48 protein-coding genes, 4 pseudogenes and 2 riboswitches are annotated in these 57,671 nt (G+C 42.9%); of the genes and pseudogenes, 12 read left to right on the top strand and 40 right to left on the bottom strand.

Annotation, left to right across the window (positions count from 1 at the left end; genetic code table 11):
* Positions 1-13 precede the first annotated feature (13 nt).
* The 17 genes and pseudogenes from BLS16_RS14140 to BLS16_RS14075 all read right to left on the bottom strand — a co-directional run bounded on the left by BLS16_RS14140 (position 14) and on the right by BLS16_RS14075 (position 17,887).
* Positions 14-919, bottom strand: coding sequence for an NUDIX hydrolase (locus BLS16_RS14140; RefSeq protein WP_092334223.1), 906 nt, complete (start codon positions 917-919; stop codon positions 14-16).
* Between the two features lie 255 nt (positions 920-1,174).
* Positions 1,175-2,617: a sigma-54-dependent transcriptional regulator gene (locus BLS16_RS14135; protein WP_092334221.1), complete on the bottom strand. Its 1,443-nt coding sequence runs from the start codon at positions 2,615-2,617 to the stop codon at positions 1,175-1,177.
* 21 nt (positions 2,618-2,638) lie between these two features.
* Positions 2,639-4,552, bottom strand: a complete 1,914-nt coding sequence (locus BLS16_RS14130; RefSeq protein ID WP_092334219.1) for a PAS domain-containing sensor histidine kinase — start codon at positions 4,550-4,552, stop codon at positions 2,639-2,641.
* Positions 4,553-4,883: 331 nt separating this feature from the next.
* A complete protein-coding gene (locus BLS16_RS23200; RefSeq protein WP_143015536.1) occupies positions 4,884-5,156 on the bottom strand; it encodes a GNAT family N-acetyltransferase in 273 nt (90 codons plus the stop codon).
* A gap of 3 nt (positions 5,157-5,159) precedes the next feature.
* Entirely contained in the window at positions 5,160-6,062 is a 903-nt protein-coding gene (locus tag BLS16_RS14125) for a radical SAM protein (protein ID WP_143015535.1), read from the bottom strand.
* 44 nt (positions 6,063-6,106) lie between these two features.
* Positions 6,107-6,592: pseudogene (locus BLS16_RS24895) on the bottom strand (peptidylprolyl isomerase); the annotation flags it as partial.
* Between the two features lie 60 nt (positions 6,593-6,652).
* Positions 6,653-7,960: pseudogene (locus tag BLS16_RS24320) on the bottom strand (cell wall-binding repeat-containing protein); the annotation flags it as partial.
* 224 nt (positions 7,961-8,184) lie between these two features.
* Positions 8,185-8,469: a DUF362 domain-containing protein gene (locus tag BLS16_RS14115; RefSeq protein WP_092334215.1), complete on the bottom strand. Its 285-nt coding sequence runs from the start codon at positions 8,467-8,469 to the stop codon at positions 8,185-8,187.
* A gap of 47 nt (positions 8,470-8,516) precedes the next feature.
* Entirely contained in the window at positions 8,517-8,828 is a 312-nt protein-coding gene (locus tag BLS16_RS24890; protein ID WP_176786176.1) for a 4Fe-4S binding protein, read from the bottom strand.
* Positions 8,764-9,132 (bottom strand): 4Fe-4S binding protein, encoded by a 369-nt coding sequence (locus BLS16_RS14110; protein ID WP_092334213.1) that lies wholly within the window; start codon positions 9,130-9,132, stop codon positions 8,764-8,766. Before BLS16_RS14110 ends, BLS16_RS24890 begins: the two co-directional genes overlap by 65 nt.
* A gap of 58 nt (positions 9,133-9,190) precedes the next feature.
* Entirely contained in the window at positions 9,191-9,652 is a 462-nt protein-coding gene (locus BLS16_RS14105) for a MarR family transcriptional regulator (RefSeq protein ID WP_092334211.1), read from the bottom strand.
* A gap of 697 nt (positions 9,653-10,349) precedes the next feature.
* Positions 10,350-11,558: an RtcB family protein gene (locus BLS16_RS14100; protein WP_092334209.1), complete on the bottom strand. Its 1,209-nt coding sequence runs from the start codon at positions 11,556-11,558 to the stop codon at positions 10,350-10,352.
* 51 nt (positions 11,559-11,609) lie between these two features.
* A complete protein-coding gene (prfH, locus tag BLS16_RS14095) occupies positions 11,610-12,230 on the bottom strand; it encodes a peptide chain release factor H (protein ID WP_092334207.1) in 621 nt (206 codons plus the stop codon).
* A gap of 49 nt (positions 12,231-12,279) precedes the next feature.
* The gene (locus tag BLS16_RS14090) at positions 12,280-13,860 is read right to left on the bottom strand and encodes a HEAT repeat domain-containing protein (protein ID WP_092334308.1); all 1,581 of its coding nucleotides are present in this window, start codon (positions 13,858-13,860) and stop codon (positions 12,280-12,282) included.
* Between the two features lie 98 nt (positions 13,861-13,958).
* A complete protein-coding gene (locus tag BLS16_RS14085) occupies positions 13,959-15,068 on the bottom strand; it encodes a slipin family protein (RefSeq protein WP_092334205.1) in 1,110 nt (369 codons plus the stop codon).
* A gap of 541 nt (positions 15,069-15,609) precedes the next feature.
* Positions 15,610-16,617 carry a WYL domain-containing protein gene (locus BLS16_RS14080; RefSeq protein ID WP_092334203.1) on the bottom strand — a complete coding sequence of 336 codons (1,008 nt, stop codon included), beginning with the start codon at positions 16,615-16,617 and terminating at the stop codon, positions 15,610-15,612.
* Positions 16,604-17,887 carry a WYL domain-containing protein gene (locus BLS16_RS14075; protein WP_092334201.1) on the bottom strand — a complete coding sequence of 428 codons (1,284 nt, stop codon included), beginning with the start codon at positions 17,885-17,887 and terminating at the stop codon, positions 16,604-16,606. Before BLS16_RS14075 ends, BLS16_RS14080 begins: the two co-directional genes overlap by 14 nt.
* A 330-nt stretch (positions 17,888-18,217) precedes the next feature.
* Between BLS16_RS14075 and BLS16_RS14070 the strand changes: the two genes are divergently transcribed.
* Entirely contained in the window at positions 18,218-18,421 is a 204-nt protein-coding gene (locus BLS16_RS14070; protein WP_242876294.1) for a pyridoxamine 5'-phosphate oxidase family protein, read from the top strand.
* Between the two features lie 83 nt (positions 18,422-18,504).
* Here BLS16_RS14070 and BLS16_RS14065 read toward each other — a convergent pair whose 3' ends face one another.
* The 3 genes from BLS16_RS14065 to BLS16_RS14055 form a co-directional block, all read right to left on the bottom strand.
* Complete coding sequence (locus BLS16_RS14065) at positions 18,505-18,993, bottom strand: GNAT family N-acetyltransferase (RefSeq protein WP_092334199.1); 489 nt, start codon at positions 18,991-18,993, stop codon at positions 18,505-18,507.
* A 233-nt stretch (positions 18,994-19,226) separates the two neighbouring features.
* A complete protein-coding gene (locus tag BLS16_RS14060) occupies positions 19,227-19,532 on the bottom strand; it encodes an AzlD domain-containing protein (RefSeq protein ID WP_092334197.1) in 306 nt (101 codons plus the stop codon).
* Positions 19,522-20,262: an AzlC family ABC transporter permease gene (locus BLS16_RS14055; RefSeq protein ID WP_427846377.1), complete on the bottom strand. Its 741-nt coding sequence runs from the start codon at positions 20,260-20,262 to the stop codon at positions 19,522-19,524. The genes BLS16_RS14060 and BLS16_RS14055 overlap by 11 nt, the downstream gene beginning before the upstream one ends.
* Positions 20,263-20,356: 94 nt before the next feature.
* Between BLS16_RS14055 and BLS16_RS14050 the strand changes: the two genes are divergently transcribed.
* Positions 20,357-21,232, top strand: a complete 876-nt coding sequence (locus BLS16_RS14050) for a LysR family transcriptional regulator (RefSeq protein WP_092334193.1) — start codon at positions 20,357-20,359, stop codon at positions 21,230-21,232.
* A gap of 537 nt (positions 21,233-21,769) precedes the next feature.
* Here BLS16_RS14050 and BLS16_RS14045 read toward each other — a convergent pair.
* The 3 genes from BLS16_RS14045 to BLS16_RS23670 form a co-directional block, all read right to left on the bottom strand.
* Positions 21,770-22,312 carry a CAP domain-containing protein gene (locus tag BLS16_RS14045; RefSeq protein WP_092334191.1) on the bottom strand — a complete coding sequence of 181 codons (543 nt, stop codon included), beginning with the start codon at positions 22,310-22,312 and terminating at the stop codon, positions 21,770-21,772.
* Between the two features lie 162 nt (positions 22,313-22,474).
* Positions 22,475-22,559: riboswitch (cyclic di-GMP riboswitch) on the bottom strand.
* Positions 22,560-22,583: 24 nt separating this feature from the next.
* A complete protein-coding gene (locus BLS16_RS14040) occupies positions 22,584-23,276 on the bottom strand; it encodes a class D sortase (RefSeq protein WP_092334189.1) in 693 nt (230 codons plus the stop codon).
* Positions 23,277-24,375: 1,099 nt separating this feature from the next.
* Complete coding sequence (locus BLS16_RS23670) at positions 24,376-24,549, bottom strand: hypothetical protein (protein ID WP_176786175.1); 174 nt, start codon at positions 24,547-24,549, stop codon at positions 24,376-24,378.
* A gap of 112 nt (positions 24,550-24,661) precedes the next feature.
* On the opposite strand from BLS16_RS23670, the gene BLS16_RS14035 reads away from it, so the two are divergent.
* Positions 24,662-28,645 (top strand): SpaA isopeptide-forming pilin-related protein, encoded by a 3,984-nt coding sequence (locus tag BLS16_RS14035; protein WP_176786174.1) that lies wholly within the window; start codon positions 24,662-24,664, stop codon positions 28,643-28,645.
* Between the two features lie 353 nt (positions 28,646-28,998).
* Here the strand turns inward: BLS16_RS14035 and BLS16_RS14030 are convergent, their stop codons facing one another.
* Complete coding sequence (locus BLS16_RS14030; RefSeq protein ID WP_092334185.1) at positions 28,999-29,850, bottom strand: GGDEF domain-containing protein; 852 nt, start codon at positions 29,848-29,850, stop codon at positions 28,999-29,001.
* Between the two features lie 280 nt (positions 29,851-30,130).
* Here BLS16_RS14030 and BLS16_RS14025 point away from each other — a divergent pair, with 280 nt between their 5' ends.
* Complete coding sequence (locus tag BLS16_RS14025; protein ID WP_092334183.1) at positions 30,131-30,496, top strand: helix-turn-helix domain-containing protein; 366 nt, start codon at positions 30,131-30,133, stop codon at positions 30,494-30,496.
* Positions 30,497-30,735: 239 nt separating this feature from the next.
* Here BLS16_RS14025 and trpD read toward each other — a convergent pair whose 3' ends face one another.
* The 10 genes from trpD to BLS16_RS13975 all read right to left on the bottom strand — a co-directional run bounded on the left by trpD (position 30,736) and on the right by BLS16_RS13975 (position 42,715).
* Positions 30,736-31,854 (bottom strand): anthranilate phosphoribosyltransferase, encoded by a 1,119-nt coding sequence (trpD, locus tag BLS16_RS14020; RefSeq protein WP_092334181.1) that lies wholly within the window; start codon positions 31,852-31,854, stop codon positions 30,736-30,738.
* Between the two features lie 13 nt (positions 31,855-31,867).
* Positions 31,868-32,902, bottom strand: coding sequence for a zinc-dependent dehydrogenase (locus tag BLS16_RS14015; protein WP_092334179.1), 1,035 nt, complete (start codon positions 32,900-32,902; stop codon positions 31,868-31,870).
* 86 nt (positions 32,903-32,988) lie between these two features.
* Positions 32,989-33,165: riboswitch (cobalamin riboswitch) on the bottom strand.
* Between the two features lie 170 nt (positions 33,166-33,335).
* Entirely contained in the window at positions 33,336-33,788 is a 453-nt protein-coding gene (locus BLS16_RS14010) for a hypothetical protein (protein ID WP_092334177.1), read from the bottom strand.
* 546 nt (positions 33,789-34,334) lie between these two features.
* Complete coding sequence (locus BLS16_RS14005; protein WP_092334175.1) at positions 34,335-36,353, bottom strand: DUF6449 domain-containing protein; 2,019 nt, start codon at positions 36,351-36,353, stop codon at positions 34,335-34,337.
* Positions 36,328-37,227, bottom strand: a complete 900-nt coding sequence (locus BLS16_RS14000; RefSeq protein WP_092334173.1) for an ABC transporter ATP-binding protein — start codon at positions 37,225-37,227, stop codon at positions 36,328-36,330. Before BLS16_RS14000 ends, BLS16_RS14005 begins: the two co-directional genes overlap by 26 nt.
* A complete protein-coding gene (locus BLS16_RS13995; RefSeq protein ID WP_092334171.1) occupies positions 37,220-37,606 on the bottom strand; it encodes a GntR family transcriptional regulator in 387 nt (128 codons plus the stop codon). The genes BLS16_RS14000 and BLS16_RS13995 overlap by 8 nt, the downstream gene beginning before the upstream one ends.
* Before the next feature lie 294 nt (positions 37,607-37,900).
* Positions 37,901-40,492 carry a heavy metal translocating P-type ATPase gene (locus BLS16_RS13990; RefSeq protein WP_092334169.1) on the bottom strand — a complete coding sequence of 864 codons (2,592 nt, stop codon included), beginning with the start codon at positions 40,490-40,492 and terminating at the stop codon, positions 37,901-37,903.
* On the bottom strand, positions 40,465-40,830 hold the full coding sequence (locus BLS16_RS13985) for an ArsR/SmtB family transcription factor (RefSeq protein WP_092334167.1): 366 nt from the start codon (positions 40,828-40,830) through the stop codon (positions 40,465-40,467). Before BLS16_RS13985 ends, BLS16_RS13990 begins: the two co-directional genes overlap by 28 nt.
* 267 nt (positions 40,831-41,097) lie before the next feature.
* A complete protein-coding gene (locus BLS16_RS13980) occupies positions 41,098-42,066 on the bottom strand; it encodes a hypothetical protein (RefSeq protein ID WP_092334165.1) in 969 nt (322 codons plus the stop codon).
* Between the two features lie 28 nt (positions 42,067-42,094).
* The gene (locus BLS16_RS13975; RefSeq protein WP_092334163.1) at positions 42,095-42,715 is read right to left on the bottom strand and encodes a C39 family peptidase; all 621 of its coding nucleotides are present in this window, start codon (positions 42,713-42,715) and stop codon (positions 42,095-42,097) included.
* Between the two features lie 1,007 nt (positions 42,716-43,722).
* On the opposite strand from BLS16_RS13975, the gene BLS16_RS13970 reads away from it, so the two are divergent.
* Positions 43,723-44,943: a sensor histidine kinase gene (locus BLS16_RS13970; protein ID WP_092334161.1), complete on the top strand. Its 1,221-nt coding sequence runs from the start codon at positions 43,723-43,725 to the stop codon at positions 44,941-44,943.
* A gap of 181 nt (positions 44,944-45,124) precedes the next feature.
* On the opposite strand, the pseudogene BLS16_RS13965 reads toward BLS16_RS13970, so the two are convergent.
* Together BLS16_RS13965 and BLS16_RS13960 are read right to left on the bottom strand one after the other, a co-directional pair.
* Positions 45,125-45,305, bottom strand: a pseudogene (locus BLS16_RS13965) (IS200/IS605 family transposase); the annotation flags it as partial.
* A gap of 33 nt (positions 45,306-45,338) precedes the next feature.
* A complete protein-coding gene (locus BLS16_RS13960; RefSeq protein ID WP_176786173.1) occupies positions 45,339-45,920 on the bottom strand; it encodes a hypothetical protein in 582 nt (193 codons plus the stop codon).
* A gap of 24 nt (positions 45,921-45,944) precedes the next feature.
* On the opposite strand from BLS16_RS13960, the pseudogene BLS16_RS24885 reads away from it, so the two are divergent.
* Positions 45,945-46,189 (top strand): annotated as a pseudogene (locus tag BLS16_RS24885) (IS110 family RNA-guided transposase); the annotation flags it as partial.
* A 469-nt stretch (positions 46,190-46,658) separates the two neighbouring features.
* Here the strand turns inward: BLS16_RS24885 and BLS16_RS13950 are convergent.
* Entirely contained in the window at positions 46,659-46,931 is a 273-nt protein-coding gene (locus BLS16_RS13950; RefSeq protein ID WP_092334157.1) for a hypothetical protein, read from the bottom strand.
* Positions 46,932-47,070: 139 nt separating this feature from the next.
* Complete coding sequence (ald, locus tag BLS16_RS13945) at positions 47,071-48,204, bottom strand: alanine dehydrogenase (RefSeq protein ID WP_092334155.1); 1,134 nt, start codon at positions 48,202-48,204, stop codon at positions 47,071-47,073.
* A gap of 244 nt (positions 48,205-48,448) precedes the next feature.
* Here ald and BLS16_RS13940 point away from each other — a divergent pair, with 244 nt between their 5' ends.
* The 6 genes from BLS16_RS13940 to BLS16_RS13915 all read left to right on the top strand — a co-directional run bounded on the left by BLS16_RS13940 (position 48,449) and on the right by BLS16_RS13915 (position 55,192).
* Positions 48,449-49,510, top strand: coding sequence for a response regulator transcription factor (locus tag BLS16_RS13940; RefSeq protein WP_092334153.1), 1,062 nt, complete (start codon positions 48,449-48,451; stop codon positions 49,508-49,510).
* A gap of 411 nt (positions 49,511-49,921) precedes the next feature.
* Positions 49,922-50,257 (top strand): hypothetical protein, encoded by a 336-nt coding sequence (locus BLS16_RS13935; RefSeq protein WP_092334151.1) that lies wholly within the window; start codon positions 49,922-49,924, stop codon positions 50,255-50,257.
* A gap of 121 nt (positions 50,258-50,378) precedes the next feature.
* Entirely contained in the window at positions 50,379-51,098 is a 720-nt protein-coding gene (locus BLS16_RS13930) for a response regulator transcription factor (protein ID WP_092334149.1), read from the top strand.
* Positions 51,095-52,132 (top strand): sensor histidine kinase, encoded by a 1,038-nt coding sequence (locus BLS16_RS13925; RefSeq protein ID WP_092334147.1) that lies wholly within the window; start codon positions 51,095-51,097, stop codon positions 52,130-52,132. The genes BLS16_RS13930 and BLS16_RS13925 overlap by 4 nt, the downstream gene beginning before the upstream one ends.
* Before the next feature lie 23 nt (positions 52,133-52,155).
* Positions 52,156-53,352, top strand: a complete 1,197-nt coding sequence (locus BLS16_RS13920; RefSeq protein ID WP_092334145.1) for a molybdopterin-dependent oxidoreductase — start codon at positions 52,156-52,158, stop codon at positions 53,350-53,352.
* A 268-nt stretch (positions 53,353-53,620) separates the two neighbouring features.
* Positions 53,621-55,192 carry a hypothetical protein gene (locus BLS16_RS13915; protein WP_092334143.1) on the top strand — a complete coding sequence of 524 codons (1,572 nt, stop codon included), beginning with the start codon at positions 53,621-53,623 and terminating at the stop codon, positions 55,190-55,192.
* Between the two features lie 452 nt (positions 55,193-55,644).
* Here BLS16_RS13915 and BLS16_RS13910 read toward each other — a convergent pair whose 3' ends face one another.
* The gene (locus tag BLS16_RS13910; RefSeq protein WP_092334141.1) at positions 55,645-56,403 is read right to left on the bottom strand and encodes an alpha/beta hydrolase; all 759 of its coding nucleotides are present in this window, start codon (positions 56,401-56,403) and stop codon (positions 55,645-55,647) included.
* A gap of 528 nt (positions 56,404-56,931) precedes the next feature.
* Positions 56,932-57,671, bottom strand: a 740-nt coding sequence (locus tag BLS16_RS13905; protein ID WP_282433748.1) for a hypothetical protein, incomplete at its 5' end; no start/stop codon positions are given.

The following is a 57,671-nucleotide window of genomic DNA, read 5'->3' as shown; positions in this document are numbered from 1 at the left end:
CTCCTTCTTTCCTTCAAAAATTATCATCCTCATCCCAATTGGGGTTAAATCGAAAGAGTTCAGCCGGTTTATGTGCTTTTCCCCTTTGAAACTCTCCGGTCCCGTTTACCATCTTCTCGATCTTTAAACGAAATTGAGCTTTATAAAGTTTTTTACCAAGAATAACTTCATAGACTTTCTGCAATTCGCTTAGCGTGAAGCGATGGGGCATCAACCCAAAAGCAATATCGGTATAATCAACCTTGTTACGTAAGCGCTCGATACTGTACTGAATGATGCGCGCATGGTCAAAGGCAATTCCCGTCTGTTCCACAACTTCTCGCCTGTACTCAATAGTGGTGCCTTTTACAATCTTGATGATCTTAATGATCGCAGATAACGTTACTTCATCACTAATAAGTTCAAGCTGAACCCACTTCTGCTGAATAAAACCATCTTCTGAGAGAGTTTTTTCTTTTTTAAGTACAGTATCTTTAACCGTATACCACTTCGCATCAGACGCATCGTCACCAGCTTGAATATTAAACTTTGTGGAATCCAATAACGCTAAGTAAGAAATGCTGATCACCCGGGTTCTTGGATCACGATTTACTTCACCCCAGGTATATAACTGTTCCATGTAGCTGCAGTCTAGGTTGGTTTCTTCTTTAAGCTCTCTGATTGCTGCATGGTCAACATCTTCTTTAGGATTAACGAATCCCCCTGGCAACGCCCATTGGCCCAAATATGGGTGCCCACCACGCTTTATTAGAAGCACTTGGAGTTCTTGATTCGAAAGGTTTCGTTTGTTGACTTCATCATCACTGGTAATCGTGAAAATCGCAGTATCAACAGTTACAGAAGGTCTTTCAAATTTCCCCGTATCATAGCTCGTTAAAAATTCTTGTTCCGTAAGTCCTTGATGGTCTCTTAATTCCATTTGAAGCACCCCTTACTTAGTATTGAATCATTACCATCTGTTGTTAGTCTTATTTTAATACTATCTTATTCACACGTCAATAGTTAGTAATAAAAAAGTACTAACTATTTTTCGCAAAATATAAGCGCATTATTCCCGATTACTAATAAATAAAGAGGGCAATTTTGAGATGTCTCAAAATTGTCCTCTTTATTTATACCTCTTAAAATATAACTAACCAGCACCTTTCAGTTCCAATCGGAACTGAAAGGTGCTTTACTTCTTACCGGCAGCGTTTTTCTGCATTCTTTCAAGGCGGTAGTAAAGGGCTCGTACTGAAATTCCCAAATGTTGGGCGGCTTTTGTCTTGTTGCCCTTATATAGTCTCAGGGCTTCCTCAATCAGATCATCTATGTGTTCGTCAAGGTTAATCGGGTCAGGCGCTAAAGATCTGGTTTCCTTCTTCTCCTCTGTACCCTTGGGCGTAAGATTACTTAGGTGTTCTAAGGTTAACTCTTCATCATCAAACATAAAGGAAACCCATTCTATGGCGTTGCGAAGTTCCCGCACATTGCCCGGCCATTGATAGGACAAGAGAAACTTGGCAGCCGGTTCGCTGATCCTGCTAAAATGTTTCCCCCTGCGTTTGGAAAAGTCTGTTAAAAACATTAGGGTGAGTGGCAGAATGTCATCTGCTCTTTCACGCAAGGGAGGAATTAAGATCCGCCCTACTTTGAGCCGATAGTATAAATCTTTACGGAACATACCGTCCTCAATTTGCTTTTCAAAGTCCAAGTTTGCGGTACAAATAATCCGCACATCTGTTTTAATCTTCTTCAAGCCACCAACACGATAGAAACTTTTTTCTTCTAATACACGCAGTAGTTTAGCTTGCAGTTCCAAAGGCAATTCGACTATTTCATCCAAAAACAGGGTGCCGCCGGCGGCAATGTCAAATTTACCTTTTTGCCCTTTGTTCACTCCCCCGGTAAAAGAACCGCCTTCATAACCGAATAGCTCACTTTCAAATAAGGTGGGGGAAATAGCAGCACAGTTTATATCTACAAAGGGACCCGGGGTTTCCATATTTCCATAGTGGATGATGCGGGCAATTACCTCTTTCCCCACCCCCGTTTCACCTTGAATAAGTACCGGCACCATTCGATCCGTGTGATATTGCTGGGCATGCTTGACCAGGCTTTGCATTACGTCAGAGAAAACCCCAATATTTTCGATCCCGGCCTGTTTAGCAACCAGCTGCTTAAGGTGGGTTAATTGATGTTCAGCGTCCCTGGTGGCCTCTTTTAACTTCTCATCAAAGTGCTCCGTAAGCACTTTATTTTCATAGAGGAGATTCTGGTGTTCCTCAACACGTTCCAGGATGGACGTTAATTCCTTAAAGTTAATGGGCTTGGTCAAATAATCATAAGCTCCTGCCCTTAAAGCAGAAATGGCCAGAGATACGTCGACAAAACCTGTATAAAGAACCAGGTCTGCTTTGGGTTCCCTGTCTAAGGACTTAATTGCCTCGATCAGTTCTATACCTGACATGCCGGACATTTTTATGTCTGATAAAACCATCTGAAAGCGGTTCTCTTTGTAAACTTCCAAAGCTTCTTCGCCGGAATCACACTCGATGATAGTATGACCATGGAGAGCTAAGTAGTTGGCTAAAAATGACCTGCTCTCCCGTTCATCGTCTACAAGTAAAATCTTCACAGATTATCGCCTCCATGATGCTTAACAACTAGGAAAGGTAATATGAATACACGCTCCGCCACTGGGGTTATTAGCCACTGAAATCGTTCCGTTACTTGACATGACAATCGAATGAACAATCGACATCCCCAGGCCCATTGAGCTGCTGGCATCCTTGGTACTGAAAAATGGTTCAAATATTTTTTGGGCAATCTCCGGGTCAATCCCTGGTCCATTATCGCTAACGGTTAGGTGGATTTTATGGTCTGCTACCCAGGTACTGATCTCGATTTCTTTTTGTTCCTGTTTATAGGGTTCTAAGGCCTGTACAGCATTCATTAGTAAGTTTAACACAACTTCCTCAAAACGAACAAAGCAGCCACAGACTGGTAAAACAGCCTCTAGTTTTTTGGTTACTTTGATGCGCTTTGATAAGATCTGATTATTTACCAGGGACAAGGAATTTTCCACCACTTCGTTGATATCACAGGGTATATACTCAAAACTCTGGCTATATTTAAGGAAGGAACGCAAGTGGTTTACGATGGAATCGATGCGGTCAACCTGCCGGGATATATTCGTGACACTTTTTATGATCTCTTCTGTCGATACCTCTTTCCTGGAGTTATAGAGATAGAGGATTGTTTCTGCCAAAACCTTAATGGCATTTAAAGGTTGGTTAATTTCGTGAGCAATTCCTCCGCCGATAACGGCCAGGGTGGCAACCCTGGAAGCCCTTTCAGTTGCTTCTCTGGCTTCGGCAATTTTTAATTCCGCTTTTTTTTGGGCAGTTATATCTCGTCCCACAGACTGGTATTCCACGATTTCACCATGCTCATTGAGGATAGCCCGGTTCACCCACTGGGTCCAATGTACTTTACCTTGATTGTCAACAAATCTCGGTTCCGTAACCACAACAGGGTTTTCCGGGGTCAAAGCGTAAACTTTTCTCCTGATTTCCTCCCGGTCATCGGCGCGAATAAACGTAGTAAAATTTTGCCCAATAATTTCTTCGACAGGTTGCCCGATAAATTTGGCAAAGGACCCATTGACAAACGTGAGGGTTCCATCAGTGTTAAACCGCCTGATCAGTTCAACCTGATCCTCCACAATTGCCCTGTATCTGGCTTCACTTCTTTTGAGCTGCTGCTCTACTTGTTTTCGGTTTGTGATATCCCTGCCAACGGATTGATACTCAACTATTTGCCCGCTCTCGTTAAAGACAGCCCGATTTGTCCACTGCTGCCAAACAACTTCTCCATTAGGTCTGATAAAGCGGCGCTCAGCGATAGCCACCGGATTATCTTTGTTAAGCGAGGAAATCTGCCTTTGGACAGTTTCCCGATCCTCCGCCGGAAATAATTCCATGAAATTTTGGCCCAGTAATTCATCCATGTCCTTACCATAGTATTTGCAGAAGGCACTATTGAGAAAGGTCAGGGTACCGTCCGGTCGAAAACGCCTGATCAGTTCTATCTGATCTTCTACCACTGCCTGGTAGCGGGCCATACTTTCCTTTAAAGCCTGTTCAGTCTGCCTGTACTTGGTAATATCCCGGGCAATCCCTTGCAGTCTGCCGTCGGAAAGTATATTAATTGTTAATTCACACAAGAAAACAGAGTTATCTTTTCGCTGGCACCATAATTCTTCAACAATTTTCTTACCTTCTTTAATATTAGCAACAAGTTCATACCCGTTATTCAGGCTATCCGTAACAATTAACTCAACGAGATTTTTCTCTCTAAGTTCCTCCTTAGCATAGCCAAACATTGAGCAGAGGCAGGAATTTATGTTTATCAGGCGGTATTCGCAATCAGTTACAAAGATGCCCACACCGGCTTGATCGACTAATACCCGGTATAATTCATTGCTTTGATGATAGGGTTCCATTTTTGGGGATATATCTATAGATTGATTAGCAGCGCGTTTGATTTTTCGTCTGTATTGTCTTGACATTTACATAAACTCCTTTGACATGACTGTGAGAATGCTTTATACGAAGACACTGTCTTCGCACGGTTTAAACCTTCTTGCAGACTAAATAGAAATTCGCTATTTATGCCATCAAACCCTTTAACATAACCGATTCCAATGAAAAGACCATTGAGATTAATTATTTTAATTCCATGTATTTACGGAAACTATAAGTCCTGAAATTATCTAAAGAGTAAAAGCACCTGCTTAATTTTACAGGTGCCCCTAATACTCAAAACTACTATATAAAATAAATGCTACCAAGCAATTTGTTCAGGGGACTCCCATTTAAGACTGCTATCTCACCCCTCCATCATCGTTTCCCTATACAATAGCCGACATGAACCATTGCAATGCGTTCATCCATTCTAACAATGCTAATGCTTCCTATAGGCTCTTGTCCATTTTCCTTGAGCACAATCGCCCATTGATAGAATGAATCGTTTTCATATTTACCAATCCAGTCTTCCAGTACATCGGCTGAAACATTGACATTACTATGCGGAGGCCAGGTTAGATATTGGGTTTGTCCTGGCAAGTCATAAACCGTATCCAGTTTGACAGCAGCGTTTACGAGGAAAACCATCAGTTATAATCTAAGGCTTAAGTTACCTTCCGGCCCCTTTTTTAGGTGCGCCGAATCCAAGTAGTCCTTGCTTATGGAGTTTAAGCCATCCTGCAACGCTGCAAGCAGGTCCTGCTTGTCTTCCGGAAGATGGCCATAAACCGGTACGGCGTTGGAGGGATGCAAGCCGTAGAAAATCGTGTTCTCCAGGTTGAGCATGCCTAACATGGCTGCTTCTTCATCAATGGTTTCACGAAGGGTGCTTTCGGTAAATGCTCCGCTCTGGATGAGTTCCTCCATTCTGGTTCCGGGTTCCAGGTGTAAACCCCCGACGAAGATGAGTCGGGGTTTAATTTCGTTAAGCAGTTGACTGCTGGCCTGTGCATGCTGTAAACCCTTACCCCCACCGGCTCCCCCCAGGATGATATTTACGCTATAGTCGATGCCGGCAACTTGCAGACGCCTTAATTGTCTTTTGGCTTCCTCTAGGGTGAATCCCTTATTAAAACATTCGAGAACCTCAGGCAAACCAGATTCTACCCCGATGTTAAGGTCGTTGATTCTTAAGTTCCGCAATTCCTTCAGTTCTTCATCGGTTTTATTGATTATATTATTAATAGAGGCATACATGGCGATGGTTTCGACCTCAGGTAAAATCTCATGGATTTTTTGCCCTATGGCTTTGAGCTTGTCGGCGCTTAAGGCGAAGGGGTCTCCATTGACCAGGAAGATGCGCTGCACATAGGGATAATTGTGGCGTGCTTCCTTCAAGTCTGCTTCAATTTGCTCAAGGGTTTCGATTTGGAAGGGAACATCCTGATACATGCTGCAAAAGCTGCACTGGTTATGGCTGCACCCCGAAGTGACCTGCAGCAGTAAGGATTTTGCCTCAAAGGGCGGGCGATAAATGGTGCCGGTGTATTTCAAATGAATCACTCCTCATGTAGGGTTTCACTTATTTCTATAATGGGTTAGTCATAGTTTGGCGGATTATAACCTGGAGCATATTCTATTTCTGACTGCTTCAGCAGATTATCCCAAAACGTATCATACTTCTCAATTTTCATCTGGTTCGACAAAAGTTCCTCTGCTTTAGTTTTCACTTCATCATAAGCTGGGAGGGTTACCGGCGTATGTGCTTTAACCAGGATTACATGATAACCAAAAGCTGTTTCCACAGGGTTTTCTGAAAATGTACCCACTTTTTGTGCAAACGCAGCTGACTCAAATTCGGGAACCATTTGTCCCCTTGTAAAGGACCCGAGATACCCGCCGGAATCTTTTGCACTAGGATCTATGGACTTTTCTCTGGCGAGAGTGGCGAAATCCGCCCCGGCATTAAGTTGGGCAATAATTTCTTTGGCTTCATCTTCACATTCAAGTAAAATATGGCTGGCTGTTACAGTTTCAGACTGACTAAAATAGGCACTATTTTCCTCATAAAACGACTTTACTTCATTTTCACTGACCTTAACGTCCGCTGTTATTTTCGAGTATAGAGCTATGGAGTTCCTTAAGTCCAGTTCCGTTATACCTCCACTGTCTAGAGCGTCGTAAAATGTAACATCACCCATAAACTTCTTTGTCTCTTCTACCTTGGTTTTCACTAATGGATCATCCGCTGTAAGTTGTTGCTTTGTCATCTCTTGGGAGATGAGCCTGCTTTCGACCATACGATCCAGCAACTGGCTTTTAAGCAGGGGTAAAGCCTTCCGCCCCTGGTCTGAATCAAATCTCATGCCTTGTTTCTCCAAGACATCTTGCGCAACAGCCAGACGAGTCTCAAGATCCTGAATCAAAATTGATTCACCATTGACTTTGACTGCCCAGTCAACCACCGCTGCCTTGGGATCAACACTCCCGACATTAAGCCCAGCCCTCAGGGTTTCAGGGACAACAGCTTCCCCTCCGATAGCTGTAACAAAGCTGCTGTCATCGAGTTTATCTTTTATAAAATTCCCTACTGCTGGAAAGGTTCCGTCTGTAAGTACAATGGCAGAACTGGTTTTAGCTGCCAGAGGAGCCCCGGCAAGGGCGTCAATCCCCGTTTCACCATTAGCTATGTAGATATTACCATAAGTGAGAGAAGCTTCGAAGTCTTGAATGACTTGATAATTAGTATCGTAGGCCGTTTTTCCGGCATGTCTGGTTGCATTGGGAAGGAGTGCTTTGACATTTTCACTAATGACGCCTGTTCCCCCAATAACATCACTTGATGTAATGCTGGGGTTCTCCGCCAAGTACGCTCCTACACAGGCAGGAAGTGCATTTTTGTCAGTTAAGAGAATCGGCTCATTGTCAGCAGCAGCAATTGCAGCGATGGAAATAGCATCCTGCAGGCCGTTAGCAACAGCAACTTTAGTGACTCCAACCATTCTTTTAGCGATATTGACGGATGTTTCGTATTGATCGGCACCACCCAGAGGTACAACAGTAATCCCCATATCTGTCAGCTCATTGAGAACTGTCTGGCTGATTACAGCCGTTCCACTTGTCACATAAACTGTTTTTACGGCGAGTTTATTAAGTTCTGCTTTGGTATCAGAATCCAGGGCACCAGCTCCTGTGAGAAGAATAGGAGCATTTAAGTAGGAAGCGAGGGGTCCGGCAGTCAGAGCGTCAACCATACCATAAGAAGTTGAAGAGGCCAAAATTGCTGTGCCGGTCCAACCGGTTTGCTCAGCAATTGCCACTGCAGTTTTTGCAGCTGTGGTACCTGCTAAGCGGGTTGGTACTGCACTCTCAGCAAAAGCACTTAAAGGAACTATCATAAGTGCTAAACTGGAAATAGTGAATGATGCTAAGGCCTTTTTAGTTAGTTTCATGAATTGATTATCTCCTCTCAATTCTTGTCTCCCAGGAGTACCTTTCTTTACTAACAAATTCTTTATGTTTTTCCATAATCCTCTTTGAGATAATTTTTAGGCCTTATATTTCCAACCTTTATGTAAAGCACATGTTATATTATAAATATTTAATGCCTAGCCCAATTGAACTGCGCTGTCCAATTCGGGCTAGGCACATTTATTGTTTTCATTTTTCGTATTTGTTAATCCGTTAATGGCCTGTCCTTGTTAATATCCAACCTTTGTATTGCCTTATACTTGCACCATTTCACACAGGTTCCGCATTTTATGCACTTTTCTTCATCGATCACATAGGCTGCTTGGCCACGTTCTCCGCTGATCGCCCCGACCTTGCAGACTTTTCTACATCGGTCGCAGCTCCGGCATTCCTCAGCGTTAATCTGATACTGATAGAGAGCTGTGACTGGATTTGTTTTTGGCTTCTCTTCTGCATTCTTGGTGAGACGAGACAGTATATTCTTTAGCATTTTGCCCCTTCTTTCTTTAATCCAGGATCGCTCTCTTTACTAATGGCTTACTTCTCGGATTCAATGACTCTCGCTGTGGTTTTGATCTTAGCGTTCCGGCTATCAGCACTGGGGTTCAAAAATAACGATGTTATGGCTTTGGTCGGGCAATTCTTTTTGCATTTGCCGCAACGGATGCATTCTATGTGGTTCGGTGTTTTATAGGGTTCAATATCCATTTTACAAACATTCAGACATAATCCGCATTGGGTGCAGTGATCCTGATTGACCTTGTATTGGCCGAAAGGCAGCCGATTACACCAACCAAGGATTAGGCCCGCAGGGCAAAGATATTTGCACAGCGGACGGACTAATAACAATACACAACAGGGCAAACCCAGCCCACCCGATTGCTAAGCCCGCATTAAATGGTTGCGTTTCATGAGAAGCGGTAGCGTAACCGAACAGATTGGCGGCTACCATCAAGATTAGTAAGACATATTTCAAATACCTTAAGTACTTATCCCCTTTGAAAGAGAAAATCTTTTTCGGAAATGGTATCTTATTCAGCAAGTCTTGCATAAGTCCGATGGGACATATTCTGCCACAGAAGAATCTGCCGTATAAAACACTCAATAATACAAAAAAGATAGTCAGCAATACGGTTGAAATATTCTCTGCCACTTATCTACCTCCAATATTGGCGCGTTATCATAGCGCCATTTTATCTCATGAAACAGCATTAATTTTCTTCTATCTGATCAGCCAATTCACTGTCAAATAGAGCGCTAATTTCTGTAAAGAACCGTAATAATGTAGCTTGCTCATCGTCGCTGTAGTGTTCTAAAAAGGCCAACCACTCTTGTCTGGCTTTGTTATGAATTTTTTTATGCTGGTCATAGACAGTCTTTCCGCGCTCAGTCAGTTGAAAATAAATTTCTTTGTTATTGTCCGGCTCCTGGTAGCTCTCTATTAAGCCCTTACCTAGTAACCTTTTGCTGATTCTGCTGATGCCTCCCCGCGTCAGGCCCATCTTTTCGGAAATTTTTGTGACATTCGGATGGTCAATCATACCAATCCAGTCAATACAGTGGACTTCCGCAAAGCTGAGTTCAGCCAATAGTCCCTCTTGTTTATGTTGGAGTAAGTCCGAGTTCTCCTGTATTTTCATAAAAATGTCTAAGATTCTCAGCGCTTGATTCATGTGGTCTCTCCTTTTTGTTGACGGTGTAACAATAATGTATCATGATTTTGTTCCATCGTCAACAAAAAGGTTAACAAAAATAGATGGCGCAACGGACTTTCCAGCTGTGCCACTTTCTCGCCGAAGCGTTACTGGTTGATATCGCTCCATCCTTTTCTCGTCTCGGACAGACAGTTCGACAGGGTTCTTCACACAAGTGTGAAACAATCTGAGGAAAGCCTACTGCATCATGGTAGGTTCTGAAGGCACCATTAGTCAAAGATTTTGGGTAGTAACGCGCTATCCCTTGGAACGCACATGAAAATGACCACGTATTGAGACGTAGTCATTTTTTAATGATAAACTGATTTATTAGAGTGGTCGGCGTCAAAAGTGCGGAATAGACCGAACCTTTGTTGTGAGGCGGTTTATTTTCGTTTATGGAATGAAAGTATTAACACTATCAATGTTGCAAATGAAATCAAATCATCAGCATCAAAGTCTGGTATACTTCCATAGCATCACCACCCTTCGGAGGAATGCCGACCGCCCTGCAAGCCTTTTTCTGTTACGAATAAATTATAGTATACAAACACTCAATTTTGGGTGCTTTTTATTCTATCTAAAAGGAGGTTTGTATACCATCTCCACTCCACACAGCTTGACAGCTTGCATATATCTATCACAATACATATAAATGATGGTCTGAATATCTTTCTTAATTCTCTTCTCCAGCCTTAAAGTTATAAATCGGCTGAATAACTTTCACAATATCCGCTGTTGGGCCAATATGCTTTACGATGTCATCCATTGTCTTATAAGCCATGGGACACTCATCCAAGGTTTCTTTACTGACAGAAGTCGTATAGACCTCCTTCATCTGTTTTTTAAAGTCTGAAAGGGTAAAACTTTGTTTGGCAATCGTCCTGCTCATGAGCCTGCCTGCACCATGAGGAGCAGAAAAGTTCCAATCCTCATTGCCTTTGCCAACACAGATGAGGCTGCCATCCCTCATATTGATGGGAATTAATAGTTTTTCTCCTTTCTTTGCGGACACGGCACCTTTTCGTAAGATCATCGTGTCGGTGTCAATGTAATTATGAGTCGTAGTAAACTGCTCCACTACGTCTAATTTCATTCCTTTCACGATCTCCGTAATCATGGCTTTCCGGTTGAGTACTGCAAACTGCTGGACAATTTTCATATCATGAATATAGTCTTCAAACAGGCTCCCAGTCACATAAGCAAGAGGAAAGGGAATTTCGGTCAGCACCTGATTTTTAAATTCCTTTAAGGCCTTCTGGATTTCCTTATCACGGCCTTCAGACTTTAAACGGCCAACGAGTGCTTCCATATCTGATTTATCATTATGGTTCAACTGCTTATACCCAGCATCTTGATAATATTTTGCCACCTCAAGTCCTAAGTGGCGGCTCCCTGAATGAACTACAACATATAAGCTGCCCGTCTCATCCTTATTAACTTCAATAAAATGATTGCCGCCACCTAATGTCCCAATACTTTTTTCTGCTCTGTCCAATTGCACTGCTTTAGGACAACGAAGCCCTGTTAAATCAATTTGTTCGTTATACCGATGGGGTGTCTTCCGCACTTTAAAACCTGAGGGTATGTTCTCATAAATTAACTTATCTAACTTTTGCAGTTCCAATCGTTTGTTGCTGATTGAGATAGTTTCCATACCGCAACCGATATCTACCCCCACTAAGTTAGGAACTACTTTATCCGCAATTGTCATGGTGGTTCCAATTGTGCAACCAGCTCCGGCATGCACATCAGGCATAATCCGGATTTTGCTCGTCTTTACAAACTCCTGATTACAAAGGGTTTCAATCTGTGAAGCAGCCCCTTCTTCCAGAATATCCGTATACACCTTCGCTATATTATATTTCCCTTCTATTTGCATCATTTTTATCCACCGTTCCATTTCTATGTTAAATAACCTGGTCACCTAGCTTCATCAATTATCCAGGATTAGTATTGGCTTAAACTCCTTGCCTTCATAAACTCTCATGGGGTTACCTCTGGTAAGCAGGTTGTGCTGCCTCCACAAAGATTCTTTATGGCTACTGTTATTATCTTCATTTTTCCCCTCGATAAGACTTGCCAACCTGGCAAAAGCCAGTTTTTTATTCATATACTGTGATCGTTCCTCACTGGCTGTAACTGTTAGCCCAGTGGGAATGTGAACCGCCCTGACTGCCGTTTCTACTTTATTTACATTTTGGCCACCCGGCCCGGAACTTCGCATGGCGACAATTTTTACATCATTTTCCTTAAAGTTGAACCTTTCAGCCGATTGATATACTTCAATATTAATATACCAATTCTTTCTTCGATGGTTAGGCCTGTAGGGGCTTTGACAAATCCAGAGGATTGTACCCTTCGTGCTGTCAGTATCACCTTTAAATTCCTGCGGATCGATGGATATAAGAACAGATTTAAAGGTACCGTTGTAATGTCCGGTTACTGAATCAATGACTCTTGTAGTTTTGCTTTCTTTCAGTATTGTTTTCAAGAAAAGACCTACTGCCAGTTCACATTCAACAGGACCTTTCCCTGAGCTAATTTGCATCCACATTTCTGGAACCTCCTCGACTTATGAAAAGAAAATCTCAATTGTAGATTCACTATCTTCTAGTGACAAGAACAAATTGTAATTCTTTTAGGACATTCTCGCTGATTAATCCTTTTAGGCAGATAGTCTCATAAAAATTAATAATCTCTTTCTCTGTAGCTCTGTCTGGCTTAGAGTATAAGCTTGTAGATTTAGGCAACCACTTATTTAATAAATTTCTTGCTTCACTCAGAACCGGCTCTTGCTCTCTGGAGATGGCATAAAGAATAGCTTGAAGAGCCTGCCACCCTCCGTAACCATATATTATTTGAAGTGCAAGTATTCGGGTATTAAGATCTTCGCTCTTCAAGTTCTCTTTCATTGCAGAAAGTATATCTGGCATTCTTGTTCTTTTGCAAAGACGTTTTGCTGTTTTTTTAATCTTGGGCAGATCAGAATTTAAAGCGTCCAGTACAAAACCAACGGTATCCACTTTCGATAGTTGCCACATCGCTATCAGGGAAGCTAGTCGTATTTTAGGCTCTTCATTTGTTTTGAAACCACAAACAATATCAAAGTCTCTTTGTCCGCCTGTTTCCCCTAGCCCTGCGATAGCTCCCGGTAAAGAGTTCTTTAGAATTTGGTGCCGATAGAATTGCGGAATATCTGTGACTATTGAATGCTTTTTCAAGATAAATCTAGCGTCATCTCGCACGGAAGCAGACTCATCTATCAAGAGCATCTCTAAAATTCCTCTGAAATTCTGGCAGACAAAATCTTCGTGTTTCCTTAGTACTGCCGTTTTAACTTTAGCCGATTTGTCCTGAAGCAATTTTTCTATAATCGACTCTTGGGCTTGAGGTTCAAGAGTTTTTATTGCACCGACAAGCCACATCCTAACTTCAAATGATTTATCTTGAAGAGCAGAGATTATGATGGTTTCATCATTGACAATCCTATCCTTCAATAACTGATAGCAAAACAGCCGTGTCTTAACCTGAGGATGTTTAAGCTTCCTCTTAACTATATCTTTAAAGGAATCATCTTTGAGAAAATCTTCAACTAGTGTTTTTATTCGGTTAAGATCCACCCGAACCGAGTCTTGTAATTTATTAATTAATTCAAAGTGATTGATAAAAAGATCTATGTTGTCAGGAATGAATATGTTTTTAAGAATATGCTCCGCCAGATTTCTTACAGATACAACCCAATCATTGAGCCTTAAAAGAGTATATGGCACAGCGCTTGGGCTTTTTACCCCAGATATTAATTTCAAAGCCTTTTCCCGAACATAGCCATTACTGTTAAGTGAGGCAATACCTAACATGTGAATTGAGATATCGGTCTCAAACTCTAAAAGGCTAACCAAGCTTTTCTCGTCTATCCTAGTGTATTTAACCTGATCGTAGATGCGTCTCCAGTCCTTAGCCCCAATTCTACTCATGATTCCTGCAGCTATTTGGGCAGCAGTTAAAGCTAGCGTTGTATTTTTGATGAAAATTAGAGGAAAGACATATTCAATATCCTTTAGATCGATATCTTTGCTTAACCAAAGCAAGGCAGCTAGTTTATCTTTAACCTTCGGAAATCCGAACATTTTTAGGGGCTGGATTAGAGTCTGATGTGCAGAGTATTTATCAAGATATTCCATCATCAAATCACCACCTTCTTTTTCTCGATTCCCCTCCCGAAGGAAGGAAATCTCTCCTCCACCCATTGGTTCTTCCGAGAGATTTCTAACGAGCCCTCATCTTAATTCATTGACTTAGCCGAAAGCAAATTGTTCAGCTGTTCAAGCAAGCTTCCTCCACCTGTAAGGGATATATTTCCGATCTTATCACAGATTTTTTCTAAGAACTCCAGTTCCTTTAACCTATAAAGTGTCTGGTTTTCCTCCATCAGCTTTGCTGTATTTAGGAGGCTTCTGGTGGAAGCAACTTCCTCTCGGCGAGTGATGACGTTGGCTTGAGCCTTCTTTTCCGCAATCAACACGGTGTTGAGGATTTCTTTAATATCCCCAGGCAGAATAATATCTTTCACCCCAACAAAAATAAAGTCCACGCCAAAACCGGAGCTTTGCTCTTGGAATTTTCCAAGGATGTAGTTCCCTACTTCTTTCTTTTTCAAAAGAAGATCGTCTAGCTTTAACGATCCAATATATTCTCTTAAGATGAGCTGTAAAATGATATAAAGCTGTTCCTCAAAGGACTTTACTTCAATAACTTTTAGTGGATCGATAATTTTATACTGACAGACAAAATTCAATCTTAAGGTGATCTTGTCTTCCGTCATAATTTCTTGACCCGTCATATCCATCTGCTGCTGTCTTAGATCAACATTCTTCACGGCAATATGGACCGGACTCTTCCAAAAGTAATATCTGCCGGGTTCCAATATCCTTTGAATCTTATTATCGTAATAGAGGATCCCTTTCTCATAGCTTGCAACTTCGCAATAACTCAAAAAACCGGCTAGCTTCGGGTTACTGTAGACTGAAGGGTCTATATCCCCTTGGACTTCGGGATTGCGAATATCTATCATAGTAAACTCATGCTTTTTCATGACGTTCCAGAATGCATATATTCCTGGCTTAAGCACCTCAGTAAGCTTCTTATCTTCAAAATGGATAGCAATCTCATAATCCTGGATATCCATTACTGTGAGTTCCTGCAAAAGTTCATGATCTCCAAGAAACAGATTGATATTTTTACCGTTGGTCTCGAAGGTTTTATTGACATCTGATGTCACTACCTGATATTTAAGCAATGGATTAAAGTAGTGCTTCCCAGGTTTTAAGCATTTCGTATAGTTACCGTCTTTGAATAATAGACCTCTTTCATCATTCTTAATGCTTACCTTCATTTTAATCCATCCTTTTGTTAACAATTTTGCTGAATCTTTTTCGAGAATCCCTTCGGAACCTTAGCGGAGTACTGCTTAAGGACAGAGTTACCTATCTGGTCATGATGAATTGTTTAGGCCTAAGGCATAGCCTTGGCGTGAACTACTTCAGACAAGTTTAGGTTCGCTTTATCCGGTATCCGCGCACTTCATAGCTTAAGTCCCGCTGTCTCAGCAGATGTACTGCCCAACATGGGATTCTCTCCAAAGATCCAATCTTCAGGTGACCATTGAGCTAACCATAGCTTCAGATCCTTAGATCTGATGGGGATTCGAACCCCTTAATGCCGAAGGCTCTACCACTGAGCTAACTACCTTACGGTAATGGAGGAATCGAACCTCCGTTCTTCGGTTAATGAGCTCCAGATTCCGATACCGGCATACCTAAATCCTAAGAAGATCAGGTACCGCAAGATTATACAGAAATCTATGTATAGGAATTAGGAACATTTTTAGTATAGCGGGATAATTTAACGGTCAAAAGACAAAAAGTTTGCAACATTTATCTTGTTGCAAACTCTAATGATTTTCTTACTCGTCTTATTATTTCATCAGCGAGTCTTTGAGGGGTTATTACCTTGACATAGGGTCCTAAAGAAATAATATTCCGGATTAGATTTTCTTCTTCAAATAGGTAGTAATGCAGTTGTAACTCGTATTTATGATTTCCTAAATGTTTTGCTGACCTCTCCATACCGGAAAAGCACATGAAACTTCTTTCCATCGCTCCCTTTTTGTCCGTAACTTCTAAAACTATGGGCTCTTGGGAGTATTGTTCAAAAAGAAATGCCCTCGCGGCTTCTCGATCTATTGGGACCTTCTCGTTGACGATCCTTAGGTTTGAGAGCGTAAAAAGGTTGGCCATAATCGGCCTGTTATCATCAAGGGAAAACATGGATATGCGAAATCTTCCGTCCCTCATTGAATATTCAAGGCTAACCGGCACGGCCAGTTTATTCTTGTGAAAATTCCCTTTTCTATCTTGGTTATCATAGCGAATAGGCTTTTCTTGAATTAACGCTTCTAAGAGCAAGCGAAAATTAGTTTGGTAAATCTCCGGCTGAGAAATCTCCGGCAGCTGAATGATATTTGTCATTTCCAGATAGTCTTTTTGAACCGGTGTATCAATGTCACGCAGAATAGTTTGAAGCTGGGCCAAAGTCTGGTCGCTTAACATCATTTCTATTCCCGGTTGGCTAAGCAGCGCTTTTAGCCATGCCTTTTCTAGGTTTGAAAAACGAATCGGCAAGGGTTTTTTTTCGGTATCTCTAAGGCACGGAAAAAACAGATCCATCTCTTGTTTTAATAGATTGAAATTATTGTCTTTATCACCGCTATTCAATACGAGATCGGCAAAAGTGTTTTGATTTTTTCCGATAACTTTTTGTTCAAATTCTCCCTCATCAATGATTTTTAAAATCTCATCTTTGGTTTTCCCTGAGACACATTCGTTAATAATTTTAAATAACAGCTGAAAATATCTGTTTTTTACTTCATTAAACAACTCCATAGGACAAAAGAATCTCCTTCCAGTCTGCTGCGAGTTTATCGGCAAGTTCAGTACTTTTTAAGACCCGAATATTTCCTGCATAGCTTCGAAGCCAAGGAATCATCTCACCACTATCACTAACCTTCAGAGAATAGTGATAGCGACCTTCCTCAATTTTCTCCATTTTTCCACCGGGAGCTTCGTTTTTAAGTTTTTCTATCAAATATCTTTCCGAGGATTCATCAATTAATAGTTCCAATTTGATGTTTTCCGGTTCTTTACCATCTGCCAAAGCTACACTGGACCAGGTGTATTTCATACGCTCTTTGTAATTTTTTTTATAATCATCCCTGCTGAAGGATTCTTTTTGTAATTCAATACTCTCGATCCTATCCAGCCTTGAAATAATGCACTTACCATAATTATTGAAGGATATTAGATAAAACCTGCCATGACGCACATCATATCTTATTTTGTAAGGGGTTAGGACTTTATAGGAGTTCTGAGCGGGGCTTTTCGCTGTATGATAGTGAATTTTAATCTTTCTTTCCTGATGAATTGCCTTCAGAATCTCCCAGAGGATCTGTTCCTCAATAACAGGATGAAAGTGAACATACTTGTAATTAAACAAGTTAAAAGTGACGCTACGTTTTCTTTCATAATTCAAATAATCCTGAAGTGTTTGGGCACAGAAATAACCGATAGTTGTAGGAAAAACAATATTTTTATAAAGATCAATGGCCCTGAGCAACTCTAGTAACTGGTCGTAGCTCAGTTGATCTAATATATCCGGTGCTATAAAGTACTGTTTTGTCCTTTTCTCCGTATCACAAGAAAGTATACCGATTCCTTTAGACATTTCATTAAGTTTTCTTTCGATGGTCTTTACGCTGATTTTTTCGAAGTTTAAATGGCCATCATCAATTAGTTCATCAACTATAGCGTTTACTGAACAAGGAATATTTTTGGACTGAAGGTACATCAGAATCAGTAGATACAAATACAAGTCTGTCCTCGTAAAACTTTTGGTCATAAAAGTATGCACCAGGAAGTTGTCTGTATGCCTTAAGAAATCGTAAGTAAGGCTAATAAGCTTATACCGCCCATCCTTATCTACTTTTACATATTTCTTTTCGACATACTGTTGTATACGCCGTATTTCATAACTTACTTTCCGGGGACTGACATTTCTTTTAGTTTCGAGATCGTCAATGGAAAAGCATCCGTACAAAAAACAGTCTCTGAGAATGTTTCTGATGGTACTATAATGTTTTATAAAATCGTCAAACATATTGCTCCTTGTCTCAAACCATAACCCATTTACTTAGAGTATAGCTAATTGTAGATGATCTTTGTGAATATTTCAAATACTTAAACCAGACGTGATTTTTGGCTCTCTTAAGCTTGGTATAGATGGAATTCTTACCTGTGAATCTTTAATTCTATCTTGAATTATTTTTAATGAAAATCGCCTAGATTCCAGCTTTTAAGATATCAATTTTGTCCCGTATTTCCGACAAATATCATACCCACTGCTGCCCGGCTATTAGATCATAGTCTCCTGCCAGTACCGCAAATGAATGCCAATGTAGTGAAACTTCTCAAGGAGCAAATGTGGTTTTTGAGTACATATTCGGATGAGCCGAATGCCGTGCCAGTAGCTTTCAAGGACGTTACCGATGACGGCAAACTAGTGGTAGGTGATGTAGTTTTGGAAACTACAATTTCCAAAATTAAAGAAAACGGTAAAATAGCCATTTCTGCCTGCTATGGAGGGACCATGGAAGGATATCAGGTCAAAGGCGGCAGCGGCGCAATGAATTAAGTAAAGAGATTTCTAATTCTATGCTTAAACCCTCAAATATATAGGAATGAGCAATTTCACGATTTATCATCTGCTCATCAGTATTAAATTTTCAATTCAAATAAGGCAACCGTTCTTCTTTTAATGCTCGATGGCACTTCACCCATATATTTTGCTCCCATTTTTTCATAAAAACCTTTTGCGTAGGGATCGGACAACATGGATAAGCCGTCTATATTCCCTTTAACGCATATGCTTTTTGCTGCACCAATTAACTGTGTCCCAATTCCCAAACCAATAAACTCCGGCAAAATAAAAATATGTTCCAGCCAAAAGCCCTTTCTAAGCAGTACCTTACTAACCATAAAATCCTCTTGAACTTCCAAGACTGAGATATACCCAATTATTTGGCCATTATCCTCAGCCACGTAGACATAATTATCCTTAATATAATCAGCGGTAATGGTCAGCTCTGTTTTCCAGATATCTAAATAGGCTTCAGGATAATTCCAATATCTCTTTGCCGCAAACGAAATCATTGTTAAGACATCGCTTTCACTCTCTTCAGCAGGCCTGATTGCGATTTTTACCATTTTGCCCACTCCTTCCACTAATAACAATAAAAGGCAAACATCCTGTCAGCCCCATGATGCCACATAATTTTAGTTAAGTCAGTCCCTCTCCGGTCAGGTCTGTAAAGTTACTAATTATAGCATATTATCTAAGCAGGAATTAACTCAAGGGAGATTTCCAACGGCTTTTTCGCTGCTCTGTTTATCTATACCGGGGTTACAAGGAGGGATAGTGAGCGAAGCAATAAACAGGTTTATACCATCAACTCAACAATAAAGACCGATAAACAAGCCATGATAGATACCTTGAATAGACTGCCACCGCGATAGGCCAAGATTAAGGCCGTGCCGAATCCTGCCAGGGCGGACCACAGGTTTGCCGTCGCGCTTAAGATCGCGGGAAAGGTCATCACCGCCAGGGTGACATAGGGAACATAATATAGAAAGGATTTGAGATAAACGTTCCTGATTTCCTTACGCATGAAAATCAAGGGAATGAGTCTGATCAAATATGTAACCCCCGCCATGACCAGAATATAGAGATAGATATTACCCCTCATGGGCAGCCTCCTTCACCGGAAACAGGAGAGCAGCAATTCCTGCTATCGCTACCGTTAAGATAATGATTTTAAATCCCTGCGAGATTTGACTAAGGATAGGTAGTTGGGCAAACAGCAAACTCAGCAGCATGGATGAGATAATGATTCCCGTCAATAGTTTGTTTCCTTTTGCCGGCGGGACAATCACAGCGATAAACATCCCATATAGGGCGACACTTAAGGCGCTGATGATCCTTGCGGGCAAAATCTCCCCTGAAACAACACCGCAAAAGGTACCCAGCATCCAGCCCGCTATACTAACGCTCATCAGACCGTAATTGTAGAAAGGGTTCAGTTTACCTTCTTTGCAAACGGATACCCCGAATATTTCATCCGTAACGCCGAAGGCCACCATAAAGCGATGAGGCCAGCCTGCTCCTGCCTCGAATTTTTGCGATAATGAACAGGACATCAGACAATATCTTAAATTAATGATTAGTTGGGTCAGGGCCATTTCCAGATAAGTCGCGGAAGTCCCGATTAAAGCCAAAGCTCCGAATTGTCCTGCTGAGGTTAGGTTGAATGCAGACATGAAGACGGCCTGAAAGGGCGTCAGCCCAGCCTTCTTAGCCACAATGCCAAAGGTAAAAGAAACCGCGAAGTAGCCGAGAGCGATGGGGATACCGTCTTTGATTCCGTTTTTCCAGGGGATAATCTTGTTGCTCATTGAAACGTACCTCTGATCTATCATTATATTTGTTTCATCATACTCTCCCCTCTTGACATAAGTAAAACGAATTTCCATAATGAATATATAAGTTTTTCTAATGTATATGAGGTAAACAATGAACCGCTATCAAGCTTTTATGAAAATCATCGAAACAGGAAGTTTTACCAAAGCTGCTGAGGAACTCGGTTACACCCAATCCGCTATCAGCCAGATGGTCCGCTCCCTAGAGGAGGAACTTTCCACCATACTCTTTTTGCGTTCCCGGAAAGGGATCTCTCTGACGCCTGATGCCGAGGAATTCCTGCCCTACATTAAAGGGGTACATAATTCCCTCCGAGAGCTTGAGGAAAAACACCGGGAAATGCAAGGACTGCAAACAGGGATTATTCGCATCGGCACCTTCTCCAGTATTTCCAGCAATTGGCTTCCTGAATTAATCAGGGATTTTAAAGCCAGGTACCCTTCGGTATGCTTTGAACTTCACCAAGGGGAGTACACCAGCATTGCCCAGTTGATTAAAGAAGGGAGCGTGGATTTCGGCTTTGTCAATCCCGATGCTCAAGCTGTATCCGAACTCAAGACCATCCCCCTTCAACAAGACGAAATGCTGGTGGTGGTGCCCAAAAACCACCCCTTAACGCTCAAAAAGAAAACTTTACTTCATGACCTGGTCAATGAAGCCTTTATCCTCTTGGATGAAGGTCAATTAAGTGTGCCTTTGGAGTTTTTTAAACGGGAAAATCTCCATCCCAACGTCCAATACCGTGTTCATGATGACTATACGATTATGTCCATGATTGAAAGCGGCTTGGGAATATCTATTCTGCCGAAATTAATCATTAGCAGGTCCCCTTATCATATCTCAACCTTGGAGCTGTACCCGCCCATTGTCCGTACCATCTCCCTGGCCTTTAAAAACAAGAAAGTATTGCCCATTGCCAGCCGGTACTTTATGGATTTCATTGTCGAGCAGTATGGAAGGACAACCTAAGTCACCTGCTAAATTTTATGAGCGGACTGTTTAATCGTATACGTTTTACGATTGACAGTCCGCTCATTTCGTGCCAGGAATTAGCCCTGAACTTTTAATAAAATCCGCACCAAATTTGCATTTAGTCAATTTTTAATTACGGTACAAGTCTTAATTCTCGTCTCCCCGCTCAATTTGCCCAAGAAATTGGCTGGAAATATTTATTTATGTCTAAAAGGAGGTTCGATAATGGGTTGAACTAGGATATCCCCCATTAGTAGGTACCTGCTCGGGCCAACGAGAAACGAATACACATTCGTCTCTTGGACAGGCATTGCAATAGCTCAATATCCTGCTTCATCTTTCAATGCCTCGGGAGATTCAAAGGCTCAGAGTGCTTCGAGTTAAGAAAAGTTAAACTTTCCAATTATTAAGTTGAAAACCCTCCTTATAAGAGTTAGAATAAACTAAGAACAAGAATAAGAATAAATATAAAGGAAGGAGTAAATTGAAAACCATTACATTAATAGTGGCAATCCTTGTAAATTAAGATATTCACTAAGGCCTATAAAAAAGCTGGGAGCAATAAATTTTCTTATTCTCGTCAACATAAAAACCAGTGCCAACGCAGACGAATTTATCGCTCAGAATGTTTGCCTGATGCGACTCTGAAGTCATCCAGGCCTCCACCAACTTGGCAGGCGACGAAAAGCCACTGGAGAGGTTTTCGCCGACAGCAGTGTAAGCAAGGTTGTAGTCGGAGAATATTGTGAAAGCATCTGCTCCGTCAGGTCTTGTGTGTGAGAAAAAATTCATAGATTCTTGCGCCCTGATAGTTGCCATATAAGTAAGAGTTTGGCTTTCCTCAAGTGGGTTCAGCCCGTTTTTTGTTCGCTCAAGGTTGATAAGCCGAATAACTTCCGACCTGAACACTTCGGAATCTTCCCATGTTTGATTTGTCTGAGATACTGTGGCGGTATCCGGCAAATTGGCAATCCCAAGCTCCCAGCTTGCGGAGGCTGACCCAGGTAACGCAGTAAGAGCAATTGTTAGAAAAACAACCAGTAAAAAAACGGTGCTAAGAATTCTGCTTTTATTCATGCTTTTCTCCTCCAGTCAACTTGCTTCAGACACTATTAAGGGTGGTTAGTTCCCTCATCCTTTTGTGAGGCTATTTTTATCTTAAGGGAAAGGTGGTCAGAGAACGAAAAAAGTTCTGCTCAGGTTGCCTGAACAGAACTCATCAAAAACAGATGAACTACTTTCGGCAACCCGGCTGTCATAGTCTGAAGACCTTAGACCCGTGGCTTTGCGTCCCTGCTTTTCAACAGGTTTGCTATTATCGTTATAGTGTCCTTATGAAATTATGGATTTAATACCCTTCCGGCTTCATGCCGTTTATATCTATAAGCCGTGCCCGGACAATCAACCGCTGGCTGTTTACCAAATACGGTGTACAAGTAATCAGTGTAAGGGCATATGTTTCGCCTCTCACCTCTCCCAGTACCCAAGTATCTTCGGGCAAAACGGTAAAGCTTTCATATACGGAATAAGTATATACGTTGCCTTCGGCTTTCAGAATGATCCGGTTGCCAGAGACAAGCTTATTGAGATAACGGAAAGTTGTGGCACGATGCCCCGCAATCACGCAGTTTCCCTTTTGCCCTATGCCTTTGCTTCCAACCACCTGGCCGACGCCATAATGCAGCTGTCCCTCTGTCCCCTCCAGCACGTATTCAGAGACATTGAGCACCGGTATTTTTAAGATCCCGAGCTGGACATAAGCGGGCTGAGACGGGGATATAGCTTTTTCATCTCCGGGCAGACTGGCCGGCAAGGATGCTGCAGAGGGTATAGCCGGAAGCCCTTCAGGCTCGGTCTGGGTGAGAACAACGTCTTTCGCAACAATAGAGGCAGGATCCTGTACTGAGAATTCGCTCTGGTCGTAACTGCCGAAAAGTGTTCTCCATGGGTAATGATAGGTTTTAACGACAAAAGCATCCAGAATCAGGCAAAGCCCAAGCACAATGAGCACCCAGGAAAGGATTTTCCTGATAGTCAGCATCCTAACATTCTGCCTCCTTTGGCGCTACCGTACTGCTTCGATAAAATCCTATCACATATTTAGGACAGATGCAATACTTCTGAAGTTGCCGGATTGCCACAGCATATCAAGAGATAGATAGGATTTACGAGATATATTATCTGAAATTTTACAGCGCAATGTGGGAGGTCATAATTATGAAACTAAGTAGAAAAAAGCTTCTAAGTATAGCTATTGCTGTACTTCTTATGCTGCAGATTCTGCCGCTGAATCTGGCAGCTGCCGCCATACCCGCCGACCTGACCGGTACTTCCTTTCTGGTGGTACATGGAACAGACTATCTTCCCGCCCCTCAGGCATCTTCACTGAGCATAACCCAGGCGGACGGTACCACCCCTATTCTTCCCGAGGCGGACGGAAGCTACAACAATGTCCCTGCCGGAGCTAAGATTGTGTTGGACTATGGCTTCCACTTAGAAGACGGCAGCGGCGCAGACATTTACGACTATACTGGCGAAGAATACTTTACCGCCGCCCTTCCCCAAGGGCTCAACTTTGCTCACACCACAGACGATGTGATTGCCAGTGACGCCGGCGGCGACATCTACACTCTCGCCACCTGGAGCATTACCGGCAATACACTCAAGGTGGAACTTACCAAGGAATCCGAGGACCCATCCGGCTACGGCGGAGCGGCTAATGACGCTCATCTGGACAAATGGGGACGGATTCATATAGAGGGTACCTTTAAAACTTTGAATGCTGGCGACGGAACCACCACGGAGATTAAATTCGGCAGCCAGGTCATCATCATCAAACGACAGCCCCTGCCTATGGAAAGCAAACTCGCCAAAAGCGGCAGCTATGATCCCTCCGCCAACGAAATTACCTGGACGGTATCCGTAACCCCTCCGGCAGGTGACCCTAATATGGCTTATGACGGATATTCCCTGATTGATGAATTCGGCTCAAACCAAACCTATGTTGCCGATTCCTTTACCGTGGCCGGCAGTCCTGTCCCTGATTCCGACGGAGCACTGGCCATTGATCCTCCCACTCGGACAATTAATTATACCTTCCCCGATACTGACCCTGATACCAACGGTGCCCAGACTGTGACCTACAAGACTGCTCCTTCAGACTTTTCATCGGAAAACGGTTCTTCAAACAATGCCGAGTATTCTACCTTCAACAATAAAGTAAACTTGAAACGCGGTACAGATGCGGCGGCGACAGAAGCATCGGCTTCTCTAAAGCTGGACTGGATCTCCAAAAGTGGGGTCTCCGTCGCCACGGCAAGCGACCCCACCCTCGCTAAATGGACGGTATCCGTGACTGTGCCGGGCCAGACCGGCAAAGCCATAACTGGTGCGGAGATCACGGACAGCATTCCCGCTGATTTGGAATTGTTTGCCGACTCGAGTTATCCTGTTCAGATCCAGTTCGGTTCGGGTTCCCCCACTGAGGTCAGCAGCGGATCCGGAGACGGCCAATACAATTACGATTCTTCCGGAAACACCCTGACCTATCTCTTTCCTGCGGGCAGTCAGCCCACAGCCGGAACTACTGCTACTCTGAGCTTTTATACCCGTGTGAAAGCTTCGGCTCGAGACAGCTACTTGGATAGCAACGGCAATATTACTTTCACCAATGAGGCAAGCCTGACTTGGAGTGAAACCACTACGATAACCTCCCCTTCAGACACTGCTTCCATTACAAACGGCGTCGGCTCGGGAGGACTTTTATCCAAGTCCTCTGCAGGAGGAACTCCAAACTATGAGTATTCCGCTGGGGATCCCGGCACCATCCACTGGACTACCACTGTCAATCGTAACGGAATCAGCATCGTTGATGCCAAAGTCACTGATAATATTCCCCCCGGACAGGAGCTGCTCCTGGACAGCAGCCATCCCTTCACTGTAACGAAAAAAGGCACGCCGGATTCTGAGGTGGAAAACTTTTCCTCCCCTCCTTCCTCCGGCAATCTCACCTCCGCAGACAGTTTCAAGAATGATTTTTCCTATGAATTCCCCCAGGAATCCTCCGGTACTGACACTATCAGTGGAACCTACACCTTAGATTATTACACCCGGATTCTGGATACGGTTCCGGGAACGGCAGGCGACAATTCGGGGCTTGACACTTTATATTCCAACGGAAATTCCAGTGGAATCGTAACCTTCAAAAACGGCGTGACCTTGACCCGTTCCGGCAGCACCGTGACAGGCGAAGGTAGCAAGGGCTACAAAAGCCAAATCCTCGATAAAACCGTGAAGACGGCTTATAACTACACTGAGCGCACCCTGGAATGGCAGATTGTCGTCAACCGCAATAAATTACCCCTGACCAACGCCAAGGTTACTGACACTCTTCCAACGGGAATGACCCTCCTAATCGACGCCGGGCATCCTTTCACCGTTACAACGGCAGGCGGCGGGGCACCGGGTACCTTAACCACCGGTGCCAACGGGGACACTTCCTTTGTATATGACCTTCCCTCCTTAACCATGGATCAATACACCATCACCTTCTGGACCTTAATGAATGAAGATGCCTTAAAACTCCAATGGAACGGAACCAAAAATTTCACTAATAACGTATCTCTTGAGGCGGCTGAGATCTCATCTCCTATAACAAAATATGCCGTAGCGCAAATCAAAAACCCGGTGATTACGAAAACCTATGCTTACACCCCCGGATCAGATTATATTAGTTGGTCCGCAGTGATCAATCCGGGTCAAATGACCCTGCCAAACGGAGTCATCACAGATGTCCTGAATTCTGGGTTGCAGCTGGATCCAGCTTCCCTGAAACTGTATACTGTTCCCGTGGACCCCATTACCGGCGAGGCAGCTCAGTCTTCTGCAGGTACCCTAGTGACCGGCGGCTATAACGTGACACAGCCTACCACCGGCAATAGCAATACGCTGGCTGTCTCCCTGCCGGCAAACACCAGCTCCGCCTATCGGTTGGAATTCATTACCAACATTCTGGTGGACAACCTGGACATCGCCAACTCCATTACTTTATCGGGAAGTGCGGGAGATACTTCCGGCAGTGCCGACTCCACTCAGATCCACATTGTTAATCTTTTCTCCAGCGGAGGCAGCGGTAGCAACACTCTTAGCGTGCACAAAACGGACACTGACGGCAACCCGCTGGTGAACGCAAAATTCCGGCTGCTCAATGTCAATAAACAACCCGTCACCAGCGGTGGAAATTCCATTATCCGCACAACAGATGCCTCGGGAAATGCAGTGTTCAATAACCTGCCATCCTGGGTATTCTATGTGGAGGAAACCGAGCCCCCTGCAGGCTATTTCTTGCCTTCCAATCCTATCTTTGGGGGAAATCGCTTGAGCGGTAGCGAAACCGTCTCCGTTTCTGACACACTTGCCCTGGCGACGGTAGACTTTGAGAAAAAGGGGGCAGGAGGAGCTCTCCTTTCCGGCGGCGTCTTTACCCTGACAGGTAAGAATTATTTGAATAATGACGTAAGCCTGACAGCCACCGCCGTGAACGGAATCGTATCCTTTACCGGGGTGCCCTTAGGTAAGACGGGAGAACCCTACACGATCACAGAGTCTGTCCCGCCGGAGGGACATAGCCTTAACGCATCGACTCTGTCAGCTACAGTGCTTTATAACGCAGATAAAACCGCTCTGACTGTCACAGTGACACCCAATGAACTGGTGAATACTCCCCTGCCCGGAACCGTTTCCTTCACTAAAACAGGATTGGGCGGAGTTCCTCTTTCCGGAGGTACCTTTACCCTGACGGGCACGGATTACGACGGTGTCCCCGTGAATATGACCACTTCCGCCGTCGGTGGGACTGTGACCTTTCCTCTTGTGCCTATCGGGAATTACACTATTGCCGAAACTGATCCCCCGGCAGGCTATCTGCAGCCCGGCAGCCCTGATATCCTGACAGCCTCTGTCGAGTATAACGCAGCCCAAAATGCTGTCGTTTCCACCCTGCGCCGGACCTCTTCAGGAACACCGGTTGTCAATGAGTTTGCCAACACACCCGCCCTGGGAAGTATTTCCTTCTCTAAAATATCCGTTAGTGGTGCTCCTCTAAGCAACGGTATCTTCATGCTGACGGGGACGGACTATTCGGGAAAACCGGTAGCAATGACAGCCTCAAGTGTAGCCGGCATAGTTACATTCAATGAAGTGCCTCTCGGAAACGACTACAAAATCAGGGAGACAAGTCCACCCGCCGGTTATATTCTATCCAACACGGAGCTTACAGCAAGCGTTGTTTATAACGCCGACAAGACCTCAGTCATAACCAGCGTGACCCCTGATACTTTAACCAATACGCCGTCATCATCTGTAACAGTTTTTGGAAGCATAGAGATTACCAAAACAAACGAGGACGGCAGCAAACTGGCGGGAGCTGTTTTTACCCTATACTCCAAAACAAGCGGCAAGATCATTGCCACAGCCAGCTCCGATGCAAAGGGCAGAGCCTACTTTGATAACGTTCCCACAGGACAATACGTTATAAAGGAAACCAAGCCTCCTGAAGGATATGCTCTCAATACGGAGAGTATTGATGTGAGCATCACCGGTACCACTACCCGTTCCTTCACCGTGATCAATCAAAGGGAGGAAGCTCTCCCGGGCAGCATCGAAATCACTAAAACGGATGATCAGGGAAACCTGCTCAAGGATGCTGAGTTTACTCTTTATGACGCCGGCGGTACAGCGCTCCAAGTTATTGTGACGGACGCTAACGGCCGCGCTTTATTCGAGAAGCTTCCCCCCGGTGTCTATAAGGTTTCCGAAACCCGTGTGCCCCCGGGTTTTAGCGCCGCCACGGGCAGCACAGAGGTTTCCCTAAGTAGCGGGCAGACTTTAAAGCTCACTATTAAGAATCAAAAAATTGATGCTCCAATAGTTCCGGAAGTTCCTACTCTTCCTGAGAACTCTCTTACCGGCAGCATTCGGATTAAAAAAATTACTAAGGATTCCACTCCCCTCTCCGGCGCGGAGTTTACACTCTTCGATACGACGGACACGGTTATCGTCAAGGCTATTTCCGATCAGGACGGTTTAGTTAATTTTGAAAAACTTGCACCGGGCGAGTATACTCTCCGGGAAACTGCCGCTCCGAAAGGTTATGCCCTCTTTTCCGAACCTTTAGCCGTCAGCCTCAAAGAAGAGCAGGTACTCTCCTATACTTTACGAAACAATCTATTGACCGATGAAAATCCTGCCGTTTTGGGCTGGTATGATGACAATACACCGTCACCGGGCGGAATCCTGCCAAAAGCGGGAGGAATATCCCGCACATTCTTGATTGGCATGTTCGGATTTATCCTGCTCTCAGCCGGATTGCTTTTAGCCAAACCCAAAAAATACCGGAGGAAACTCAGCTGATAAGCCAATCAGTTTTATGCCGGTGTGATTACCCTCATAATAAAACGCCATAGCAAACCTTACTTTTCCAGCTAAAAAACAGCAGAGATGCAACAGCCACTTAAAGAGCGGACGGCTTCAAAAATTACCAAATAGACCGCATCTTTGGGAAGAGGCGGTCTATTTCGGTTCAAGCACTGAAAATATTAGCACCAACAATGTTGCAAATGAAATCATCGACACAATAAAAAGCACTTTTTGGGTGCTTTTTATTGTGTCAAAGTGGTTTAAATATCTTACCTCAAAATTTATATAACAGCATTTAAAAAATATTTTAATGTGATAAACTTCACCTTTTCTATGATTGAATGCCTTCAGCACACTCTGTTACGTCCTTTGTTTTTGGCCCGGTATAGATTCTTGTCTACCATGGCCAACAATTCCGATATGCTTGTAACCCCGGAATTTTTAAAGACGGTTTGAATACCTATGCTGCAAGTCACCACTATCTTTTTTCCTTTATAATAAAAATTATAGTTTTCAATGGTTCCTCTGAGCCGGTTAGCAATGCTTTTGGCGGCTTTTTTTCCACTGTCCGGGAGGCAGATGAGGATCTCATCGCCGCCGTAGCGAGCAACCCAACCGCTTCCTCTGCGGAGATGCTTTTGCAGCAGCAGAGCCAGTTTCTGCAGTACTAAGTCACCAGCCGCGTGGCCATTTTGGTCATTAATCTGTTTAAAATAGTCAATATCTATAAAGAGAACGCTTAGCGGTACATCCAATTCGAAGGAACTTTGCATATCGATAGGCAGCCGCTCATCGATATATCTCCGGTTATAAAGCTTCGTGAGGGAGTCTGTGATGGCCATTTCCTTTATTTGATGAATATACAAATCTTCGAAGCCTCGGGTCTCCGGACTTAAATGGATGTTTTGCCGGATAAACTGTTTGAATTCTAGCCAATAGGATTTGTCCCCAATTATGAAAGGTATGGTGGTTATGGCAGTAACCCAGTTATCGACTAAGAGCACTCTGAAAGTCGAGCATAGGGAACGACAGAATATATTTAGCTTTTTAAGATCCTCCGGGTGAACATTCTGCATGCAATTTTTATTTGAGCTCTCATAAACCAGATTATTGTCAGTATCCGTGATGCAAATTAACGTATTGAGTGACTCTAGCGCTCGTAAACTATCTAAGGCATCCCTTAAATTTTCAAAAACCATCTTCATTCACCTTTCTTAAGGAATATAAGGAAATGACGCGCTTTTTGCGCGTCATTTATGAAAGTAGTCTAGATTTTATGTGCAAATCTGTTCTTTTGATTATTACAATGTTATAGATAAGCCTGACTGCCAAAATTCATCATCATGAATGAAAGAACTCTTTTTTACACATTATAAATGTATTATTGAACATATTACATCAATAATAAGTTTAAGTCAATACACCAATAATGTGTGTGATATTATTTTATACACTATTTAAATGTAAAGGAAGCATGCTATGAAGGAGTCATATGAAATAATCCGCGGGCTTCGAGAAGATAAAGATTTGAGACAACGGGATATTGCCAAAATTATCGGAACGACACAACAACACTATTCCAGATGTGAGCAGGGTGAATCTGATCTTCATACCCGGGCGGTTATCACGTTGGCAAATTTTTATAATGTATCAACGGATTATCTTTTAGGCAGAACTGAATGCAAACAGGGCATTGACGTACTGAATCAATTTGTCGCTGAAGATTATACAACCGGGCAGCTTTTAACAGAAGTGCTCTCATTAAATAGTGTTGGACGATGTGCCGTAATTGAGTATATCGAACTTCAGAAACTTAAGGAAAAAGTACATAGAACTGGAGAATAAGGCAGCGGCCTGTTCAATCGTATAGGTGTACGATTGAACAGGCCGCTCTTTTTTGCTCCTTTAAGATATTCCTCAATTAGAGAGAATTTCTCCGGTAGGTAGACCTGGCTTTATCCATTTCAACACATTGATAACTTTCCCTAGATACCCTTACATATTTATCCTTACATTTTAAGGCATACAGTTTTATAGCTGTTCATCCTCTCTGCCATTTATATTAGTAAGCGTTAGTTGAACAATTACATGGCTAAAGTCTTCAGAGTGAGTTTTTCCAATTTGGCTAATCCTTTTTGAGGGCTATGATTCTGTTCCTCTACCCAATCTCTTAATTTACGAATAGCTTTCCCACTGGCAATAGTTTCTTTGGCTTGGTTAAACCCTGCCTTGATTGTGGCACATTGGTTCATGAGATAAAGTATCAAAGCGGCATTTAAACACACAATGTCTGAGAGTGAGCCCAAATCCTTACCCTTTAACAAGGCGATCATGCGAACGGCCTCTTGTTCCAGGTTATTGAGTGAAGCTATCTCAGCTCGATTGCCTCGCCTGATCCCCAGGTCTTCAGGAGTGAAGGAATACTGAACTATTCTACCGTCTTCCTTTAATTCAGCAATAAAGGTCTCTCCCAAGTTGGAAGCCTCATCCATCCCTAAAGTTCCATCTTCAGTCACCCCATGGACAACGATTGCCTTTTGATAACCAACCTCCTTCATTACCTGGGCAACGGGTTCTAACATTTCTTTGGCATATACCCCACGCACCCCGTATTTGGGCAGGGCCGGGTTGGCCAGAGAGGCCGCAATATTGAGAACAGTCCCAAAAGAAATTTGAGAAAGAATTCTTCCTAAGGCTTGAGGATGAACCTTAGGACTCATCCCATTAAATATTCCAATACCTGCTTTTTCAATGCTCTTTTTAACTATCTCTGTATGGCATTCTACATCGACACCCAGTTCTTCCAGAATATCAATGGTGCCGCAATAAGAGGTAATAGCTCTGGATCCATGCTTGGCCATGGTAATTCCATTGGCTGCAGCGATAATCGAAGCAGCCGTACTGATATTAAAGGTTTTAAAGGCATCCATTCCGGTACCTGAATTATCCACTAGAGGAAGCACTGTTTCTGGAATTACTTTGACCGTATCAAGTTCATAAATAGCCTCCCAACTTCCCGCAATCTCCTCAGCTGTTTCACCTTTCGCTGACAGAGCGGCTAAAAAGGCTCCTTGATGCATATCCGATTGCTCATTGAGGAGGATTTGAGAAAATACTGCTTTGGATTCATTCCTGGTGATATTTTGGGCCTTAATTAACCTGGCTATTACTGATCCGAATTCTTTGGCTTTTTCCTTAGACATAATAATACACTCCTTAAAACTCAACGATAATTGATGTTTCAGACATAGTTCCCACCATCTCTAAACCACGTTGTATTTCATCTAATGAAAGTCTTTGAGTGATCATATTTTTCACATTTCCTTTATTTTTAGCTATTAGTCCCAAGGCATTTCTGTTATCTGATAGAGAACATCCATAGGCTCCTGAAACCAATAGCTCTTTATAGTGAATGATATTGAAATCAAAGCCCAGGGCTGTATTCCCTATTATTCCACTGAAAAAGCCCAAACGTCCTCTTTTAGCTAAAGCATTTATTCCTTGGCTAAAGGCTTCTATACCCGGGCAACAGGGAATAGCGACATCCACTCCGGTACCATTTGTAAGCTGAATTATTTCTTTAACTAAATCCTTGTAATCTACGTTGATCAAGTAATCAAAATCAAATTTCTCCCCATTCTTCAGTCTCCTTTCGTTGATCTCAGCGACAATAATTTTCTTTACTCCACGGGCTCTGGCTAATTTGGAATTTAAGATTCCTAAGGGTCCCGCACCAATAATCAGTATAGAGTCCTCAGCCGAGACATTTAAGGAATTTTGTATGTTGACAGAACAAGCCAAAGGCTCAATGAGGGCAGCCTCTGCATAGGAAATATGATCAGAGATAGTCTGGATTATTCCGTTCTTAACCCCTCTGGCCGGGATTAATAAATACTCAGCAAAGCCACCATGCACGTGAAATCCAATTATCTGGACAGAATCACATAAGTTATCTTGACCCTTTAAACAATAGTTACAAATACCACATGGTATGCCGGGGGATACCTGAACCCTGTCCCCAACAGAGACCTGATTAACATTCTGCCCTCTGGCAACCACAGTGCCTGCCACCTCATGTCCTAAAATCCGCGGGGTTTTCAAATCTTTTTGTCCCTGCATTAAGCATTTCATATCCGTACGGCATATTCCGCAGGCTTTAGTTCTAATAAGAACTTCTCCCGGTCCGCAGTGGGGAGTCTCCAGATTAGTCAGGGTCAACTTTTCAATAGCTTCCAGTACAGCAGCTCTCATTTTGATCCTCCTAAAAAAATAAAAAATCCACACTATTCATTAGCGTGGATTTTCCATCATCCTCACGGGACCTTTTCCCTCGGTAAAGGTCACTCTTTCCTTAGGCAGGTCTCCTGACTCAGGATCATCGCCATTATGCCCCTTCCCCCAACTTTGGAGTGGTTGTTGGCATTGGCTTACCTATACAGTGGCGGGCCCGTCCGGGACTAACACCCGGTTCCCTATTCTCCCTTTAACAGGGCACCTAAGAAAAATATTATTATATTAGTTAAATTATATCCAAAAAGTGGATTGTGTCAAGAATAATCTGTTATTTTTGCCGTAATTTGACTCTTGTAGTTTCTCCAGTCTCCGGGTGTTCCTTCAATTCAAATTCCTGCTTTGATGGTCATGCAGATGTTCTCTATCAGACCCCATTATGCCCCTAACCAGATTAAAATTTAGAGTTGTCATAATTGTACGGTATGCTCATTCCAACTACTACGTCTTCAATTTTTTCGATAATCAGCCAATCATCCATATTCCCTTGGTGGTCAAAGGCCAAGGGTACAATTTCTTCTACCTCTGCAAATTCCACTAAGCACAGGCATTTTTTATGCCACCTTGCCTTTTGCTTATCCGTCAAGCTAAGCTTAGCCTGATTTTCTTGAAGTGTTTTTGTGATTTCTTCTTCCGTCAATTTGACATAGTTCTGAATATCGATAACCTTAGCCGCAGCTGAGATTTTAGCTGTTCCTTTTTTCATAAAGTAGAGAGTTTCACCTTTAAAAACTCTGCTGTGAGGAATCTTTCTTCCTGCTGCTCCTCTGACTACCATTGTTTTCTCTCCGGCAAGTATTTTCTCCAGAACCTTTTCCCGGTCATCACAATAAACTAAATGTACCATAATTCTACTTCCTTCATATGAATATTTTGGAAACCACTCTGCTACCAGTTAAACAACACCCCAGAATAACAAAATATAATAGTGCCTCCAATTATGCCAGAAATAGAACTTGCCCTTGAACCGTAGTTGTCCTTATATTTTAGACCAATTACAAATGATGGAATAAAGAATGCCAGCGAGTAGAAAATTGTATAATGGATTCCAGTACCACCATTCGACCATGAACTTAGCCCAACTCCATTTAAGATATAATCACCAATACAAAAACTTCTATGTGAAATGCTAAATAGGATACCAAGTATGCATAATACCAATGATATACTTCCAATTCCTAACTCTTTATTTTTTTTAATGCTAATTCCACTCCTTTTCTACTAATGTCTAGATGTAAGAAGCCTTTATAAAAACTTAGACAACCTTAATCATTTAAGGGGTATCTTGTCAAAATACACAAATTAAATTATAGCGAATATCACATAAAAGAGGCCAGTCCGACTTTCAAACGCGTAATTCAAAGTCTGACTGGCCTGGCAGTGGCAGCTATGATTAATTCTCTTCCTCCAACTCTGCGAAATATCCTTTTAATTTTGCCGAAACCCTGGTATCAAGACTGACCCGTTTTTCCCAGACATTATTCCGAACGTTAAAGCGTGCGATGACATCATTGCTGATGTAGTTTGTACTGGAATCTATATTTAATAATTCCTCAATCACTTCCCGCTCATTGATGGTTACCGGACTGCGAATTGCTGCATTGTCGGAGTATGCTCTGTCCTCAGCTTTTTCCAGTTCAACGGATTCGATATCCTCCAAATGCAGGGCAAATTGATTATAGTAATCCTTATCCTTAAGCCAACTCAGCAGTGAGGAAAAACTGCTTTGAACCAGGATGTTTTGTTCATTACGCTTATTGTTTTCCAATACGGATATCCATATATAAGATTCTCTGCTTGAGGTCATATCCTCATAAGACATCTTAATCGTTTCGTTTTTCAAAAGTTCCGTTAATTCCCTGATTTCCTTAGTTCCTGTGAGATCCACCGGCCGTTTGCCGCTGCGGTGATCACTGGCAGACATCAATTTTATGTCCTCCGGCACTAGACGCATTGCCGGAAATTTTAATTTTTTGTACTCCAAGGATTCATAAATGGGCTTGAGGAAAGCGGCATCACTTTGATCAGCTTCATTAATATTGTATTGGCGAAGGATATAATCTCCATTTTTTAGGGTGTAAATAATATAACGGGATGAACCAGCCTCCCTCCTTCTTTCCTTGATTAGATGCTTCTGAAGCTCAATCACTCCTGCAATATTCTCCTGACTTTCCAGCAGGATAGGCGGGTTATCTTCGAAGTGCCCCCTATCCTGGTATCTGGACTCCAGAAATTCGGGATTCTTTTCTTTTTCAAAATAGAACCAATCATCATAGTTATAGCTAAAATAAACCTTTTCTACTTCCTCGGGGCTGGGCACTCGCTTAACGAAGCCTGAAACATCCAAGGACAGACCTCCCAAGAGCAGCACAATCACAAGGACGTAGTACAGATAACCTTTATAGAAGTGCAAAACCCTGAAGGACTTATGGATGAGAATTTCCGCAACAAAGTAGCCTAGAGCCGAAGCAAGAACATAACCTAGGATCAACATGGGAAGGGATTGTCTGGAAACACCGCAAAAATAGGTTCCACCAATCAGCATTAAACAGAAGGTCATCCCGTATTTAAATACAGGATAGAAGGCCGGAAAGGCAATAATGTCGCCGGCCGTTTCCAGCCTCCTATGTTTATAGACATACTGGCCCAGGACTAAACAGGCGGCAGCTGCCAGGATGTAAGCAGGAAAGTAGCCTACACTATGCGGGGTTCTCGGGAGAGCCCCATTGAGTATAATAAATAAAGGATGATTATTCTCATTAAACAGTGAGTAAGGGACTTCGCCGAAGCCAAACAGCAATTGCTCAAGGCTGAATTTAAGCAAAACATAAATTCCTATGGGCAGTATTTGGATGATATAAGATAATACGATTTGGGCTACGGAAGATCCGGTAAACATCCCAACCAATACGGCGATATTATAAAAGAACAGACAGAAAAAGATATTAAGTCCAAGCCAGGAGAAAATCTTAGGTAACGTATAAAAGCTTCCCAGTACCGTAAGATTTTCTAATAATATCATAATCAGAGAAGTTAAGACGGCTGGGATTATTAAAAGAACAAACCCTGCCAAGCAATGGCTGGCATAATGAGAGCTCCTTTTCAAGGGTAGGCTGTGCATCATAACGGCGGACTTGTCTACTTGTAAGTATCGGAATATCAAGACTGCCATAAGCACCGGTACGGTACAGATTAGAATTGCTTGAACGTCATCCTGTATAAACCTCATTGTTCTGTCGATAGTGTCTTGAATCCAGGTAATGTTTTGGACCTCCATTCCCATGGCTTTCATCAGGTGACTGAAGGGAACAATGGCGATAAGGGCCAGAGTATAGAGAGCGCTTACCCACCAAAAACGTTTCAAATCGCTTAAGATCAAGGCTTTTTTAAATAAGGATATTTTGAATGTCATAACCCATCCCCCCTAATTCATAGATAAATATCTCTTCAAGTGTCAGAGGCAGGACATCCAAAATAACCGGATTGGCTGATTTCATCCTTTGCAGCAATTCATTTTTATCCCCTCTGGCAATCAGCAGGAGTATGCTGCCTGTCTGGGTTCTGTGCAAAACTTCAGAACCTGCCAGGAACCCTGCCGGAATGTCACCGGCAAAGCCCAGCTGAAACTTGTGGACATCGGATTTCATATCGTCCAGTTCCCTTTCCACAACGATTTTCCCATTGTGCAGGATGCCGATATGATCGCAGACATCTTCCAGTTCTCTCAGATTATGAGATGATACCAAGACAGTTACATGCCTTTCCGCTACATCCTGGAGGATGAGGCTCCAGACCTTTTTGCGCATGACAGGGTCCAGGCCATCGACGGGTTCATCCAGGATCATGACCTTAGGCATGGAGGAAATCCCCAACCAGAAGGCTACCTGTTTTTGCATTCCCTTGGACAGTTTGACTACTCTTCTCTTGCTGTCGATGGGAAATACCTGCTTTAATTGCTCATACCGGTTCCAATTCCAGTCAGGATATATTTTGGCATAGAACTTTGCAGTTTCATCAATACTTGCTTGAGAAAAGAAGTACAAATCGTCGGGAATGTAAATCATTTGACCTTTTACCTGAGAATTTTCGTAGACCGGTTGATCATCAATGGTCACTATGCCTTGATCCTGGCGGTATAATCCGGTTAAATGCTTAATCAGAGTGGTCTTTCCGGCCCCATTTGGCCCCAGCAGGCCATAAACGGATGCTTTATTGACCTTTAAATTCAGATCCTCGAGAACTTTATAGCTGCCAAAGGATTTCGTTAGTTTTTGGGCCTCAATCATTGTTCTTCTGCCTCCCTCTTCCATATAGTTCCTCAATTCTGGCAATGAGCTGCTCCTTGGGAACATTCATGTAGGCCAGCTCCGCAACCAGTTTGTCCAGCTCCAGCAGCAAGTTATCCTTTCTTGCCTGATTGATTTTATTGTAGATGGGGGTCACAAAACTTCCTTTGGCTCGGACGGAGTATATGTATCCTTCCAGCTCAAGTTCTTTGTAGGCCTTATGAATGGTATTGGGGTTAATGGTGAGGGACTGAGCCAATTCACGAACAGAGGGAACTTTCTCGTCAGGTTTCATTGCTCCGCTGATGATGAGGGCTTTTATCTTCTCCTTAATCTGTTCGTACAAGGGGCTATGATCCATATAGTCCAATTGAAACATGGTTACCTCCAAACTGTTCTATGTGGCTTAGTACAGTTAATACAGTTTGTATACTAGAAGATATTTCCTTTATTGTCAATAAGAATGCCAGCCCCACTTTGAAAGGCGAGTTTCAAAGTGGGGCTGGCATGGTACAGTGTATTTTAGTTAAACTTTTTTAACGGGTCTGAAGTCTTGACTCAGCGTCACCTCAGTGAAAAGGCCAACTGGGCTGAGGACAACTCAAAGCTCCTATAGCCTGGTTGAGATAACCCGGCAGGTTGCCCGGACCTACGTCTTTATCGTGAGAATGGACTAGCAGTCTTTCATACGCATTAAGCGCATACTGTTGAATATAACAAGCAAAGCTGCTCCTGTATCACTCATTACAGCCATCCATAAGGTAAGCCAACCTGGGAAGATAAGCACCAAGGCGACAAACTTTACAAGGATAGCGAACCAAATATTTTGTTTAATGATTCTTAGAGCTTGTCGACTTAGCTTGATGGTGTGAGGAAGCTTTTCCAAATTATCTGCCATGAGAACAATATCGGCAGTTTCCATGGCTGTATCTGTTCCTGCTCCTCCCATGGCAATTCCTAAATTTGCAGTAGCTAAGGCAGGGGCGTCGTTAATGCCATCACCAACCATTGCTACGACTTTATACTCTTGCTGGAGCATTTTCACTGTGTTCAACTTATCTTCAGGCAGCAACTCGGAGAAATATTGGTCAACCCCTGTTTCTGACGCAACTTTTCGTGCGGTTCCTTCATTATCTCCGGTTAGCATAACAGCCTGTACAATGCCAACCTCTTTGAGTTTTTTCAGGGCTGTAACTGTTACATCACGGACAAAATCAGCTACTAGAATAATCCCTAAAAGTTTCGCTTTAGTTCCCACCATGACGATGCTATTTCCTTCATTTTGGGAAGTCTCAATGCTAATTTGAACTTCGCTGTCAAGGGGCAATCCTAATTCACGAAACAGTTCTGGTTTACCCGCAAAATATTCTGTTCCCTCGATGGATGCCTGTGCGCCTTTACCAACAATCGCCTTGAAGGAGTCCGCATTTTGGCTGGAAATATTGTTAGCTCTGGCGTAGTCTAGAATAGCTAAGGCAATCGGGTGTTGAGAGTGTTCCTCAATGGTTCTGGCAACACTGATAATCTCGGGCTCTGACCCCTTAATTGGTATGATTTTAACGACTTTTGGTTTGCCGGCGGTGAGAGTTCCTGTTTTATCAAAAGCAATGGCCTGGATGGTGCCGGCAACTTCTAAATAAGTTCCTCCTTTAATCAAAACTCCATTTTTGGCGGCATTACCAATAGCAGATACAATCGCCACAGGCGTTGAGATCACTAAGGCACAGGGGCAAGCGATAACCAGTAACTCTAAGCCTTTATAAAACCAAGCACTCCAAGTTCCCAGACCTAACAAAGGTGGAACCAGAATTGTAAGTATTGCTAACAGAAAGACAATGGGCGTGTATATCTTGGCAAAACGGTCAACTATGGCTTGTGTTTCAGCCTTTTTCCCTTGTGCTTCTTCAACTAAATGAATAATTTTGGCAATGGTCGTATCTTCAATTAGCTTAGTAACCTTTACTTCTAGGGAACCGTTCTCGTTGATTGTTCCGGCATACACAGTGTCACCTTCACTTTTATCGCTGGGAACAGACTCGCCCGTAATCGCAGCCTGATTAATGCTTGAGATTCCAGAGACAATTTCTCCATCCAGGGGAATTTTTTCGCCAGGCTTAATTACTATGGTATCGCCGACGGAGATATCGTCTACTGAAGTACGGATTAAATCTTGGCCTATTTTTAACCAAGCTTCAGGCGGCGTCAAGCTCATTAAACTACGAATGGAATTTCTTGTTTTGTCCAGTGTCCTGGTTTGCAGATAGATACCCAAAGAAAAAAGCCAAACCACCGTGGCTGCTTCCAGCCATTGACCGATCATTGCTGCCCCTATAGCCGCAGTCGTCATGAGTACGTTCATGTCTAATGATTTGCTTCTAACAGCGTAATAGGCACTTTTGGCCGGTTTATAGCCACCGATTGCGACTGCCGCTGCATAGAACAGTATGGAAATTAACTCTGGAACATGGGCCAATGTGCCGAAATATCCTAAAGCTAAGAGAATACCAGAGATTGAGTTTGAAGATACATTGAATTTCTTAGCAGCAGTAACAGGAGTATTCGGATTTCTTTCTTTACTACTGGATACCAAATTAGCCTTATAGCCTGATTTAGACACAGCATTCATAACTTCTTCTATGGTCATATCGTGGACAATTTTCAGCTTACCTGTTGAAAAATTTACACTTGCTTCTCTTACCGCCGGTAAAGTTTTCAGATATTTTTCCAGGGTTTCAGCACAGACTCCACAATCCATTCCTGCGATATTGAAAGTTTGACCCTTTTTCTTACTTTGGGTTAAGGGTGTGGCCGTGAATCCGAGTTTTTGGGCGTGTTTTTGAATACTTTCTAGGAGTGACTCATCATCCGCCACAACTTGCATTTTTGAAGTGCTATAGTTGACTTTGGCATCATTTACACCGGGTATCTTAATTAAAATTTTCTCAAGAGTTTGAGCACAAACCGGACAGTCCATACCTTCAACCCGAAACTCAAAGATGTGCCCGGAAATTCCATCTTTAATATCAAGTTCTCTTTCCTCGGCACCGCATGAATTATCATCACAACAAGGACTGCTAGGTGATTTAATCATGATAAACGGAAGGTTATTCTGGTCATCAGATTCTTCAGTTGGTTCACAGCAACTGCAGTTTGAAGTCTTGTGGGTAGCCATTTCTAATAGCATAGGAAAAATGTTATTCTTAGGATCTTGTCCGTAAGAAGATAAAGGATGGGCTTCTAAAGCTTTTTTCGCTTGGTTAGGCATTTTAATTCACTCTTTCCACACAGGCATTTTTCATTTTTATCACAGGTGGCAACACTTTCTTTAACATCACCTAAAACCGCATCAAAAATATTAAGAAGACTTCTAACCTGTTCATCGCGCAAGGAATAATACATGAATTTTCCATCTTGACGGGATGTAACAATTCCACATCCTTTTAAACAGGCCAAGTGTTGGGAAACATTAGATTGGTTCCCCTTGATTTGATCAACGATTTGTTGCACGGTTTTTTCTTGATCTATAATAGCTTCAAGGATTTGTAGACGGGTTCTATCCGCAAATCCTTTTATGAATTTAACTTTGACATCTAGATAATCCATAAGTAATCTCCTTTCAACGTATTAGTCAGCATTAATATGTTATACATATTAGCAGATAGTAATATATTAGTCAATTGATATATTATTATAAATCTTGGCGGGATCCTCATTTAAAAATATGGATTTCATTGACGATCAGTATGGCAGGAATCACCAAGTCACCTGTGAATGGGAAGAGCGGCCTGTCAATCCTATACGTGTTCGATTGACAGGCCGCTCACAATAACATTATTTTGTTTTTTAGCATACCTCTGATTTCAAATTCGGTTACTCACAAGCTTTCAACTCAAAAGTCTCCTGCGTGTTATTCCATTGAACTGTAACCTTATAAACTTCATCTCTGGAAGGCATCGAACTGCTCCCAGTAATGGCTCCAAAACCTAGTATTTCACTGCCATAACTTGAGGCCGTATCCCTTTCGCTAAATCTCCTTGCATCAAACCCATCAGAACCCGTTTCGCTAAAGCTACTGCCCGAACACTCAAATTTATAACCAAAATCACCCTGAATAGTCCCGGTATCCCCTTTAAACTCCAGTACGGGTTTTCGGTGTTTCCAGCCATCATGGTGGATAATTCCTTTAGTATCGGTCCAAAAGTGGTTGTAGTAGTTGATTCTGAGTTTTCCTTTCCAGTTTTCTCCTTCTCCTCGATATACGATTTGTTGACCTCCATTTAAGTTATAAAAAATCCATTTGCCCAAGTTCTTTAGTCTCGGTGAAATCTTCTGCACATACTCTTTACCCAAAATTGGGTTTAAACAAACAACGCTGATGGTGTTTTTTGCGGCATAAGCTAAATTATAGTTCCACTTTGACGAAAACATATTTGAAATTGAATCACTGCTGTTTTTCCTGTTGGCTTCCTGCCACTGATCATAGGTTGTATTCCTGTCTCCGATAGAAGAGAAATTATATATGAATAGCATGCCGTCGAAATTTTTAATTTTATAAACATCAGGCTCAGCCTCACCCATCTTATAGTCGGAGGGGTTAACCGTGGAATTGGAGGTTAAGGTCAAACCCGATCCTTCCGCAGTACGCTTAATATCCTGCGCAGATAAAATATCCTTTTTCACTTCACTTCCTAGTTTATTGCTTACAACAGTAATTCCTAGGCTGGCAAAAATGATTAGAATGAGCCCGATGAGACCTGTTACTTTAAGTCTTCCCGGCCACTTCTTGCCGGTATCAGCCTCAGGTAATTCATGAATCAATTCACATGGGAATTTCTCCATTTTGCAGGCCTCCTTTCTTTTCTAACCTTTACTCCACTGTTATGTAAACATGATTAAAAACCGGTAAACCGTTGCTCCACCATTTCAAGAAGTAATCCTCTGTCATTGTCCTATTCCCTGTAAGGTCAGCATTTTCATCGTTATCCCTGCCGGAATCGAAAAAATACAACTCTTTTTTTTCATCATCATAGCCCATAAAAGTCATGTAATGCTGCCAGAAAAATCCATTACCGACTAGCACAATAATTGGCTTATTCCCTTGCACAAGCCTGGTCTTTAATGAATTAAGATCTCCTCTATAAATAGCTGGTCTAAATCCCTGAGACTGAAAATAACTGACTACTCCCTTGGGTAAGACATATCCTGAAATTGGAATCTTATAGGGGATTTTAGCATAAACCTCTGTACCTTGAAGGTTTTGACCAAAGGTTCTTAGAACGAAAGCAGTCGAAAAGGCCGCACATTGATTTTTACCCTGACGTTCAAATCCAGTATTAATAGATATTTCGTATCGATTGGGGGGTCTCTCGGCTTTAAATTCTCTTATCGGAAAAGGTGATAGAAGGTGAATTAACCCAACAAGAAGTAAAACAAAAATTATACCCATTAACAACCACTGGATTCTTACTTTACCCTTTTTAAATCCCATATCAACCTCCAATATGTTACATCTTTACATCTTTACATCTGATTCTACTTTGTGAACCTCAAACCTCGGTTCCCACGTCCAGGTTTCCGGTCCTTTATAGTACTAATTATCAAATACACAACTAGTGCAAAAAAACCAAGATAGATCACTAAGCCAAAAAAGCTAAATATGCCTAATCCAATGCTGGGTCCCATATAATTCATAATGATTATTCTCCTTCATCACTAATAATTTTATATTAAATAGTTTTCTCCATATAGCTAACTAAATCCTTCTTTTACCAATAGTATTGAACTTCAACTACTATCCCAATAGGAACAATTTAGTTGACCTACCTGAATCTTCGTTAAAATCTTTGGAAAAACCGCTTTCCTCCATTCTTAAGACTTACGCTATCAATGACATCTAAGCTTTACATCATATAGAGGATTTTAAGAGATAAAAGGTTACAAAAATTTGTTTATAATTCTATGTTATTGTTCATACTCTAAAGGTTTTATTTGGGACAATATCTCCTTCAACATGGTGACGAAACATGTACATCTCAGTACTTATGGCATAAGGTAAATATCCTATAAACATGCCTGTCCGAGAAACGAATGCGCATTCGTTTCTCGGACAGGCATGGCCCTGGGGCGATTTTACACCTCCCAGCTTTATATATTCATTTTCAATAAAGGAACTCCAACTAATCCTTCAAAAATACCAGACCTAAATCAATGTCCAAGTCAGCTAATATTCCAACCTTGATTTTATTAGGATATTGATAAAGTCAGGTTCGTTCATATTTGTTATCCTCATTTAGCGTATATGCTAATACAAATACCTGTCGGAATTTGGACAGAGCTTATCCCAAGAAATTATCCTAGCCAAAGATAAGGATTTACGTCTATAATCAGAACAAGATATTCTACCTAGTTTTAGATGGATGACTCCCGCTAAAATCAGGGATATACCAATATTTTGCATAATTTAGGATAAGGATAATGAGAGGATTGTAAGGCTGTATGGATCTTAAACCAAAGAGTCTATTCCATCTAATTGAAGAAGACAAGCTGGTTCGAATCATTGAAACCTTCACTAAGGCTACAGACATCACCATCGATATCAATGATGCCCTGGGGTTTCCCGTGGTTCAGCATGATTATTTCTATGGATTTTGCCGGAGTATACGTTCCCAAGAAGTTGGCCTGAAGCGTTGTATTAATTCCAATGCCGAATTAGGTTTTAATACCCTAAAGCTAGGTAACTCCAGCATAGGCAAATGCCATGCCGGCGTGATCTTAATGGCGGTACCTATCATCGTTGATGGTCAGTTCTACGGTTCCATAACCTGCGGTCAGATGCTCCTGGAAAAGCCCGGAGCAAAAGATATTGAGGATATGCTTGCCGCAACTGCCGACTTAGGACTGGATCCCCAAGATCTCAGTAAAACCTTTCAAGAAATCCAGGTTATCAATATGGAAAAATGCCAGGCAGCCGGCGGCCTGATCCAATTTGTCGTAAGTTATATTGTTGAGCTGATCTATCGCGCCAATCGTCAAGAAGCCTTAAGCAAAGAAAAGCTTAAAGCAGCTGAGGATGCCCGGATTATTGTCGAGTTGGAGCATACTTTACATAGAGCAGAGCTGAAAAACCTCCAAGCTCAAATCAAACCCCACTTCTTATTCAACACCCTTAATACTATCATCAGTTTAGTCACCCTTGGTGATAATACCAAAGGGTTAAATACCCTTTTTGCCCTTTCTAATTTACTGAGGCATAATCTTGATCACCCGGAGGAACTGGTTCCCTTACGGAAGGAACTGCATTATGTAGAGAGTTATCTGTTGATTCAAAAAAATCGCTTTGGAGATCGTTTGGAGGTAACCATTCAAGTACCGGAAGACCTCCTTGATTTACCGATTCCATTCTTAAGCCTGCAGCCTCTGGTTGAAAATGCCTGTATCCATGGCTTAGAACCTAAAGAAGGTCTGGGTCACCTCCGAATTGTGGCTAAAAAGGTGAATAACGATGTAGAGATTTCTGTGATTGACGATGGGGTTGGTATTCCCCAGCACTACTCCACTCTCGATTTAAGTCAGGAACACCCTCTTCAGGCCGGGATAGGCCTGCGCAATGTCCATAAACGCTTGCAGTTGCAATTTGGCCCAGGGTATGGTGTCAGGTTGCTGCCTGAACAAGGGTTAACTACGGTTCGCCTTCGTATTCCCCTGCAGGAAGGGTGAAGATCCACAACCCAAAATCCTGATTAAATTAATCATTTCCACCCGGTCAACGGGTGGTTTGCTCTAGCCCTATAGGGGTTGGGTACAGGCTAGACTAAAGGCTGAAAGTTCCGCCAACCACACTCCGCCCCGAACTAGCTCTAAAGGGGTCTGTGAGACTATTTTTCTTGCTCTTTTCTACTTACTCACCTTTAAATGGGTCAACAAACTCTTTGATGATTAACTGATCTGCCGCGATATCCTGTTGTAATTGTTTGCGGATATGCTGTTCTATCGCCTTTTTGTTCCCTCCTTGTACCCATGTAATATACTCTACACCAAAAGTGCCTATTCCCATACTTGTACTTTAAGTTCGCGTGCCTATGAATGTGGCCTGAGCATGCGTTTGCGCTTAATTAAGGCATTTCATTGGTCAGAATGATGTCCGTCACGGTACCTTCCGAAAAGAAGAAGGCCATAGTGTATTGTTTATCCTCCGATTCAACGAATAGCTGTGTATTGTATTGCACCCTTTTAGCATTGGGATAAGCTTGCTGGACATCTTCCTCGCTGCTCCCAATTTGTATTCCACGCGGAGTAGTGCCTGTGCTTTTATTAGTAACGATAATCAAAAACACAGGGTCACCTCCGACTGTAAGTCCCTGACTGGAATACTCCCATTGAGGTGCACCATTACCATGTAATATACTCATTATTGTCGGTTCTCCAAACTCCTTCCGGACGCTTTCCGAAGTTTGGCCGATGAACAACTTACCAACGCTCAAATCCGTTTTCGTCAATTCCTTAGGCTCGCTTATTTTATTCATTACTGGTGTATCAGAATGACTGGTTTTTGTGTCTTGCCCAAAAGTGAATCCGCAGCCTGACAGCGATATTATGCCAATTATCAGCACAGTGGCCAGAATAGCTCTTTTTTTATTTAAAAAAGTCATGTTAATCTCCATTCCGCCGCAGTCGCAGGCGGCACAAATAGTCATGAAGAATGGTGTTATTATCTCTTGGAGGATTCTAAATGGATTGGTGACCTATTTTGTTATTTCGTCTTGGCTTAGTTCAAGGAAGCTATATTCCTTAAAAACCAATACGGATTCTTCGTGAGTACACCCGATACCGCAACAAACTGGTGTCCTGCAAAAGCAGTGAAAAGAATCGTTTTCAAAATGCTTTCACTGTTTGCAATGTAGCTCTGGATGCTGTCGTCTCTGACATGTTTGGCAAATCAACCTCATCCATCACCGACTACTTGATTTTCCACAGATATCTTTGACCCAGAACACTACCTGAAGAAAAAGCGGATACTGTGGTTGAGTCTATTGAAGGCTATCAGATGCCCAAGGAGCAACAGGATCGTATGATAATGATTCACTCTCATCATCTCGGAACAAATTGGTAACCGTTACACATTAGGTCATTTCTTCATTTTCCTCCAAATTCCTTCTTGAACTACAGATTCACATTGTTTTTTTCATATTTCACGATGAATAGAGAACCCTTTACTTGGTAAAAACCTCTAAAAGGTCAAACTAAGGAATTCTAACCAAAAAGGCTTATTTTTTAAACCTTAGGTGAGGAAATACGACAATTGAAGTTCCCAAAAATAATAAACAAATTTCTTGCCCGAAACAAAAGGGGGCATTCGCTCACTAATTAAAAAGTAGCGATGCGACGCTTCCCAAATCCCAAGTTTTACACGAACCAATTATTTTTTACTATAGTTAAAATCTTGGTAAAGGATTAGTTTTAACTATAGTATTCAAAGCTTGTAAATTTGAATTGGTGTTGAACGTACTAATAATATCAGCACCCGCTGGACTACCATACTTACTCGTTGCCCAAATACGAGCACCGCTTGAAGAGGTTAAGGTGTAAGATCCACCGCAAAAGGTTATTGTTCCTCCGTTGTAACCGGAGTAGTAACCTTGACCTAAAGCCCCAGCAGCCGCTTTCAGTCCATTGGTACCATTACCATTATCACTAAAGGCCCACATAACGTGATTATATGCCCACCTATATGTATAAGAAAAACACAACCATCTTAATCTGGATGGTTGTGTTTTTCAGGCCTTAACTTAATGACATTGACCACAAGGGGAGCATATCAAATCTTGGCTTTAATTCTTAATTGCCTCAAAAACCCAAGGGAACATCGGTTACGTCACCTAACGGTGTGTACTCACGATTGAGGGCTTCGGCAACTGCTTTATAAGTAAGTTTGCCGTGGATAACATTAACACCGCGGGCTAAAGCGAGATCCGTTCTGATAGCCTCCGCGTACCCCAGATTGGCCAATTTAAGGGCATAGGGCAGTGTGGCATTGGTCAAAGCAAAGGTAGACGTACGAGCCACGGCACCGGGCATGTTAGCCACACTATAGTGTATTACTCCATACTTTTCATAGGTTGGCTCCGCATGGGTCGTCACATGATCAATGGTTTCCACGCTTCCCCCTTGATCAATGGCCACATCAACAATCACTGACCCAGGTTTCATTCCTCGAACCATTTCCTCGGTTACGAGTTTAGGAGCTTTAGCACCGGGGATTAGAACAGCTCCAACCAAGAGATCCGCTTGTTCTACTGCCTGTTGAATATTATAGCTGTTAGACATCAAGGTTTTGATCCGTGAACCAAAGATATCATCCAGATAGCGGAGTCGGCTATTACTGACATCCAGGATGGTTACCTCCGCGCCGAAACCAATAGCCATTTTGGCAGCGTTGATACCAACGATACCACCACCAACGATGGTAACTTTAGCAGGGGAAACTCCCGGTACTCCACCTAAGAGTATTCCCGCACCACCATACTGTTTTTCTAAGAATTGCGCACCAATTTGAATTGACATTCGCCCTGCTACCTCACTCATGGGGATCAAGAGAGGCAAGCCACCGTCAGCAGGCTGAACCGTTTCATAGGCAATTCCAACGACATTTTTTTTGAGTAAGGCTGCTGTCAAGGCCGGTTCAGGAGCAAGATGCAAATAAGTAAACAATAGTTGACCATCTTTGAACAGTTCATATTCTGAAGCCAAAGGTTCTTTAACTTTGATAATCATGTCGGCACGGGCATATACCTCTGCCGGAGTTGCCAGGATATCGGCACCGGCAGCTATGTATTCTTCATCCCTTATCCCGCTGCCAACACCCGCCTTCGTTTCAACGACTACTTGATGACCGGCTTTGCCCAAGGCTACAACACCTGCGGGAGTCAGAGCTACACGGTTTTCATTGTTCTTGATTTCTTTTGGTACCCCGATAATCATTTGCATTTGCGCTCCTTTCAACTGGTGGCTGTTTATGCTCTTATCATCTCATAATTAGGTTTGCCTACCAGATCAAATCGTTGCTCAAAAACAAAAAAATATTGTCAGATTGTTCGCATAACTTTATCAAAATTTTTACCTTTTATATAAAGATCTTATAATTCTAAACGTATTCATTGCTAAAGAAAAAAAGTATAATTGTCTTAAACACCAGGGTTATAAATTTTTTGAGGATGATAAGAGGATGTATAAAGTATTGCTGGTTGATGATGAGGAATTAGAGCGCAAGATTTTGTGGTTAACTTTACAAAATTCTGACCTGCCTATTGCAACAATCCATGAGGCTGTCAATGGACGAGATGCTTTAGAAAAAGTCCATCTCCTTCAACCTGATCTGGTCATTATGGATATCAAAATGCCCGGAATTGACGGGATTGAAGCCACTAAACAAATAAAGTCCTTTTACCCCTCTACCGAGGTGATCATCTTAACCGCCTACGGAAAATTTTCCTATTCTCAAAAAGCTATTAAAGCCCAAGCCACAGACTATTTACTTAAGCCAATTCAGCCTCAACTACTCGTTGAGGCTGTAAGACAGGCTCTAAACAGGCTTTCCCGCCAAAAATTTCAGCCCGGTCCGGCCATGGACTTTACAAAACTAGAGGAACTCGTTAAAGCCGGTGATCTTAGCGAAGGAAAGCGGCAATTAGCCCTGATTTTTGCCCAGCTAGCTGAAGTTGAACCTCTTCCCTCCACAGCCTTACTTTATTCCTTCGGTTTGCGGCTTATGGTCATCGTCCTTCAGTCTACCTTATCGGCAGGTGCTGATCCTAGGGAGGTGACTTCTACAGAGCATGATCTCGTGCAGAACTTATCCCATATCACCTCTCATGCGACTCTAGAGGCTTGGGGGGATGGAATGTTGGAAAAGTGCATTAGATTATTAGGTTCAGCCATTCAACAGCATAACCAAGGGTTAACTCTCATCCGCAAAGCCATGGAGTACATTGACGATAACTATGCTGAGAATATCTCCCTCAACATGGTTGCGAAACATGTCCATCTCAGTCCGGCTTATCTGAGTAGGATTTTTAACAAGAACACCGGCGTCGGTTTTACGGATTATCTGACCCAAGTCCGTCTGAAAAAGGCCAAACACCAATTGCGCCGGTCTGCTGAGACAATAGATCAAATTGCAATTGCCACCGGTTTTAATTCCAGCAGCTACTTCTCGGCGATTTTCAAAAAATCCGAGGGCCTTACCCCCTCTGAATATCGTGGAAAGCATTCCGGTGGCTCTAAATAATTGCTTTTGCCGGATCCATTTTCTAAAGGGCCTGACAGATTATTATATTTTACTCCTCGCATCTCCAACCGGTTCACCGAACAATAACAGAGCTAGTGACACATTTAGCAAAAGGACATAAGAAAGGATACCAATTGCTATTCTTTCTTATGTCCTTTATTATTGGGAGTTTCTAGATAACCTTATACTATTAAGCGTATAAACGATGGAATTATTTGGTTTCCTTATGACGTGACTGAGTAATTATGGAGTTTAGCTATATCCATATTTTGATTGAAAATTTATATTAGCAGAGAATGATACACTTTTGTAATATTAAGTTAAGGTTTTTGTGAGGAAGCCGTTCTCGAACAGTAATCCTTCTCTGTTAAACTGTGCAGGTAGTCAAGAAACTCAGAGGAGGAAAATTTAATGAAAAAACTTGTAGCAAAAATTATTTTGGCAGCCGCCTTGGCATTCCCGCTAACCGGGTGTGGAAGCGACAAGCAAACAATGGAAAACGAAGGCACCGTACAGAATACGGAAATGAAGCAGGATCAAAACACCATGATGGATGATAAGAATGCAATGAATGACGGGAAAGATACCATGATGGAAGACAAGGATGCAATGAACGACGGGAAAGATACCATGATGGAAGACAAAGATGCAATGAACGACGGGAAAGATACCATGATGGAAGACAAAGATGCAATGAACGATAGCAAAGATCCTATGGAGGATGGCATGACAACTGATAAGATGTAGAAAGTTACAGATGTGAGTTTTTTTCTCCAGTTGCCATGATTTAATAACTAACAGTATAATAAAGGCTTAAGAACATTTTACACTGCATTTAGACACAGAAATGGTCAAGGGAGGAAAACCAATGACTGCGTGCATTCTGGTTGCCGATGATGAACAGAATATAACCGATGTATGCCGTCGTTACTTAGAACGAGAAGGTTATGTGGTCTGGGTGGCACATGACGGAGAAGAAGCTTTACGGCTTTGGATGGAACAATCTCCTGATCTGTTGGTGCTCGATCTTATGATGCCCGGTATCGATGGCTGGGAGGTATGTGAAAAGGTGCGGGAGGCCGGAGAGACACCCGTCATCCTGCTGACCGCACGGGGAGAGGAACCAGATCGTCTGCTTGGACTAAGTATGGGCGCGGATGATTATATGACGAAGCCCTTCAGTCCGCGTGAACTGGTGCTGCGGGTCAAAAATATTTTGCGGCGGGTGTCGCTGGCCCAAAGCCCTCACAAAGGCTTGGCATCGGAAGAGGCGCAGGAGGCCCTGCATTTCGATGGTCTATCCATTTTTCCATCCCAGCGGAGAGTTAAGGCAGCAGGCTCTGAGGTGGATTTGACTGCCAAGGAGTTTGATCTTCTCTTCTTGTTGGCATGTCATTCCGGGCAAGTCTTTTCCCGCAGCCAATTGTTAAAACGAATTTGGCATACAGATTATAATGGAGATACAACCACTGTAACTGTGCTGGTCAGACGATTGAGAGAAAAGATTGAGCTGGATCCGTCTCAACCCCGCTGGATTAAAACAGTTTGGGGTATCGGATATAAACTGGATGGGAAAGAACCCTCATGAAACTAAATAATTATCTGATACTTGCCAACTTGATCAGCATCGCGGCAATCATTTCGGTGCTGTTAATCTTTTATAGTTACATGTTGCTGTCCTCTCAGCAGTTACTTATGCTTTCCATTGCAGCTATCGCTGCGGGGTGTGTTTCGGCAGGGTTGCATTTCTTTGTTATGCGCCCGGTGGTCAGTGCAGTTCTGAGAATTGGGACTGCAACCGCTGAATTCGCTTCGGGAGCATTGCGCACCCGGGTGCCCGTGGTCGGTCCGGTTGAACTGAAAGTATTGGCTGAGCAATTTAATCTTATGGGGACTAAGCTGGAAGAGAGTTTTCGCCAAGTGAAAGCCTCGGAAAAGTCAAGGCGGGAATTAGTGGCTAATTTGGCCCATGATTTGCGGACCCCCTTGGCCTCTGTGCAGTCGTATGTGGAAGCATTAGAGGATGGAATAGTAGAGGATGAGGAAACCTTCCGGCGCTATCTGGCAACCATCCGAAGCGAATCACTGAGACTGGGCACTTTGATTCAGGATCTTTTTGAGTTGTCTACACTGGATGCTGAGGAACGATCTCAGGAAGCTGTGTCAGCACTTTTAGATGATGTGCTGATAGAACTGCTTCCCCGCTTTGCCAAGCTGCTGGAGGACAAGGCCCTTGACCTCCAGGTGAAGTTACCTGAACAATTTCTGCGCTGTCAGATGGTTCCGCAACAGGTTCAACGAATTATCCAGAATCTGTTAGAGAATGCCATCCGGCATTCTCCCAGAAATGGAATTATCGGCATCGAAGTAGATGATGTAGCAAAGGGTTTTGTTCGGGTTAGTGTTACTGACCAAGGAAAAGGGGTTCCTGACCAAGCAAAAGAACAGATATTTGAACGATTTTACAGGCTTGATCCTTCTCGCAGCCGTTCACAGGGTGGATCGGGGTTGGGGCTGGCAATTGCAAAATCCCTGGTTCTACAGCAAGGCGGAGAAATCGGAGTGATCAATCGACCGGAAGGCGGAAGCTGCTTTTGGTTCACGTTGCCCAAAGGGGACTAATTGCGAGAGGAGGGATTAGATGAATGGCTAACGGGCGTCAAGAAAAGGACAATGGTTTCGCTAAAAGGCTGGCTATACTCCATTATTGGAACGCCTTGCTCGTAGCATTGTTGGTATTTTCCGGACTCTTGCTATTCAGCAGTTCCTGGAAAGAGTTGCTGGGGGAAGCTAAGATCTGGATCAAGTGGCTGCACATCATGATTGGTTTGGTCTCAATCCTTCCGGTGCTAGCTTACTCGGGGTCAGCAGCCAGACACTGGCAGTTGCTTAAGGGTAAGCCATGGCAGCGTTTGCATATTATTGTTGTTCTATTGTTAGTTATGGGCTTGTTCATCTCGGGGGTTCTTTTGTGGCAGTTTCAAGCCATGGGGCCTGGGGTTTCCAATGCAGCCCTGCTGGTTCATGATGTGTTTGTTTGGATTGGTCTTCCCTTGATCCTATATCATTCTTTAACAAAGCTCGGCCGGCTTAAAGACCTCCGGCGGCATCAAAGCCAGGGTTACGGACGCTTCTACACCCGTAAGGACTTCCTTCGCACCATCATCGGTGCTGGCCTGGCCATTTCAGTTGCCCCTGCTCTGATCAAGTGGATCAGTGACCTCGGGTCAGGGCCAGAGTTCCAGGCGGTAAATAAAGAGGCAGCTAACCAGCTTCTGCCGGCTCCCCAACCATCAGCAAATTCAGCTCCACCGGTTGGCGGAGGAGCCAGTGGTTCCTTTCGCAGCTATTCAGTCACCAGGCTTCCCTACTTTACCAATGATAACTGGTCTTTTACAATTAATGGATTGGTAGAAAAACCAATAACCTGGAATTGGGAGGAGTTTGTCGCCCTCAAGCGTTCTGTGCAAGTCAGCAATTTTCATTGCGTTACAGGCTGGTCGGTATATAACAATACCTGGGAAGGCATCCCTCTTAAAGAACTACTGGAGAAAGCTGAAGTTAAGGCAGAGGCGAGAGTGGTCAAGCTCTACTCCGGGGATGGCGTGTACACGGACTCACTCACTTTGCAGCAAGCTGATATGGACGACATCATAGTAGCGGTGCTGCACGATGGCCAACCTATTCCTAAGGACCTGGGTGGTCCGGTTAGATTAATAGTTCCTCAGATGTATGCTTATAAATCTGTCAAATGGCTGAATCGGATTGAGTTAATTGCTGATGATCATATTGGCTATTGGGGTCAACGAGGGTATGAACAGGATGCCTGGGTGCAGAGATAGGGATTCAATGATTATAAGTGTCCTCAATAGCCTGCTTATCAGGTAGGTTTTGCTCTATTGTGCGATCATCCCATCCCATCTCATCTCATCCACGAGTTTGAAAATCCGGCAGTTTTGAGGCGACTAATCACCCATACCATCCCTCTTTCCCTATTCAGAATCACCGTTTCCATCTTGAATGGTCATGACTTTGAGCCCAGGAAACGGCTCTCCCTTCATGAATTCCGCCTCTCCCTTAACAACGCCGAAAGAAGAGGATGACTAAACGATGGAATTGAAAGCACTTTATAATAATTCAACGATGGTCAAAATACTCACGTTAAAACTACTTATTGCTTTAGGTAATAAGCAATCGTTGCATAAAAAAATTGATGAGGTTTATGCCGAAAATAAGCTGGAGTATTATGAAGCGCTAGATATGTTGAACATCTGTAAGAGTAAACTCATTTATACGTACCCCTCTGCCCAAACTGAACGCATTTTAAAACTCGCTCAAATCTATAGTTGGTGTCTTGAGAAAAATAACTTCAGACTAATCGAGATGTTTATAGAACTCGGATTTAAAAGAGTTTTAAATTACTGTAATAGAACTAAAGAGGTTTTCCTTCCTTTATCCTTTCCTACTATTTTTAAAAGCGATATAAAAGAGCTAGATTCTTACACTGTTCAAGAATTAACTGATATGTATTCTGTTATTATGTGGCTTTGTTTTGCTACAGGTAAAACCTGCCAGTTAGATGTTTTAGAGGATAATATTCGCATGGATATTGATGACGCATATTACATGGATCTAGGCGATAATTTTCTTGAAAGCATAGCCGATAAGTATCAAGAAAGCATTAAGGGACTCTCCCCCTTGTTCTGTCTTAATAATAAGCATTTCAAGTCTAATCTGGATTTAATTTTTTGTGATATCGATCTTAAAGAAGGTAATCAATTACCTGGCTTATCAGCTGAAATTCTAAACGACTTTAATAAAGTAAGACCATTTCTAGTAAGGCAAGGGTTATCTAAATATATTGATGTTTTCGCAAAGCTCTTTAATTCTTTAGGGGTATCTGACAGAGCACTCGTATCTCAGTCATCCATTACAGAAGAGGAATTAAATCAAATATTTGCTATGTACTATTTGTGCAAAGAAGAAAATGCTCTCTCAGAAGCCGAACGAGATATCTATTTAATTGCTGCACTTTATATATTTGCTTTGATTAAGGAATACCAAAATACTCGTCAAGTATATCTGGCAAATGTAAGAGAAGAAAACTATCTAGATACTATAAAAATAAAAAAACAAATTGACGAACAAAAACGTTTGCTCATCAACGAAAAAATTAAATATACTTCTGAGATCGAGCAGTTGAAAGCTAAAGTGGAGCTGTTGCAAAACGAGTCCTCCAGATGGGAACGTAAAGCAACAAGGTTAAAACAAGAACTGGAAAATGTCGAGTCAAATAAAAAAGAACTTATCGTTTTGCGTGAATTCATCTTTAATCAGCAGCAAAATGTTTCTATTCTTCTAGAAGATGAACCAGACTTATTTCAGAAATCCTTGGAGTTACTTGCCCAGAAAAAATGCTCAGTCATTGGAGGACATCCAAACTGGATCAAAAAACTTAAGGATATTCTTCCCCACTTTACTTATCTAAATTCTGACAGTATCCACAGAGATTTTAAATTCTTGGACAACCAAGAATTGGTGTTTATCAATATCGACTATATTTCACACGCCTTGTATTATAAAGTTATGTCTGAATTTGAGAAAAACAAAGCGAAGGTGTGTTTAATTAGAGGAACTTCATTTCAAAGCTCAATAACTGAAATGGGAAAATTGATATCGTAAACAAATCGCCGAATCCCTTGCACATCAAGGTATTCGGCGAATTTATGGCATCTATTCTCTTGGTGTCAAGTGTCAGGGTGTCAAGGGCAGGGGTAGTGGGAAAAAACCGTCGTGTCCGTTCGCTTCAGGCCTTTATGGGAAAACAGACAAATTATCAGGAAAAATATTGCACGAAGAACGTATATTCAATTCTATATGATTAACAAATAGACATCCCTTGTCTGGCCCTCTGTCAAATGGCTGAATCGGATTGAGTTAATTGAAGAAGATCATATTGGCTATTGGGGTCAACGAGGGTATGAGCAGGATGCCTGGGTGCAGGGGTAGGGATTCAAATTTTTGATGATGAATATGCAGGCAAACACCTTCATTCAATGCTAAAACTGAATTTCATATTCTTCTCCCCGCGTTGCCGTTGATCTTACTGGATGGTTCAGAAAAATCTGATAGCCTTAGCCTTCATTTACGGTAAAAAACCGTACTGCAGTCTCAATGACCTGCTTCAATCCGCTCGGAGTCATAATCCGGTGATCTGCACCTTTGACTTCAGTTAACCTTGCTCCGAACTGCTGTGCAAAGCGCCGCGCGTCCACCACCGAGGCGGTCTCGTCGGCGTCACCATGGATCATACCGATCACCGCCATATCCGGCCGACAGAGTTTGAACACATCATGCATCTCTAGATCGTCATAGAATTCCCGGGTGATCTTTAGAGGGCGAAGGTACTCAAAATCCGGCATAATGTAGCCTTGCTCCTTTAGCAGAGTATACTGCTCCGGGGAAGTACTGTTTCTAAACAGCCCCGGCATATCCACTGCTGCACAGCGTAAGAAAGATTTCTTGCCCGCAGGGGTCCGCGTAGCCAGATAGATCAGATTGATGTACGCTCCGAAGCTGGACGAGAAGTAGGCGATATCCGCCTCGGGACAGAGCTCACGCACATGGGCTTCCACCGCAGAAAGGTCGTTCAGACAGTTGGGTATCCTAAGCATCTGGCCGTCCACAGGACTGTCGCCATGGGCTGGAAAATCAAAGTTGAAAGTTCCAATGCTGTATTCCGACAGCGCTGACGCTATAGACTTAGCCGTCGGACTTTCCTTGCTGCTGCCGAGTCCATGGCTAATGATAACGATCCGCCTCTCCCCACCACTTAAATTGTACACGCACGGGATATCGTAACCGTTTAATCCTCGGATGGTTTCTATTTTCATGACAACCTCCTCCATTCTCCTTATTATCAGATCATTTCGACAAGCAAATGTCATATCCTTCCTTTGAATTTGTCACGCTGCATAGCACAAATGCGACCCTTTAGGGTCGCATTTGAATCAAAGACTAATGGGTTTTTTACGTGAATGTGATGATGTTTATATTAATACTATTACCCGTAGCTGCTGAAGTAACATTAGTAGCAGCCGTTACGATGACTCTAAGACTGTAGGTTGAGCTAGCACTAGTAGCGGGTGCAGTATCCACATAGGTGCTTGATATAGGAAATCTTTGAGTTCCAGCAGTTTGCCCAGATCTATTACTAGTTCTGGTGCTAATTAATGTTGCATCTCTATACAATCTTGTTTCAAACACAAATGCCCAGTTTGACGTTACTACAAAATCTATTCCTAAGGCATAGTCAATTTTGAGTCGTTGGTTTGTTATAACACTTTGCGTGACACTCGCCACAGGAACTTCGGTGTTTAACGGCGGAAAGACACTAATAGGACCAGTATTATTACTAAACGCTAATTGTGGTGTCCCTGTAGCCCCAGTTGCCCCTGTTGAACCAATATCCCCTGTGATCCCAGTTGCACCTGTTGTACCAACATCACCAGTAGCTCCAGTTGCACCTGTAGCGCCAGCATCACCAGTGGCTCCAGTTGTGCCAGTCGCCCCAACATCGCCCGTGGCCCCAGTAGTTCCAGTAGCCCCAACATCGCCAGTGGCCCCAGTTGCACCTGTTGATCCAACATCACCAGTAGCTCCGGTTGCACCTGTCGCCCCAACATCGCCAGTGGCCCCAGTTGTTCCAGTAGCGCCAACATCGCCAGTGGCCCCAGTTGTTCCAGTAGCCCCAACATCCCCTGTGACTCCAGTTGATCCTGTAGCGCCAACATCACCAGTAGCTCCGGTTGCGCCAGTAGCGCCAACATCGCCAGTGGCCCCAGTTGTTCCAGTAGCCCCAACCTCGCCTGTGGCTCCAGTTGCACCCGTTGATCCAACATCGCCAGTAGCTCCAGTTGCACCTGTTGATCCAACCTCGCCAGTGGCTCCGGTAGCACCTGTTGATCCAACATCGCCAGTAACTCCAGTTGCTCCGGTTGCCCCAACCTCACCAGCGGCCCCAGTTGCACCTGTTGATCCAACCTCGCCTGTGGCCCCAGTTGCACCTGTTGATCCAACATCGCCGGTAGCCCCTGTTGATCCGGTTGCACCAACCTCACCAGTGGCCCCAGTTGCACCTGTTGATCCAACATCGCCAGTA

Source organism: Desulfosporosinus hippei DSM 8344 (assembly GCF_900100785.1).
Classification (GTDB): domain Bacteria; phylum Bacillota; class Desulfitobacteriia; order Desulfitobacteriales; family Desulfitobacteriaceae; genus Desulfosporosinus; species Desulfosporosinus hippei.
The sequence above is the reverse complement of the archived record's forward strand: the minus strand, read 5'-3'. Positions and strand labels throughout refer to the sequence as shown.

What these genes read in the sequence shown, in the direction of transcription:
- BLS16_RS13950 (WP_092334157.1), bottom strand. Translation starts at nt 46,931, where the DNA reads ATGTGGGCCTTTAGTGATAATGGTAATGGTACCAATGGACTGAAAGCG.
- BLS16_RS13920 (WP_092334145.1), top strand. Translation starts at nt 52,156, where the DNA reads ATGGCTAACGGGCGTCAAGAAAAGGACAATGGTTTCGCTAAAAGGCTG.
- BLS16_RS14090 (WP_092334308.1), bottom strand. Translation starts at nt 13,860, where the DNA reads ATGATGGAATATCTTGATAAATACTCTGCACATCAGACTCTAATCCAG.
- BLS16_RS14045 (WP_092334191.1), bottom strand. Translation starts at nt 22,312, where the DNA reads ATGAATAAAAGCAGAATTCTTAGCACCGTTTTTTTACTGGTTGTTTTT.
- BLS16_RS14080 (WP_092334203.1), bottom strand. Translation starts at nt 16,617, where the DNA reads ATGGAGTTGTTTAATGAAGTAAAAAACAGATATTTTCAGCTGTTATTT.
- BLS16_RS13975 (WP_092334163.1), bottom strand. Translation starts at nt 42,715, where the DNA reads ATGGGATTTAAAAAGGGTAAAGTAAGAATCCAGTGGTTGTTAATGGGT.
- BLS16_RS14100 (WP_092334209.1), bottom strand. Translation starts at nt 11,558, where the DNA reads ATGATGCAAATAGAAGGGAAATATAATATAGCGAAGGTGTATACGGAT.
- BLS16_RS14075 (WP_092334201.1), bottom strand. Translation starts at nt 17,887, where the DNA reads ATGTTTGACGATTTTATAAAACATTATAGTACCATCAGAAACATTCTC.
- BLS16_RS13940 (WP_092334153.1), top strand. Translation starts at nt 48,449, where the DNA reads ATGTATAAAGTATTGCTGGTTGATGATGAGGAATTAGAGCGCAAGATT.
- BLS16_RS14065 (WP_092334199.1), bottom strand. Translation starts at nt 18,993, where the DNA reads ATGGTAAAAATCGCAATCAGGCCTGCTGAAGAGAGTGAAAGCGATGTC.
- BLS16_RS14040 (WP_092334189.1), bottom strand. Translation starts at nt 23,276, where the DNA reads ATGCTGACTATCAGGAAAATCCTTTCCTGGGTGCTCATTGTGCTTGGG.
- BLS16_RS13995 (WP_092334171.1), bottom strand. Translation starts at nt 37,606, where the DNA reads ATGTTTCAATTGGACTATATGGATCATAGCCCCTTGTACGAACAGATT.
- BLS16_RS13930 (WP_092334149.1), top strand. Translation starts at nt 50,379, where the DNA reads ATGACTGCGTGCATTCTGGTTGCCGATGATGAACAGAATATAACCGAT.
- BLS16_RS13990 (WP_092334169.1), bottom strand. Translation starts at nt 40,492, where the DNA reads ATGCCTAACCAAGCGAAAAAAGCTTTAGAAGCCCATCCTTTATCTTCT.
- BLS16_RS14050 (WP_092334193.1), top strand. Translation starts at nt 20,357, where the DNA reads ATGAACCGCTATCAAGCTTTTATGAAAATCATCGAAACAGGAAGTTTT.
- BLS16_RS14010 (WP_092334177.1), bottom strand. Translation starts at nt 33,788, where the DNA reads ATGGTACATTTAGTTTATTGTGATGACCGGGAAAAGGTTCTGGAGAAA.
- BLS16_RS14030 (WP_092334185.1), bottom strand. Translation starts at nt 29,850, where the DNA reads ATGGTTTTTGAAAATTTAAGGGATGCCTTAGATAGTTTACGAGCGCTA.
- BLS16_RS14140 (WP_092334223.1), bottom strand. Translation starts at nt 919, where the DNA reads ATGGAATTAAGAGACCATCAAGGACTTACGGAACAAGAATTTTTAACG.
- BLS16_RS14115 (WP_092334215.1), bottom strand. Translation starts at nt 8,469, where the DNA reads ATGCTAAAGAATATACTGTCTCGTCTCACCAAGAATGCAGAAGAGAAG.
- prfH (WP_092334207.1), bottom strand. Translation starts at nt 12,230, where the DNA reads ATGTGGATGCAAATTAGCTCAGGGAAAGGTCCTGTTGAATGTGAACTG.
- BLS16_RS13910 (WP_092334141.1), bottom strand. Translation starts at nt 56,403, where the DNA reads ATGAAAATAGAAACCATCCGAGGATTAAACGGTTACGATATCCCGTGC.
- BLS16_RS13985 (WP_092334167.1), bottom strand. Translation starts at nt 40,830, where the DNA reads ATGGATTATCTAGATGTCAAAGTTAAATTCATAAAAGGATTTGCGGAT.
- BLS16_RS14130 (WP_092334219.1), bottom strand. Translation starts at nt 4,552, where the DNA reads ATGTCAAGACAATACAGACGAAAAATCAAACGCGCTGCTAATCAATCT.
- BLS16_RS13970 (WP_092334161.1), top strand. Translation starts at nt 43,723, where the DNA reads ATGGATCTTAAACCAAAGAGTCTATTCCATCTAATTGAAGAAGACAAG.
- BLS16_RS13980 (WP_092334165.1), bottom strand. Translation starts at nt 42,066, where the DNA reads ATGGAGAAATTCCCATGTGAATTGATTCATGAATTACCTGAGGCTGAT.
- BLS16_RS13915 (WP_092334143.1), top strand. Translation starts at nt 53,621, where the DNA reads ATGGAATTGAAAGCACTTTATAATAATTCAACGATGGTCAAAATACTC.
- BLS16_RS14055 (WP_427846377.1), bottom strand. Translation starts at nt 20,262, where the DNA reads ATGATAGATCAGAGGTACGTTTCAATGAGCAACAAGATTATCCCCTGG.
- BLS16_RS14105 (WP_092334211.1), bottom strand. Translation starts at nt 9,652, where the DNA reads ATGAATCAAGCGCTGAGAATCTTAGACATTTTTATGAAAATACAGGAG.
- BLS16_RS14085 (WP_092334205.1), bottom strand. Translation starts at nt 15,068, where the DNA reads ATGAAGGTAAGCATTAAGAATGATGAAAGAGGTCTATTATTCAAAGAC.
- BLS16_RS14060 (WP_092334197.1), bottom strand. Translation starts at nt 19,532, where the DNA reads ATGAGGGGTAATATCTATCTCTATATTCTGGTCATGGCGGGGGTTACA.
- BLS16_RS23200 (WP_143015536.1), bottom strand. Translation starts at nt 5,156, where the DNA reads ATGGTTTTCCTCGTAAACGCTGCTGTCAAACTGGATACGGTTTATGAC.
- BLS16_RS14000 (WP_092334173.1), bottom strand. Translation starts at nt 37,227, where the DNA reads ATGATTGAGGCCCAAAAACTAACGAAATCCTTTGGCAGCTATAAAGTT.
- BLS16_RS14005 (WP_092334175.1), bottom strand. Translation starts at nt 36,353, where the DNA reads ATGACATTCAAAATATCCTTATTTAAAAAAGCCTTGATCTTAAGCGAT.
- BLS16_RS13960 (WP_176786173.1), bottom strand. Translation starts at nt 45,920, where the DNA reads ATGACTATTTGTGCCGCCTGCGACTGCGGCGGAATGGAGATTAACATG.
- ald (WP_092334155.1), bottom strand. Translation starts at nt 48,204, where the DNA reads ATGATTATCGGGGTACCAAAAGAAATCAAGAACAATGAAAACCGTGTA.
- BLS16_RS13935 (WP_092334151.1), top strand. Translation starts at nt 49,922, where the DNA reads ATGAAAAAACTTGTAGCAAAAATTATTTTGGCAGCCGCCTTGGCATTC.
- BLS16_RS13925 (WP_092334147.1), top strand. Translation starts at nt 51,095, where the DNA reads ATGAAACTAAATAATTATCTGATACTTGCCAACTTGATCAGCATCGCG.
- BLS16_RS14025 (WP_092334183.1), top strand. Translation starts at nt 30,131, where the DNA reads ATGAAGGAGTCATATGAAATAATCCGCGGGCTTCGAGAAGATAAAGAT.
- BLS16_RS14015 (WP_092334179.1), bottom strand. Translation starts at nt 32,902, where the DNA reads ATGAGAGCTGCTGTACTGGAAGCTATTGAAAAGTTGACCCTGACTAAT.
- trpD (WP_092334181.1), bottom strand. Translation starts at nt 31,854, where the DNA reads ATGTCTAAGGAAAAAGCCAAAGAATTCGGATCAGTAATAGCCAGGTTA.